This window comes from Solicola agrisoli (genome assembly GCF_049059935.1).
Classification (GTDB): domain Bacteria; phylum Actinomycetota; class Actinomycetes; order Propionibacteriales; family Nocardioidaceae; genus JAURVT01.
Window position 1 is genome coordinate 1 of sequence record NZ_JBMGQR010000030.1, and the last position, 44,948, is coordinate 44,948.

44 protein-coding genes are annotated in these 44,948 nt (G+C 72.4%); 18 read left to right on the forward strand and 26 right to left on the reverse strand.

From position 1 onward, the window contains the following. Positions 1-813: ferritin-like domain-containing protein (locus ACI6PP_RS12135; protein ID WP_421111848.1), on the forward strand; the 813-nt coding region annotated here is incomplete at its 5' end. A gap of 55 nt (positions 814-868) precedes the next feature. Here ACI6PP_RS12135 and ACI6PP_RS12140 read toward each other — a convergent pair. Next, positions 869-2,680, reverse strand: coding sequence for a sensor domain-containing diguanylate cyclase (locus tag ACI6PP_RS12140; protein ID WP_421111849.1), 1,812 nt, complete (start codon positions 2,678-2,680; stop codon positions 869-871). A gap of 155 nt (positions 2,681-2,835) precedes the next feature. Between ACI6PP_RS12140 and ACI6PP_RS12145 the strand changes: the two genes are divergently transcribed. Beyond that, positions 2,836-3,465, forward strand: a complete 630-nt coding sequence (locus ACI6PP_RS12145; protein WP_421111850.1) for a maleylpyruvate isomerase family mycothiol-dependent enzyme — start codon at positions 2,836-2,838, stop codon at positions 3,463-3,465. 82 nt (positions 3,466-3,547) lie between these two features. Here ACI6PP_RS12145 and ACI6PP_RS12150 read toward each other — a convergent pair whose 3' ends face one another. The 7 genes from ACI6PP_RS12150 to ACI6PP_RS12180 all read right to left on the reverse strand — a co-directional run bounded on the left by ACI6PP_RS12150 (position 3,548) and on the right by ACI6PP_RS12180 (position 12,157). Next, on the reverse strand, positions 3,548-3,952 hold the full coding sequence (locus tag ACI6PP_RS12150; RefSeq protein WP_421111851.1) for a DUF1801 domain-containing protein: 405 nt from the start codon (positions 3,950-3,952) through the stop codon (positions 3,548-3,550). Between the two features lie 232 nt (positions 3,953-4,184). Continuing rightward, positions 4,185-6,293 (reverse strand): N,N-dimethylformamidase beta subunit family domain-containing protein, encoded by a 2,109-nt coding sequence (locus tag ACI6PP_RS12155; RefSeq protein WP_421111852.1) that lies wholly within the window; start codon positions 6,291-6,293, stop codon positions 4,185-4,187. A gap of 74 nt (positions 6,294-6,367) precedes the next feature. Continuing rightward, positions 6,368-7,369 carry a substrate-binding domain-containing protein gene (locus tag ACI6PP_RS12160; RefSeq protein ID WP_421111853.1) on the reverse strand — a complete coding sequence of 334 codons (1,002 nt, stop codon included), beginning with the start codon at positions 7,367-7,369 and terminating at the stop codon, positions 6,368-6,370. Positions 7,370-7,411: 42 nt separating this feature from the next. After that, positions 7,412-8,455 carry an ABC transporter permease gene (locus ACI6PP_RS12165; protein ID WP_421111854.1) on the reverse strand — a complete coding sequence of 348 codons (1,044 nt, stop codon included), beginning with the start codon at positions 8,453-8,455 and terminating at the stop codon, positions 7,412-7,414. Further along, positions 8,455-9,255: an ATP-binding cassette domain-containing protein gene (locus tag ACI6PP_RS12170; RefSeq protein ID WP_421111855.1), complete on the reverse strand. Its 801-nt coding sequence runs from the start codon at positions 9,253-9,255 to the stop codon at positions 8,455-8,457. The genes ACI6PP_RS12165 and ACI6PP_RS12170 overlap by 1 nt, the downstream gene beginning before the upstream one ends. A 237-nt stretch (positions 9,256-9,492) precedes the next feature. Beyond that, positions 9,493-11,037 carry an APC family permease gene (locus tag ACI6PP_RS12175; protein WP_421111856.1) on the reverse strand — a complete coding sequence of 515 codons (1,545 nt, stop codon included), beginning with the start codon at positions 11,035-11,037 and terminating at the stop codon, positions 9,493-9,495. Positions 11,038-11,155: 118 nt separating this feature from the next. Next, positions 11,156-12,157 (reverse strand): LysR family transcriptional regulator, encoded by a 1,002-nt coding sequence (locus tag ACI6PP_RS12180; protein WP_421111857.1) that lies wholly within the window; start codon positions 12,155-12,157, stop codon positions 11,156-11,158. Positions 12,158-12,175: 18 nt separating this feature from the next. Here ACI6PP_RS12180 and ACI6PP_RS12185 point away from each other — a divergent pair, with 18 nt between their 5' ends. The 5 genes from ACI6PP_RS12185 to ACI6PP_RS12205 are packed head-to-tail and all read left to right on the forward strand — an operon-like array spanning position 12,176 to position 16,464. Then, on the forward strand, positions 12,176-12,673 hold the full coding sequence (locus ACI6PP_RS12185; RefSeq protein ID WP_421111858.1) for a YjbQ family protein: 498 nt from the start codon (positions 12,176-12,178) through the stop codon (positions 12,671-12,673). Position 12,674: 1 nt separating this feature from the next. Next, the gene (locus tag ACI6PP_RS12190; RefSeq protein ID WP_421111859.1) at positions 12,675-14,129 is read left to right on the forward strand and encodes an FGGY-family carbohydrate kinase; all 1,455 of its coding nucleotides are present in this window, start codon (positions 12,675-12,677) and stop codon (positions 14,127-14,129) included. Positions 14,130-14,145: 16 nt separating this feature from the next. Further along, on the forward strand, positions 14,146-14,952 hold the full coding sequence (locus ACI6PP_RS12195) for a TIM barrel protein (RefSeq protein WP_421111860.1): 807 nt from the start codon (positions 14,146-14,148) through the stop codon (positions 14,950-14,952). Beyond that, the gene (locus ACI6PP_RS12200) at positions 14,949-15,641 is read left to right on the forward strand and encodes a triose-phosphate isomerase (RefSeq protein WP_421111861.1); all 693 of its coding nucleotides are present in this window, start codon (positions 14,949-14,951) and stop codon (positions 15,639-15,641) included. Before ACI6PP_RS12195 ends, ACI6PP_RS12200 begins: the two co-directional genes overlap by 4 nt. Positions 15,642-15,696: 55 nt before the next feature. Then, positions 15,697-16,464 (forward strand): SDR family oxidoreductase, encoded by a 768-nt coding sequence (locus ACI6PP_RS12205; protein WP_421111862.1) that lies wholly within the window; start codon positions 15,697-15,699, stop codon positions 16,462-16,464. Between the two features lie 20 nt (positions 16,465-16,484). Here the strand turns inward: ACI6PP_RS12205 and ACI6PP_RS12210 are convergent, their stop codons facing one another. Next, entirely contained in the window at positions 16,485-16,937 is a 453-nt protein-coding gene (locus ACI6PP_RS12210) for a DUF2231 domain-containing protein (RefSeq protein WP_421111863.1), read from the reverse strand. 140 nt (positions 16,938-17,077) lie between these two features. On the opposite strand from ACI6PP_RS12210, the gene ACI6PP_RS12215 reads away from it, so the two are divergent. Next, the gene (locus ACI6PP_RS12215) at positions 17,078-17,770 is read left to right on the forward strand and encodes a response regulator transcription factor (protein ID WP_421111864.1); all 693 of its coding nucleotides are present in this window, start codon (positions 17,078-17,080) and stop codon (positions 17,768-17,770) included. A gap of 2 nt (positions 17,771-17,772) precedes the next feature. Then, on the forward strand, positions 17,773-19,182 hold the full coding sequence (locus tag ACI6PP_RS12220) for a HAMP domain-containing sensor histidine kinase (protein ID WP_421111865.1): 1,410 nt from the start codon (positions 17,773-17,775) through the stop codon (positions 19,180-19,182). Between the two features lie 53 nt (positions 19,183-19,235). On the opposite strand, the gene ACI6PP_RS12225 is transcribed toward ACI6PP_RS12220, so the two are convergent. From ACI6PP_RS12225 to ACI6PP_RS12235, 3 genes are all read right to left on the reverse strand, one after another. Next, positions 19,236-19,886: a maleylpyruvate isomerase family mycothiol-dependent enzyme gene (locus ACI6PP_RS12225; protein WP_421111866.1), complete on the reverse strand. Its 651-nt coding sequence runs from the start codon at positions 19,884-19,886 to the stop codon at positions 19,236-19,238. Positions 19,887-20,067: 181 nt separating this feature from the next. After that, positions 20,068-20,328 carry a hypothetical protein gene (locus tag ACI6PP_RS12230; RefSeq protein WP_421111867.1) on the reverse strand — a complete coding sequence of 87 codons (261 nt, stop codon included), beginning with the start codon at positions 20,326-20,328 and terminating at the stop codon, positions 20,068-20,070. 254 nt (positions 20,329-20,582) lie between these two features. Then, positions 20,583-21,209: a hypothetical protein gene (locus ACI6PP_RS12235; protein ID WP_421111868.1), complete on the reverse strand. Its 627-nt coding sequence runs from the start codon at positions 21,207-21,209 to the stop codon at positions 20,583-20,585. A gap of 243 nt (positions 21,210-21,452) precedes the next feature. Between ACI6PP_RS12235 and ACI6PP_RS12240 the strand changes: the two genes are divergently transcribed. Both ACI6PP_RS12240 and ACI6PP_RS12245 read left to right on the forward strand, forming a co-directional pair. Continuing rightward, a complete protein-coding gene (locus ACI6PP_RS12240) occupies positions 21,453-22,040 on the forward strand; it encodes an ANTAR domain-containing protein (protein WP_421111869.1) in 588 nt (195 codons plus the stop codon). 103 nt (positions 22,041-22,143) lie between these two features. Next, the gene (locus ACI6PP_RS12245; protein ID WP_421111870.1) at positions 22,144-22,341 is read left to right on the forward strand and encodes a helix-turn-helix domain-containing protein; all 198 of its coding nucleotides are present in this window, start codon (positions 22,144-22,146) and stop codon (positions 22,339-22,341) included. 5 nt (positions 22,342-22,346) lie between these two features. On the opposite strand, the gene ACI6PP_RS12250 is transcribed toward ACI6PP_RS12245, so the two are convergent. The 9 genes from ACI6PP_RS12250 to pstC form a co-directional block, all read right to left on the reverse strand. Further along, positions 22,347-22,772 carry a thioesterase, FlK family gene (locus ACI6PP_RS12250; RefSeq protein WP_421111871.1) on the reverse strand — a complete coding sequence of 142 codons (426 nt, stop codon included), beginning with the start codon at positions 22,770-22,772 and terminating at the stop codon, positions 22,347-22,349. Positions 22,773-22,857: 85 nt separating this feature from the next. Further along, the gene (locus tag ACI6PP_RS12255) at positions 22,858-23,583 is read right to left on the reverse strand and encodes a lytic transglycosylase domain-containing protein (RefSeq protein ID WP_421111872.1); all 726 of its coding nucleotides are present in this window, start codon (positions 23,581-23,583) and stop codon (positions 22,858-22,860) included. Beyond that, positions 23,580-24,446, reverse strand: a complete 867-nt coding sequence (locus ACI6PP_RS12260; protein WP_421111873.1) for a phosphate ABC transporter ATP-binding protein — start codon at positions 24,444-24,446, stop codon at positions 23,580-23,582. The genes ACI6PP_RS12255 and ACI6PP_RS12260 overlap by 4 nt, the downstream gene beginning before the upstream one ends. Positions 24,447-24,523: 77 nt before the next feature. After that, entirely contained in the window at positions 24,524-26,374 is a 1,851-nt protein-coding gene (locus ACI6PP_RS12265) for a PstS family phosphate ABC transporter substrate-binding protein (protein ID WP_421111874.1), read from the reverse strand. 86 nt (positions 26,375-26,460) lie between these two features. After that, a complete protein-coding gene (locus ACI6PP_RS12270; protein ID WP_421111875.1) occupies positions 26,461-27,378 on the reverse strand; it encodes a sortase domain-containing protein in 918 nt (305 codons plus the stop codon). Beyond that, entirely contained in the window at positions 27,375-29,957 is a 2,583-nt protein-coding gene (locus ACI6PP_RS12275; protein ID WP_421111876.1) for a hypothetical protein, read from the reverse strand. Before ACI6PP_RS12275 ends, ACI6PP_RS12270 begins: the two co-directional genes overlap by 4 nt. Continuing rightward, complete coding sequence (locus ACI6PP_RS12280) at positions 29,954-31,609, reverse strand: substrate-binding domain-containing protein (protein WP_421111877.1); 1,656 nt, start codon at positions 31,607-31,609, stop codon at positions 29,954-29,956. The genes ACI6PP_RS12275 and ACI6PP_RS12280 overlap by 4 nt, the downstream gene beginning before the upstream one ends. Next, positions 31,606-32,763: a phosphate ABC transporter permease PstA gene (gene pstA / locus ACI6PP_RS12285; protein WP_421111878.1), complete on the reverse strand. Its 1,158-nt coding sequence runs from the start codon at positions 32,761-32,763 to the stop codon at positions 31,606-31,608. Before pstA ends, ACI6PP_RS12280 begins: the two co-directional genes overlap by 4 nt. Continuing rightward, on the reverse strand, positions 32,763-33,773 hold the full coding sequence (gene pstC, locus ACI6PP_RS12290; RefSeq protein WP_421111879.1) for a phosphate ABC transporter permease subunit PstC: 1,011 nt from the start codon (positions 33,771-33,773) through the stop codon (positions 32,763-32,765). Before pstC ends, pstA begins: the two co-directional genes overlap by 1 nt. A 321-nt stretch (positions 33,774-34,094) precedes the next feature. Here pstC and ACI6PP_RS12295 point away from each other — a divergent pair, with 321 nt between their 5' ends. Further along, positions 34,095-36,230, forward strand: coding sequence for a phosphocholine-specific phospholipase C (locus ACI6PP_RS12295; RefSeq protein ID WP_421111880.1), 2,136 nt, complete (start codon positions 34,095-34,097; stop codon positions 36,228-36,230). Positions 36,231-36,265: 35 nt separating this feature from the next. Here the strand turns inward: ACI6PP_RS12295 and ACI6PP_RS12300 are convergent, their stop codons facing one another. The 5 genes from ACI6PP_RS12300 to ACI6PP_RS12320 all read right to left on the reverse strand — a co-directional run bounded on the left by ACI6PP_RS12300 (position 36,266) and on the right by ACI6PP_RS12320 (position 40,279). Further along, the gene (locus tag ACI6PP_RS12300) at positions 36,266-36,715 is read right to left on the reverse strand and encodes a DUF2231 domain-containing protein (protein WP_421111881.1); all 450 of its coding nucleotides are present in this window, start codon (positions 36,713-36,715) and stop codon (positions 36,266-36,268) included. A gap of 102 nt (positions 36,716-36,817) precedes the next feature. Next, positions 36,818-37,447, reverse strand: a complete 630-nt coding sequence (locus ACI6PP_RS12305) for a response regulator (protein ID WP_421111882.1) — start codon at positions 37,445-37,447, stop codon at positions 36,818-36,820. Next, on the reverse strand, positions 37,444-38,817 hold the full coding sequence (locus tag ACI6PP_RS12310) for a sensor histidine kinase (protein WP_421111883.1): 1,374 nt from the start codon (positions 38,815-38,817) through the stop codon (positions 37,444-37,446). Before ACI6PP_RS12310 ends, ACI6PP_RS12305 begins: the two co-directional genes overlap by 4 nt. A 24-nt stretch (positions 38,818-38,841) precedes the next feature. Beyond that, positions 38,842-39,393, reverse strand: coding sequence for a hypothetical protein (locus ACI6PP_RS12315; protein ID WP_421111884.1), 552 nt, complete (start codon positions 39,391-39,393; stop codon positions 38,842-38,844). Positions 39,394-39,427: 34 nt separating this feature from the next. Beyond that, the gene (locus ACI6PP_RS12320) at positions 39,428-40,279 is read right to left on the reverse strand and encodes a hypothetical protein (protein ID WP_421111885.1); all 852 of its coding nucleotides are present in this window, start codon (positions 40,277-40,279) and stop codon (positions 39,428-39,430) included. A 202-nt stretch (positions 40,280-40,481) separates the two neighbouring features. On the opposite strand from ACI6PP_RS12320, the gene ACI6PP_RS12325 reads away from it, so the two are divergent. The 6 genes from ACI6PP_RS12325 to ACI6PP_RS12350 form a co-directional block, all read left to right on the forward strand. Then, positions 40,482-42,617: a putative bifunctional diguanylate cyclase/phosphodiesterase gene (locus ACI6PP_RS12325; RefSeq protein ID WP_421111891.1), complete on the forward strand. Its 2,136-nt coding sequence runs from the start codon at positions 40,482-40,484 to the stop codon at positions 42,615-42,617. Between the two features lie 366 nt (positions 42,618-42,983). Then, complete coding sequence (locus ACI6PP_RS12330; RefSeq protein ID WP_421111886.1) at positions 42,984-43,442, forward strand: Asp23/Gls24 family envelope stress response protein; 459 nt, start codon at positions 42,984-42,986, stop codon at positions 43,440-43,442. Further along, positions 43,432-43,875, forward strand: coding sequence for an Asp23/Gls24 family envelope stress response protein (locus tag ACI6PP_RS12335; RefSeq protein WP_421111887.1), 444 nt, complete (start codon positions 43,432-43,434; stop codon positions 43,873-43,875). Before ACI6PP_RS12330 ends, ACI6PP_RS12335 begins: the two co-directional genes overlap by 11 nt. A 100-nt stretch (positions 43,876-43,975) precedes the next feature. Then, positions 43,976-44,152, forward strand: a complete 177-nt coding sequence (locus ACI6PP_RS12340; RefSeq protein WP_421111888.1) for a DUF2273 domain-containing protein — start codon at positions 43,976-43,978, stop codon at positions 44,150-44,152. Next, positions 44,145-44,588 (forward strand): Asp23/Gls24 family envelope stress response protein, encoded by a 444-nt coding sequence (locus tag ACI6PP_RS12345; protein WP_421111889.1) that lies wholly within the window; start codon positions 44,145-44,147, stop codon positions 44,586-44,588. Before ACI6PP_RS12340 ends, ACI6PP_RS12345 begins: the two co-directional genes overlap by 8 nt. After that, a partial coding sequence (locus ACI6PP_RS12350; protein ID WP_421111890.1) for a hypothetical protein occupies positions 44,585-44,948 on the forward strand: 364 nt, incomplete at its 3' end. The genes ACI6PP_RS12345 and ACI6PP_RS12350, both read left to right, overlap by 4 nt.

Here is a 44,948-nt window from a genome sequence, read left to right on the forward strand (position 1 = left end):
GCCGAGGCCGCACCGTCCGACGGTGCGGTGCTGAACTTCGCGCTGAACCTGGAGTACCTCGAGGCCGAGTTCTACTCGCACGCCGTCTTCGGCCACGGCCTGGACTCGCGCCTGACGACCGGCAAGGGTGACCGCGGCGGCGTCGTCGGCGGCTCGAAGGTGCCGTGGAAGTCCAAGGCGATCAAGCGGTACGCCGCCGAGATCGCCCGCGACGAGATCGACCACGTCCGCTTCCTTCGCAAGGCCCTGGGTGGGGCCAAGGTCGCCCGCCCCAAGATCGACCTCAAGAGCTCGTTCACCAACGCGGCGATCGCGGCCGGCCTGATCAAGAAGGGCCAGAAGTTCAACCCCTTCGCCGACGAGGACTCCTTCCTGCTCGGCGCGTTCATCTTCGAGGACGTCGGCGTGACGGCCTACAAGGGTGCAGCACCGCTGATTACCAACAAGACCTACCTCGAGGCCGCCGCCGGCATCCTCGCCGTCGAGGCCTACCACGCCGGCATCGTCCGCTCCGCCCTGTACAACAAGGGCCTGTACAAGGCGGCGCGCAAGATCAGCGACGCGCGCGACAGCCTGGACGGCAAGTCCGATCTCGACCAGGGCATCTACTCCCGGGTCCGTCCGGCAGCCGGCCGCGGCGACGAGAGCGGTGGCGGCGCGCGGGCGAACCTCGTGCCGACCGACGCGAACGGCATCGCCTTCAGTCGCACGCCCGGTCAGGTGCTCAACATCGTCTACCTGAACCCCGACAGCGTCCGTCGTGGTGGCTTCTACCCCCGCGGCGTCAACGGCGAGGTCAACACCTCCAGCTGACCCCACCACGCACGCGACTCGGCCCCCGGCACCCAGGTGTCGGGGGCCGAGGCGTTCAAGGGCTCGGCGGGGACGACTCGAAGCGGTCCCTGCCGTTGCGCTTGGCCTGGTAGAGCTGCGCGTCGGCGGCGGCCAGCAGACGATCGGGGGTCGCGTCGTAGGTCACCGGAGCCACTCCGACGCTGACCGTGACGGCGCGGGCAGCATCGGTGTCGAGGTGCGTGGCGCGGTTCCGGATCGCGTCGACGATGCGCGCGGCCACCACCTCCGACTCCTCGGCACCCCCGTGGGGGACGAGCACCGCGAACTCGTCACCGCCCAGGCGCGCGATGGTGTCCGAGTCGCGCAGCAGCTCGTCGAGCGCCTCGGAGACCGCCAGGAGGACACGATCCCCGACGGCGTGCCCGAGGGTGTCGTTCACGGTCTTGAAGTGGTCGAGGTCGAGAAGCAGCAGTGCACCCCGGGGCCCGTACCGTGCGCAGTCGGTCAGGTGCCGGGCGAGGATCTCGTCGAACCGGCGACGGTTCAGCAGGCCCGTCAGCGAATCTCGGGTCGCCAGGTGTCGCAGCTGCTCCTGCAGTCGCCGTTCCTCGGTGACGTCGTGGACGTGCACCAGCACGAGGGTGCGGTCCTCGGCTGGATCCGACGACGCCAGGTCGGACACCCGGTCCGGGCCGTCGATCGGCACGAGGTGGAGCACCAGCTCGATCGGGTCGTCTCCGTCGCCGGGTTCGATGCGGCGCTCGACGGTCAGACGACCGCCGGCGTCGGGCCCTCCGGCGACGACGGAGGTGAGGCTGATGCCGGGCTGCAGCAGCCCGAGCTCGTACACGTCCGCACCGACGAGGTCGTCGACGCGCAGGATCGAGGCCAGCGCCTGGTTGGCTCGCAGGACGGTGCCTCCCAGGTCGACCTCGCAGATCCCGGTGGGGGCCTCGTCGATGAGGCGTCGGACGTGCGCGTGCGCCGCCGTCAGCTCGGCCTCGCGGCGCTGGCCGTCGCTCACGTCACGGGCCACCACCATGAGCCCGGGCTCGCCCCGGTGCGAGAACGGCACCACCGAGACCTCGTGCGGCAACCGGGAGCTGGTCGCATCCACGTGCGTCGTGCCCGGCTCACCGTCCAGCGCCCGACGGAAGATCGGCTCGAGAGCCGCCACGTTGTCCGGCCCCGACGTCTCGAACAGGGTCCGACCGACCCATCCGGACACCCCCTCGCGCAGCACGCCCGCGCCACCGACCAGCTGGTACCTGAGGTCCTGGTCGGCGACGAGGACGATCGTGTCGGGGAGCTGGTCGGCGAACAGGCGCCACTGCTCACCGGCGTCCACCAGGTCGTCGTTCAGACGTGTCAGCGCGACGTCGCGCAGGGCCAGGCGCCGCACCACCGACTGCACCGCGGGTCCCACCAACGCGATCGCGGCGATGAAGATCACCGCCCGCCGCCAGTCCGACACGGGGTAGGCGACCGGGTCGCCGAACACCAGCGGCACGATGAACACGGCCGCCGTCGCCGCGCACGCCATCGCCAGACCGCGCCTGGTGCCGTGCAGGGCCAACCACAGGGCGGGGACGACCACCAGCTGCCCCGCGCCCGAGCTCGACCCGCCCGAGGCGTCCCGGACGAGAGCGACGACCCCGAAGAAGCCCACCGCCACGAGGTCCTGGGTCCATTGCGGCCACCGCCACCACGGGAGTCGCCACGCGGCCACCACCAGCAGGGCACCCAGGACGCCGGCCGCCACCATCGAGGAGATCCGGTGCCCGTACGGCGGGACCGCGAACGTCGCCAGCCCGACGACTCCGGCGAGACAGAACGGGATCACGGCCCGCGACCGCACCATCACCGCGGGGCTGGAGTCGGACATCGACCGATTGTCCCAGTATGTTCGGTGCGTGGGCGGCCGCGGGGCGATCGCGATTCCGGGTGGCAGTCGCTGCGAAGCAACCTCGACGGCCCCGACGGATGGCCGGTGCACCTCGGACGGTGCCTTTCGTCGGCCCACGACGACGGGAGGATCCCATGAGCAAGCCTGATCTGATGGGCCTGGCGCAGCAGGAGCGCGCCGCGCTGCTGGACCTGCTGCGAGACCTGAGCGACGACCAGTGGGACCAGCCGTCGTTGTGCTCGGGCTGGACGGTGAGGGACGTGGCGGTGCACGTCGTCAGCTACGACGAGCTCTCCACGACCGCCCTGGCGCGGACGATGGTCGCTGGTGGTCTCAGCCCGACCCGGGCCAACGACGTCGCGCTGCGCCGGTACGCGGAGCTGGAGCCCGACCAGGTCGTCGACCTGGTCGCCCGGTGCCAGACACCGCGTGGCCTGACCGCGGGACTCGGCGGCGGCATCGCTGTGACCGACGGCACCATCCATCACCAGGACATCCGCCGCGCCCTGAGGCTGCCTCGTCAGATTCCCGAGGAGCAGCTCGTCGCAGTGCTCGACTTCTCGCTCAAGGCGCCGACGCTGCCGGCCCGCGCGAATGCCAAGGGGTTGAGGCTCGTCGCGACCGACCTCGACTGGTCCCACGGCAGCGGTGCCGAGGTCACCGGCCCGGGGGAGGCGCTGCTCATGACGATCGCGGGCCGCGCTCACGCCCTGGGCGACCTGTCCGGTGAGGGCCTGGACACCCTGCGCGCCCGCTTGACCTGACCACGCTCCGGTCCCAGCTCAGGCTGGTCCACCGGTCGTGTGCCGAGGGAACCGGGCCCAGCACGTGGAGCGGCCGCTGCCGTCAGCGCTTCCTGCCACCGACGCCGGGCACGGACGCGACCTGCGTCATCCAGGCTGCGACCTGGTGGACGTCCAGGTCGTCGATCGACTCGAGCTCGACGCCACGCGTCGACCTGCCCATCGCCACGGGGGTCGCCGGCGGCACGGGCTCGAGGGCCGCGCCGTTGATGAACATGAGCGTGACGTGACCGGCGAAGCCGCCACAGCTGAAGCACCAGCCGTCGCCGACCCCGTAGTAGGCCATGCCCCACTTGACCGAGCGTTGCAGGTCGGGCAGCGTCCGGGCCGCCAAGGCGTCGACCGCCTCGGCGATCCCGCGCTGCGGTTGCGGCAGCCCGGCGATGTACGAGTGCACCGGCCCGTCGCCCAGCGCCGCCTTCGCGCCGCTCGCTGCACCCGCGGTCATGTCGACCGGCAGGCCCGCTGAGACGTCGTCGTCCGAAGTCGACGGCGCTGCGCTCCGACCACGGACGCCTGTCCTTGCACGGCGTTCTGTGCCCATGACGAGCTCCTCCCACGTGGTTGACCCGCTCAACCTGTCTGACCGGCCGACCGGGGCGAACTCATCGGCCTCACCCGGCTCGACGTGACCGAGTCGTCCCGCCTGAGCGCGCGGAGCAAGCGCCTGGCCGCCCTCGTCAGTCGCCGAGAGCCCCCGACAGTGCGTTCCCCAGCAAGCGGGCCACGTTGTTGTCGTAGCCGTGGTGCGAGATCGACCCGGAGAAGCAGATGGAGCCGACGCTCAGCACCCACCCGCCGCCCGGGTGCGGGAGCAGGGTCAGGTCCGATCGGACGTCGTCGCACTCGGCACCACCGACACCGGCGCGAGTGGCGAGCAGGTCCTCGCCGGCGAGCTGGTAGTAGTCGCTGTGGCCGGTCGACCGGGCGAGCACCAGCGTCTCCTCCGGGCTGCCCCGGTCCAGGTCGAACCGGTCGAGCTCGTCGCCCGACGACCCGTTCATGATCAGACCGAAGTCGCCGATGACCTCGTCGGCACCGATGCCGTCGAACAGGAAGGCGGCGCGGTCGCAGAAGCTGTCGGGCATCCGCCTGTACCCCGGCGCGTGCTCGTCCCAGCCCTGCGCGGTCATGCCGATGCCAGTCAGACGGTTGGGAGCGCGCCCGCGTTGGCGCCAGAGGCCCCCGACCTCCCCGGTGGTGCTGTGCACGCCTTCGCCGGCCGCACCCTCGGAGGGACGGGTGCCGACGGGGCCTCGGCGCACCTCGATCAGGTGGGGCCGCTGCTGGTCCTGGCTGGTCACCCAGTAGAAGCCGTTGCCACCGAGGTACATGAGGTGACCGCCCGCGTCCAGGTACGACTCCAGCGCGTCGAGGATCTGCGCGCTGACGTACTCGGGATGACTGCCGGTCAGGACGACGGCGTAGTCCTCCAGCACGGTGCTCCCCGCTGCGTGCAGGTCGTGGTCGGTGAGGACGTCGAAGGCGTGGCCGGCCTGGGACAGCCAGTCGACGAGGTACAGGTCGGCACCCAGGTGTCGCGGTGCGTTCTGCAGCCAGGCCCGGTAGTCCGGACGCAGGTTGGGGATCGGGCGGAGATGGGTGGAGTGGACGCAGGTGCTGCCGTCGGCGTGCACGTCGTAGAGGCTCAGGCCCCACTCGGGATGCTCGGCGAGCAGTCGGTCGAGGTCGCCGGGCTCGACCGGGTGGTCCGTCATCTGCTCGCCTTCGAAGTCGAGGCGGTCCAGCATGCGTTCGTTGGCATACGCCACGTAGGTGAAGGTGGGAAGCAGGACGGCGATCCTGGACCGGCGGGCGCTCGGTCCAGGAGTCACCGCGAACGGGATGACGTCGACGGCGTCCTCGGTCCGCAGCCGGACCCCGTAGACACCCGACGGCAGGTCCGGCTGCAGGGCGATGGTCGTCGACACGTCCCACCCGGCGTCGTCGAGGTCGTCACCGTGGAAGTGGATGGCGCCGTACTCCTCGGGCGCCTGCGTGTGGTCCACGACCGTCCGTGACCAGCGGTGTCCGGTCACGCCCCGGGCGGGCGCGTTGACGACGACGCCGTCGCGCCCGGCCCCGCTGACGTCGACCGCCGTGGAGCCCTCGGGGGAGAGCTCGAACCGCCAGTCCAGCAGGATCTGCGTCGGTGCGCCGGGCGCCGACCGGTGCGTCAACCGAGGGTTCTCGACCTTGCCGTCGAAGCACGCGGTCGGCACCCAGCGTCGGCCCTGCCGTTCGCAGCTCTGCGCCGCCGCCACGAATCCGTCGAAGGACCCGAGCCCCGTGGTGGTCCCGGTCGCCGACATCGGGGACGGGGCGCGACCCGTGCCCGCGCGGGCCGACACGACGGTGCACGTCAGCTCGACACGATCCTCGTGCATCGTCAGCTCCGCCCGGTACCAGGTGTCGCGGCGCCAGGGGACGTCGAGCGAGGCCGACGCCCTGACGTCAGGGCGGCCCGCGCAGAGCCGACCGCGCCCGTCGAGCACGACGCCGACGGCCGGGCGGCCGCCCAGCGTCAGCATGGCCACCGCCTGCTCCTGACCCGATCGTGGCCGGGTCGGTTGGAACAGCACGGTCAGCGTGGTGCCGGCCAGGTCCACGCCGTCGAGCTCGTCGACGACCACGCAGGAGCCGAGGTGGGTGTCCTGCACCCGGGCGCTCACGCGGTGCCCGGGGACGCCGGTCTGCTCGATCTTCGCGCCTGGCCCGTCGGGGTTCTCGTCGCCGTGGACGAGGCGGACGAGGTCGACGTCCACCTGGGCCGTGGTGGAGCTGATCATGCACTCCAACGTCGAGCCCGCCGCTGCCGACAGGCGGTCCAGGTATCCGGTGAGCACCGTGACCACGCCCTTCCTCAGGCCGAGCAGGAGCCCTGGTACCGGAGCTCCTTGCCCTCGGGGGTGTCCACGTCCTGGCTGGTGAGGATGGTGGTGGGTGCGCTGACCTTCTTGGAGACCTTCTCGCCGCGGATCTCACGGGCGATCTGCTCGATCGCCATCTCGCCCATCTTGAAGGGCTGCTGCGCCACGGTCGCCTGCAGCGAGCCCTCCTGGAGCAGCTTGATGTTGTCGCTGCCGGTGTCCCAGCTGACCATCTTGACCTTGCCGACGGCGTCCGCGTTGCGCAGCGCCACCGCGGCGCCGGTCGAGTTCAGGTAGTTGGTGGTGTAGATGGCCTTCAGGTCCGGGTACTTCACCAGGGTCGAGGAGGCGTTGGACTGGATCGCCGACGGCGAGATGTCGGGGTAGGAGACGGAGACGACCTTGATGTCGGGGTAGTCCTTCAGCGCAGCCTCGAAGCCCTTGATGCGCGCCTGGGTGATCGGGTTGCTCGGCAGGGAGCCGATGGCGGCGATCTCGCCCTTGCCGCCGATCATCTCGGCGAGCGCCGTGGTGATCTTCTTGGCGCCGTCGTAGTGGTCGGAGGCGACGAAGGTGTCGTACAGGTCGTCGTCGTCGAGCTGGGCGTCGACGTCGGCGACGAAGACCCCGTCCTGCTTGGCGCTGCGCAGCGGGATGCCACCGGCCACCGGATCGGCCGGGGTGTAGATGAGTGCGCGCGGGCTGGTGCTGAGGACGTTCTGGACGATCGTGTTCTGCGCGGCCTGGCTCTGGTTCTGCGAGGCCTGCTGCTCGCCGACGTCCATGCCGAGCTTCTTGCCTGCGGTACGGGCGCCGCAGGCGACCTCCTGGTAGTACGGATCGCCGGCCAGGGGGCCGACGATGGCGACCTTGGCGCCCTCCACGGAGCCGCTGTCACCTCCGGCGGAGCCTCCGCCGCCGCAGGCCGCGACGCAGAGGGTGAGCGAGGCCACGGCCGCGACGGCGGTGGTCGAACGTCGGATGGACAGACGCATGGTGGTGCCTTTCGGGAGGGGAGTGGGGGAGCGGTGCAGGGATCAGCGGGGGGCGGTGCCGCGGGGGCGTCTGCCCATGCGCAGGCGGCGGAGGCGGTCGATGTAGATCGCGCCGACGAGGACCACGCCGGTGACGGCTTGCTGCCAGAACGACTGGAGGCCCGCGATCACCAGACCGCTGGCGAGGACGACGGGGATCGCGTTGCCGAAGACGGTGCCGGCCACGGAGCCCACGCCACCGAACAGGCTGGCGCCACCGAGCAGCGCCGCGGTGGCGGCGACGAGCGCGTCGAGGGAGTGCCCGTTGATGTTGGTGGTGCCGTAGACGGCCAGGGACAGCCATCCCGCGAGACCGGCGAGCAGCCCGGAGATGAGGTAGATGACGGTGAGGTGGCCGCGGACGTTGACGCCCGCCCGCACCGCTGCCTCGGCGTTCGACCCGATGGCGTAGGTGTGCCGGCCGAACGCCGTGGACCGCAGGACCGATCCGACGACGAGGGCGATGAGTGCGGCGATGATCACCACGGTGGGGACGCCGATCACCCGCGCCAGGCCGAAGTCGGCCATCTGCGGCGGGACGTTGTTCAGGTCCGGTCCGCCGGTGACGACCTGCGCGATGCCCAGAGCCGACCCGAAGGAACCCAGGGTGACGATGATCGGGTTGAGCTCGGCGTAGGCGATCAGGGCTCCGTTGATGGCTCCGAGGACGGCGCCGCTGACCAGTGCGACCACCAGCCCGACGAGCGCGGTCGGCCATCCCGAGCCGCCCATCTCCCGCATGGCCACGACCGACAGGACCCCGGAGAGCACCAGGACCGATCCCACCGAGAGGTCGAACCCCGCGGTGATGATGGCCAGCGTCACGCCGATGGCGAGGATGAGGACGATCGACCCCGCGAGGGCCATGTTCCGGACGTTCGTCGCGCCGACGAAGGTCGGTCCGTTGATGAGTGTGAACACCAGCAGCAGCGCGATGAGCGCCGAGATGACGACGAAGAGGGGGTGCTGGACGATCCGTCGGACGCGCTCGGCCGCGTCGTCGGTCTGGGGTGTGGTGGGGTGGGCTGGGGTGGTGGTCGTGCTCATCAGAGGTCCTTCCCGGACTCGGTGAGGTCGGTGGGCTCGGACGTCTCCGACGTGCCGCCGGTCATCTCGGCGACGAGTCGCTCCAACGTGGCGTCGGCGCGGTCGATGCTGGCGACTCGACTGCCCAGCCGCAGCACCTCGATGTGGTCGGACACCGCCAGGACGTCGCTCATGTTGTGGGTGATCAGGACGACGGCCAGGCCCTGGTCGGCCACGCGGCGGACCATGTCGAGCACGCCGCGCGTCTGCACGACGCCGAGCGCCGCCGTGGGCTCGTCGAGGAGGACGACCCGCTTGGCCCAGCTGACGGCCTTGGCGACGGCCACGCCCTGACGCTGTCCGCCGGACATCTCGCGCACGGACCCTCGTCGCGGGTCCACCCGGAGGCCGAGCCGCTGGAAGTCCTTGACGGCCGAGGTCGCCATCGCCTTGTCGTCGAGGTAGCCCAGCCGACCGAGCAGTCCGCGGCGACGGACCTCGCGACCGAGGAACATGTTCTGGACCGGCCCGAGGTCCGGTGCGAGCGCCAGGTCCTGGTAGACGGTCTCGATGCCGACGCGTTGGGCGTCCGACGGGGAGGTGGCCGTCAGGGGTTCGCCGTCGACGGTGATGGAACCCGAGTCCGGGGTGAGTGCTCCCGACAGGACCTTGACCAGGGTGGACTTCCCGGCGCCGTTGTCACCGATCAGGGCGGTGACCTGACCGGCTCGGCACGCGAAGGAGGCGCCGCGGAGGGCCTGGACCTGGCCGTAGGACTTGAAGAGTCCCTCGGCACGCAGGGCGTAGTCGTCGGTTGACATGGTGGGCTCCTGGGGGCTTGACGGCGGTGGCCATTCCGGTTTCGGGCGTGGTGCAGCGACGGAGCCGCTCGGTGCTCGGCCCGTTGCTGTGGCGAGAGGTCAGTGGCGCTCGGCCTCGGCCCCGCCGCTGGGGGTCGGCGGCACCGGGGGCGAGAGGCGCTTGCGGGTCCTGCGGGTCTCGGTGAGTGCCTGGGTGAGCAGGAGACGTGACGTCATGGGTGGGACCTTCCTGGTGGGTCAGATCAGCTCGCCGGCGGAGGGAAGCGTGTCGGGGTGCTCCTGGGCGTACCGGGGTCCGGCCTGACCCGAGCCGAGGCGGCGGCGCAGCACGAGCAGCCACCACAGCAGGGCGAGCAGCATGATCCCGGCGAAGACCAGGCCGTTGCCCTCGAACGCGGGGAGGAAGATCAGCACGGCCTCGACGGCGACGAACACGACCAGGCTGACGAGGACGACGGGGACCCGGGCTCGGCCCAGGTCGTAGGTTCCCGGCTCGGGCGTCGGGATCCGGTCCTTGGCTGCGGCCACGAGGACTCCGACGGCCTGGAGCAGGTAGGTGGTGAAGAACGCGAGCGAGGCGATGCCGAGGAAGTAGTTGAACGCCTGCTCGTTGACGAGGGCCGAGAGCAGCAGCAGCACGGACACGGCGCCGAGCGAGAGCACGGCCGTGGTGGGGGTCTTGCGCGTCTCCGAGACGTTCCTCAGGGCGCGCGAGAAGGGCATCATGTTGTCGCGCGAGAGCGAGTAGAGGAGCCTGGTCCCGACCAGCACGTTGGCCAGCAGGCACACCAGGATGTTGGTCAGGGCCACGGCGACCACCAGGCGGGAGAACGCGGGCCCGAGCTGCTGGCTGATGATCTCCTCGATCGGTGCCGACGAGCTCGCCACCGCGGCGGGGTCCTTGATCGCCAGGACGTAGACCAGGTACATGGCGAACTCGATGACGCACGACGCGGCGAACGCGTAGAACATGGTGCGGGGGATGACGCGGCGGGCGTCCTTGGTCTCCTCGGCGACGTCGGCCACCGCCTCGACGCCGACCAGTCCGAAGAACGGCCCGAGGGCGGCGACCAGCCACGCCACGGCGTAGCTCGAGTGGTCCGCGGGGGTGGCGGCCGTGAAGAGCGAGCTGATGGGTTGTGCGTCGTTGGTGACGACGAACGCGACCAGCGCCACCACGACGGTCACCCCGATGGTGACGACGAACTCCAGGCCCACACCGATGTTGTTGATGAAGGTGGCCAGGCGAACGCGGTAGGCGTTGATCAGGACGCACACCGCGACGACACCGATCGCGAGGAAGATCTGGCGCTGCTGGGTGAGCTCCCACTCCATGACGCTGCCGAGGTAGCCCGCGAAGATGTACCCCAGGCTGGTCATGCCGCTGACCCAGCCGACCAGGGCGGAGAACCCGGTGAACCATCCGAAGCTCGAGCCGTTCAGGCGGCTCGTCCACTGGTAGGCGTACCCGGCCAGGGGGATCTTCGCCGCGAGGTCGGCGGCGACCAGCGTCCACAGCAGGAACACCGGGATGGCCAGGAACAGGGTCCAGATGAACGGGGAGCCGGCGTTGGTGTAGCCGGCGCCGAAGCTCGCGAACACGGCCGTGGTGGCGCTGATGGTGGAGAACCCGATCGCGAACGACGCGAGCTTGCTGACCGACCGGTCGAGCTTCTGCTCGTACCCGAACTCGGCAAGGCGGGCGTCCTCGTCCTCCCCGGCCTGTCGGGGAGGGGGTGTCAGGTCGGCGTTCACGCCGGCGCCGGAGACCTTGTCGCTCATGTGGACCTTCTTCTGCCACCGACCGCCGGCCCGGTGCCGTGATCGTTGGTCAGCAGTGAACGCCACCTGGGGTCGTCGAGGAAGGACCGAAGTGTTATCTACTCATTGACGACGGTTATCACCAGTTGGCGCCGTCCTGGGCGACGCGGCGGCGCATGTGCCGGACCAGACGTTGCGCCGACGATGACAGCCTGTTCGGCCGCCAGGCGAGCGCCGTGTAGCTGGGGGGGCGATCGGTGATCGGGACGAACACGGTGCCGTGGCGGCCGTACCGGTCGACCAGCGAGGAGGTGGTGAAGCTGATGCCCACCCCGCGGGCGACGAGGGTCATCTCGGTGTCGTAGGTCGCCGCCTCGGCCACCACGGGTGCCGGTCGACCCTGCCGGGCATCGAGCGCGAGCCAGTAGTCGCGCCAGCCGCCCGCGGACAGCGGAGCGGCAATGATGTCCTCGTCGAGCAGCTCGTCGATCTCCAGCTCCTCGCGGCCCGCCAGTCGGTGCTCGCGAGGCAGGCAGGCGACCCAGCCCTCCTGTGCCACGTTGATGGTCTGGAGGTCGGACACGTCGACCGGCGGACGGAGCAGGGCGATGTCGGTCGCACCCGACCGCAAGCCGGCGGTGGGGTCGGAGAAGTCGTACTCGGTGGTCTCGATCGCCAGACCCGGCAGTGACCGGTCCACGCCCTCCAGGAGCCGGAAGAGCAGGTCGGCCCCGGTGCCGGTGAGGTAGCCGATCCGGACCTGCGCATTGCCGGCGAGCTCGTCCACGACGTCCATCGTGACCTGCACCTCGCGCAGGGCGGAGCGGACGTACGGGAGCCACTGCCGGCCGACCTCGGTGAGCTGGACCGAGTGGGTGTCCCGATCGAAGAGCCGGTCGCCGACCAGGCCCTCGAGCTGCCTGATGGCCGACGACAGCGCGGGCTGGGAGATGAACAACCGTTCGGCTGCCCTCCGGTAGTTCAGCTCGGCGGCCAGCGCCTCGAAGTAGCGCAACAGCCGCAGGCTCACGTCCCTGGCCACCGACGACCTCCTCCAGTGATAACCGACGGTTATCTCCTCATCGTATCTGTCCGCTTCCGTTCGTGGGCGGGTGTGGGCAGGGTTGCCCGTGCCCAGCACCGGATGAAGGAGACGACGATGCCCTGCCACCACGGGTCCAGCACCCTCCAGACCCCCGCTCGTCAAGAGTTCTTCGACGTCACCAGCCGGCTGGAGGAGTTCGTGGGCACGACCGGCGTCCGTGACGGCATCGCGGTCGTCTACTCCGCGCACACCAGCTGCTGCGTCCTGCTGCAGGAGGAGTCCGAGGACGTCACCTACTACGGGACCCAGCTCGTCCTGCAGGACACCCTGAACGTGCTGGCCGCGATCGCGCCGCCCACCCGGCACGAGGGCCAGTACCTCCACCCGGGCCCGATCCACATCCGCAACGCCGCCGAGCTGCGCGACGAGCTGCCGGAGTGGGGCCTGAACACCGACGGCCACATCATCTCCTCCATCCTCGGACGCTCCGAGACCATCCCGGTCGTCGACGGCGCCCTGGTGCTCGGTGAGTTCGGTCGCGTGTACTTCGGCGACCTCGACTCGGTGCGGGCGCGCGAGCGGACCGTCCACTTCCAGGTCATGGGCGACTGAGGTGCTCGTCTACGCCGTCGACGTCGGCACCACCAACACCAAGGTGGTCCTGTTCGACGGCGACCTCCACCGGCTCGCCGTGTCGTCGGCGCCCGCGGTCTACCACCGCGAGGACGTGAGCGTCGAGTTCGATGCGTCGACGCTGTTCGAGTCGGTCCTCGACCTGATCCACCAGTGCTCCCGGGCGGTCGCGGACACCTCCGCGCACGACGCCGTCATCGTCCTGACCGGTCAGGCCGAGTCCCTGGTCCTCAACGACGAGCACGGTCGGCCGGTGCGCCCGGGGATGTCGTGGCTGGACGACCGGGCGGCGACCTTGGCGGTCGAGATCGCCGAACGGTTCGGCACCGACGCCGCGTTCGCCGTGACGGGCCAGCCCGTCTCGTCCGCGACCTGGCCGGCAGCGAAGCTCCGTTGGCTCGGTCATCACGAGCCGGCGGTTCTCGAGAAGACCGCGGCCGTGCTGATGGTCAAGGACGAGATGATCCGGCGCCTCACCGGCGCGGCGGCAGGTGAGGTCACCACGCGCGGCTTCACCTACATGTACGACGTCCGCGCCCGGCACCCCTGGTCCGAGATGCTGGACTACCTCGCGGTCGACCCCTCCCAGCTGGCCGAGACGGTCCCGGCCGGTACCGACGTGGGCGAGGTCCAGGCGGCGGTCCTCGACAGGCTGCCGCGGTCCGCCTCCTACCGCGTCAACGCCGGCGCGCTGGACCACTTCTGCGCCATGGTCGGCACCGGCTCCTACCGGCCCCGTGTCGTCAGCGAGTCCGCGGGCACCGTCCTGTCGCTCTCGGTCCTCACCGAGGGCTGGACCTTCGACGAGGACCACAAGGTGTCCTTCCACGCCGGGCTCGAGACCGACGACGTCGTGCTGTTCAACGGCGTCGACAGCGGCGGCGTCGCGCTGGACTGGTACCGGCGCGAGGGTCTGTCCGACATGGGGTACGACGAGCTCGAGCGTCGGCTCCGGGCCCGAGGCGCAGCGACCGCTCCGATCTTCCTCCCGTACCTCACGGGCGTGAACCCTCCGGACTTCTTCGCCGACGCCCACGGCGCCTTCCTCGGTCTCACGCTCGGGCACGACCGGATCGATCTGGCCTACGCGGTCGAGGAGGGCATCGCCCACCTGCTGCACCGCAACGTCGAGTACCTGCAGACGCCCGGACCCCCGGAGATCGTCTCGACCGGCGGAGGTGCCGCGTCGAGCTTCTGGAACCAGCTCAAGGCCGACGTCTGCGGCGTCGACGTCGTGGTGCCCGACGAGCAGGAGGCCACCTGCCGAGGTGCGGCGGTCCTGGCCCTGAGAGCAGCCGGCGGCATCGACGACATCGCCGACGCGGCCCACCTCAACCAGCCGGCCGCCGCGCGCTACACGCCCACCGACGTCGTCGGCCGCGCCGAGCGGTACCGCCGGTTCGACGACTACCTGAACCGACTGTTCGACCACTGACCGCAAGGAGATCCCCATGTTGCTCGCCTGTTCCTCCCCGATGGTCCCCGGCGACTCGCTCACCGAGAAGGCCACGCTGCTCAAGCAGTGGGGCTACGACGCGCTCGCCGTGTTCCTGCCCCTGGACGAGTGGACGCCGTCGGTGCGTCGCGAGCTGACGTCGCTGACCAGCCGCACCGGCGTGCGGCCGGTGGAGTTCGTCCTGACCGACGCCATCTACGGCCACGCGATGTCGAGCGACGACGACCTGCGCAAGAGGTGCCGTGCGATGTACGTCGAGGCGGCGGAGGTCTGTGCCGAGATCGGCGCCGTCACCGAGATCGAGTACGAGTACGGCGCCCAGGACCCGCTCCCGTTGTTCGAGCCCTTCCAGCAGCTCGACGACGACCAGAAGCGTGAGTTCGGGGAGTTCTACCGCGAGCTGCTCGACGTCGTCGTCGGGACGCCGGCCAAGGTGCTGCTCGAGCCCCTGAACCGTTACGAGAGCCGCTACCTCAACCGAGTCGTCGACAACCTCGAGATCATCGAGGCGGTCGAGCACCCCAACGCGGGGTTGTTGCCCGACTCCTTCCACATGTCGATCGAGGAGGCCCACCTGGGCGATGCGCTCAGGATGGCCGGTGACCGGATCGGCCACGTGCACCTCGGTGACAGCAACCGCACGCTCCCGGGGCACGGACTTCTCGACTGGGTCGACTTCTTCGCCGCGCTGCGCGAGGTCGGGTTCGACGGTTGCGTCAACCTGGAGTGCTCCACCGAGGGCGACCCGGCGACGACGCTGCCCGAGACCGCCGCGCGGTTGCGTGAGCTCGTCGCCCCGTGAGCCCGCCGATCCGAGCCCCGTTCTTCGAGATCGGGCCCAAGAACCTCCTCCGACGTGGCGAGGTCGAGGCGTTGGCCGCAGCCGCGGGAAGGGCGGGCGCGGACCACGACGTCTGCGTCATCCTCACCGTCCCGACGGCGTTCGTCGCGCCGGTGCACGACCTCGACACGGGCGTCCACGTGATGGCCCAAGGCATGGACCTCGACCTTCCCGGTCCGTCCATGCACCGGGTCACCGCCGAGGCGCTGGTGGACGCCGGTGCGACGGGCGTGATGCTGAACCACGACGCCGACCCGCTGGAGCCGGACGAGCTCGAGCGTGCGATCGAACGCGCCCAGCAGGTCGGGCTCAACACGGTCGTCTGCGCCGCGACCGAGGCTGACGCCGTCCGGAGCGCCAGTCTTGGGCCGACGGTGGTGCTGCTCGAACCACCCGAGCTCATCGGCGGCTCGGACGCCGGCCCACGCACCTGGATCGCGCCCTCCACCGCGGCCGTCCACTCGGCCGCTCCCCACGTGCTCGCCATGCATGCGGGCGGCGTGGCCACGCCACGCGTCGCCCACGACATCGTCGCCGCCGGAGCCGACGGCACCGGTTCGACGAGCGGCGTGCTCGGCGCCCACGACCCTCTCGCCGCCGCACGAGCCTTCATCGCCGCCACCCGGGCGGGCTGGGACACCCGGGCGTGAGACGAGCGCCGGTCCCGCCTGTTTCCACCACCACGACCTCACACCAGGAGAAGACATGAACACCAGCCTCAGCGGTCGCACCGCCGTCGTCACCGGCGGCGCCCGCGGCATCGGCCTGACCCTCGCGCGCTCCCTCGCGGCCGAAGGAGTCAAGGTCGCACTCCTCGACCTCCTCGACACGGTCGAGGAGACCGCCCGCGAGCTCGCGTCCGAGACCGGCGTCCAGACGTACGGACAGCGGCTCGACGTGACCGACCAGTCCGCTGTGGCCGACGCCTTCGAGACCGTCGGGGAGGTGCTCGGTGCTCCTCAGGTCCTGGTGACCGCCGCCGGCATCGAGATCAACGGCGACTCGGTGGACGTCACCGCCGAGCAGTGGCGGAAGGTCGTCGACGTCAACCTGGGCGGGACGTTCTTCTCGGCACAGGCCTTCGCGTCGGGTCTGCTGAGGGCCGAGCTCCCCGGCAGCGCCATCTTCATCGCGTCCATGTCGGGATCCATCGTGAACGTCCCCCAGTGGGCCGCGTCCTACAACTCCTCCAAGGCCGCCGTCAGCCACCTCGGCAAGTCGCTGGCCGTGGAATGGGCGCCGGCAGGCATCAGGGTCAACTCGATCTCACCGGGGTACGTCCTCACCGACCTCACCCAGGCGATCCTCGACGAGGAGCCGCAGCTGCACGACGACTGGGTCGCGCGCATCCCCCAGGGGCGGATGGCCGACCCGTCCGACCTGACCGGGCTCGTGAACTTCCTGGCATCGGACGCGTCGAGCTACCTCACCGCTCAGGACATCGTCATCGACGGCGGCTACACGGCCATCTGAGAACCGGGAGCGGCCCCCGGTCACCTGGCGGCGGCAGGCGTGTCGCCCCAGGCGGCGCGGGCGCCGGAGTCGCCGACCCGGTAGACCTGGACGCCCGCCGCGACCGAGGCGACGACGGCGAGGACGGCGACGCCCGTGGTGATGGCCTTGCGGGCGCTGCCGGCCCGGTCGAGCAGCAGCATGACGACCAGGAGCACGACCATCGGGAGTGCGAACCAGAGCAGCTGGTCGCCGAGCTCGGCGTGCTCGCCGGGGTCGCCGACGCGCTTTTCGAGGGCCTCGCCGCTGGAGGTGGCGACCGGGATCAGGGCCGTGCCGACCACGCCGAGGGCGACGACGAGCCAGCCGTAGGTCTGGCGCCAGGCGGGCCGCAACGCGACGACGACGGCCCCGATGATCGTCAGGGGGAGCAGGACGACGACGGCGTGCACCACCAGGGGGTGCAGGGGCAGGCCGTTGAACGAGTCGAACACGAGGTCTCCTTCGGGCAGGACCGTCCGCGGTGGAGGGTCCTGCCCGAGCCTGGGCGTCCCACCGTTAAGGGAGCGTCATGCCCGCATCAAGTCGGCTCCGTGCACCGGGCGAGCGAGGTCTCGCGGGCTACCGTGCGGCCATGGTGCACGTGCTGCTGGTGGAGGACGACGACGCGATCCGCCACGGCCTCACCCGCGCGCTCGGCGAGGGCGGTGACTCCGTCACCGCGGTCCGGACCGGGGCCGAGGGGATCTCCGCCGCGGTCGACCAGCGTCCGGACGTGGTCGTGCTGGACCTCGGACTGCCCGACCTCGACGGCGCCGACGTCCTGGCGATGCTGCGAGCGGTGAGCCAGGTGCCCGTCATCGTCGCCACCGCGCGCGACGACGAGCGCGACGTGGTGCGGCTGCTCGACGCCGGCGCGGACGACTACGTGGTCAAGCCATACTCGGCCGCCCAGGTGCAGGCGCGCATCCGTGCGGTGCTGCGGCGCTCGGGCGCGTCGGACGCACCGGAGGCGGCGGTCGTGGTCGGTGGTCTGCGGGTCGACCCGGCCTCGCGGACGGTCGTCCTCGACGGCGCCGACGTGCCGCTCACGCGCAAGGAGTTCGACCTGCTCCTGGTGCTCGCGCGCCGAGCCGGCTCGGTGGTCACCCGACGCAGCCTGCTCGCCGAGGTCTGGCAGCTGCCGTGGGGCGGCGCGGACCGCACCGTCGACGTCCACTTGTCGTGGCTGCGTCGCAAGCTGGGGGAGACCGCCGCCGAGCCCCGCTACCTGCACAGCGTGCGCGGGGTCGGCGTCAAGCTCGTCGCCCCCGACCCCGTGCGATGACCATGCGGCGCAGGATCCTCGCGCTCACCACCGGCGTGACGGCGCTCGTCCTCGTCCTGCTGGCGGTGCCGCTGGCGGTGGTCAGCCGGCAGGTGGTGGTCGACCGCTCGTCGCAGGAGACGAGCCTGGTGGCGCAGTCGGTCGCGGACTACCTGAGCACCGGTCGCTTCGACGTCCCGCAGCTGCGGTCGTACCTGAGACGGCAGGTCGGGCGCGACGACGTGCTGATCGCGGTGCTGCTGCCCGACGGGACCGTGGTCGGCGACCGCATGCCCGCCGGGCTCCCGACGCTGCGGCCCGGTGACACCGACCGCGACGGCGACAGCGGGCGCGACGAGGACCGCGACGGCGACGGTCCGCTGGACACCGACGGGGACGGGGACGGCCTCGGGGCGGTGTCGCCCACCGAGCAGACGTCCGTCGCGGACGGGCGCCTCATCCAGGTCGAGGCGACCACCCCGTCGGGGCCGGCCCTGGTCCGGGCGTACGCCGACGACGACGAGCTCACCGAGGGCGTCTGGCGGTGGTGGGCCCTGATCGCGACGGTGTCGGTGCTGCTGCTCGGGCTGTCCGCGCTCGCGGCGGTGCTGGTGTCGCGCCGCCTGGTCCGCCCTCTCGACGCCGCCGCGCGCACCGCGTCCCGGCTGAGCGGCGGCGACCTCGACGCCCGGGCGCCGGTGGACGGGCCGCACGAGGTGGCCGAGGTGGCCACGGCGCTCAACGTCCTGGCCGAGCGGATCGACGGGCTGATGGTCGCCGAGCGCGAGACCGTCGCCGACCTGTCCCACCGTCTCCGCACCCCACTGACCGCGGTGCGTCTCGGCGTGGACGCCCTGCCGCGGGACGTCCGCAGCCTCGAGCTCAGCGACCAGGTCGCCCAGCTCGAGCGCACGCTCACCGCGGTCATCCAGGCCGCCCGCAGGCCACGTCGTTCCGCGGAGTCCGGTGGCACCGACGCGGTGGCGACGGTGCGCGAGCGGGCGGAGTTCTGGGAGCCGCTCGTCCAGGACCAGGGACGCGCGCTCACCCTCGACCTCCCGGCCGTCCCGGTGTCGGTCTCCTGCGACGGGTCCAGCCTCGCCGCCGCCGTCGACGCGCTGCTCGAGAACGTCGTCGCCCACACGCCCGAGGGCACGTCGATGGAGGTGCGGGTGACCACCGCCGAGGAGCACGAGGACGGAGCCGTGCGGCGGTGGACGAGGGTCGACGTCCTCGACGACGGACCCGGCTTCGCACCCAGTGCCCGGGTGCGGGGGCACAGTGACCGCGGCTCGACCGGGCTCGGCCTCGACATCGCCGCCCGCTGCGCCGAGGACGTCGGCGGCCGCCTCGAGATCGACCGCGACCGTTCACGGACCCGGGTGCGCCTCGTCCTGCCCGCGGTCCCGATGGTCGGCCCGACGAGGACCTGACGCACCTGCCGTCCTGCCGAGCACCAGGTTGTTCACGACCACGCGTCCTCGTGTCACGCACCCACACGTCGGCGCAGCGTCGCGAGCCCCGCTCCCTCGACGGCCTCGTCCGCCACGGCACGCCCGGACACCAGCATGAGGAGGTCCAGTGCGTTCCCGGCGACCTCGTCGGCGCCGGCATCGCCGTGGGTGAGCTCGACGTCGCCGGCACGGAGTCGGACGTCTGCGACGTGCTCTCGGGCTCCGCCCAGCCCGACGGACGTCCGAACCTGGTACCGGAGCGCGTCGACGACCGCCGCGACCGGGTACCGGGGCACGATGCCCAACGGGCGCCGGACGTCCTCCCCGTGCACGACCGCCTCGACGAGTCTGCTCGCGAGCGGCGCCGGTGGTGTGCGTCGGAGATCGACGACCCGGCGCATCGACTCCAGCGTCTCGTGCCCCGTCGGCCGTCGGTGTCGAGCCACCCCCCGAGCGTTCGCACGATCGAAGTCGAAGCGGGAGCGGACCATCTGAGCGACGAAACCACGACGCGTCGTCAGGGCGGTGTCGACGAGGTGGGCGAGCACGTCGTGGACGTCCCACCCCGGACACTGCGACGGCCGCCCGAAGCCCTCGGGACCGATCGGTGCGAGGTCCTCGACCAACCGCGCCCGCTCCTCACGCACCACGGCCCACACACCGTCTCGATCCAGCTCGTCCACCACGACCTCCTTCATTGGAACTCCGTCGAGAACCAGACCGACGCCGAGGTCCGGACTCATCGGTACCAGGCCGTTCTGTCGCGACGTCGCCGGCGGGCTCGCTGAGGGTGTGGGTGCGGACGCTCGACTGCGGGAGACGCCGTGAGTCAGGTCGATGCCCGTCGGCGCAGTGGAGGATCGGTCAGTACCACTTGAGGTAGCCGTCGGTGCGAAGACGTCCGCCCTGGTTGACGCAGCGCGACACGGTGACGGTGTAGCCGGCGTCGCGGAGGCGCTGGGCGTCGGCGAACAGGATGTTCCGGCACGCCGACGGGGACGCGAAGACCCGGTGCTGCGAGCCTGCCGCCTGGGCCAGTCCTGCCGGCCCCACCACGGCGGCGCCACCGGCAATCAGGGCGCCTGCAGCGATCGCGGGCACGAGACGAGTACGGGACAGGGGCATCAGAAGAACTCCTCCAGGTTGCGCGGCAGCCACGCCACGGGCGGCGGTGGTCGATCTCGCGTCCGTCAGGGTTGGACGGTGTCGGCGAGCGTAGATCGGCAGGGGGTCAGCCGAGGGCGACCACTGCGCAGGGCGACGGGTGGTCGCTGCGGAGCTCGAGCGGCCCGCCACCGATGATCGAGCCGCTCTCGGAGGTCTGCACGGTCTGCGTCACGCCTCGCCCGGAGCTGCGGCAGGGGCGGTGAAGGTATGCGCTAGGCAGCATCCCGGCCGGGTCGACGGCGGCTCGGGGCGCTGCCGGCCGGGGGCTCGCTGCTGAACCACTCGACGAACGCGGCAGGGTCCCTGCGCTCGATCTCGTCGAGCAGGATCTGTCGCTGGGTGGCGGTCTGCAGGCGCAGCAGGGGGTCCGGGTGCCGGGTCCGATGGATGCTGACCTGCCAGGCCCATCGCAGCTGGTCGTACGTCCACGTGCGGACGACCATTCGAAGTGCGTCCTGGTCCGCGTCGACCGACCGGGTCGCAGAGGTCGAGGGCTCGGCCGCCGGTGGAGCGTGACCTGGGCGCCGGGCCATCGCCGTCAGACCACCGAGCAGCAGGACGACGAGGTAGCAGACGCCCCAGGACCCGCCGGCCGCGACCGACCCCACGAGCGCCACGCAGCTCGAGGCACCGAGGCCGAGGGCAGTCGCCCACGTCGACGTCGGAGGAACGTTCGTCGATGGGGGGACGAGCACCCACCGCGCCCACGCGGCGGCCGCGGTCCCGAGGGCCCCGGCGACGACCCACGAGGCTGCCGGCGTCTCCAGGGCGGCGGCGAGCAGGCCGGCGGCGGTGGCGGACGCCCAGACGGCCCACCACACGATCCAGGTGATCTTCACGCTGCCGTCCCGCCTCGTCGGTCGCCCCAGCGTCGAGCCCCGAGGTGTCGCCTCGGTGAACAGGACGAGCCTCGCTGCCGAACTCGGCGGACGGCAGCGAGCCCCGCCGCGGGCGTTCGGACGGTGTCCCGCCGTCGTTCACCGACGGGCCACTCCAGCGTCGGGCTGGGTGCCGGGTCGATCGCTACCGTCGGCGCGGGCCGAACGACCTCTCGTCCGTCCCTTCTCGGGCGAGGAGCTCACGTGGAGACCGTGCACCTGTTCTCCGGGTACGTGCTCGACCGCAGCCAGGTTCGCGCGTGCTGTTCGTGCGGTTTCACGACGGGCCCGGCGCCGGCGCAGCGCACGGCCCGGCGCGAGCTGCTGCGCGACCATCACCTGACACGGCCGGTCTGCGAGACGTGCGGTCGTGGCGACCCGGGGAGTCTTCCCGTCGGGCTCCCGACGTTCCTGGTGGTCCGGGTCGACGACGCCACCGACCGTCCGCGGGTGGTGTGTGCCCCGGGCGGCGGCGGGTGCGACGACGGTCCTGCTGGGAGCGACGACCCGGCGCCGGGCGCCGCTCCTGACGGCACCGCCGCGGTCGGGGACGTCGACGGGCTCGACGAGCCCGACGGGGCAGCGACCATCGCCCGCGCCGAGGGCGTCCTGATGGCCTTCCACGCCGTGGACCCCGTCCAGGCCGGGGAGCGACTCGCCGCCCGCGCACGACGTGCGGACATCAGCCTGCTCGAGGCCGCCCACCGCGTGCTCGTGGCCGTCGCGGGGGACGGGTCGGACTCCGCCGGCACCGCGCCCCGCGCAGGCGTCACCGCCACGCGCCGACGCTGAGGGCGCCACCGCGGCGGCAGTCGCCCCGTGGACCTCTCCTCCAGGTGGACGAAGTTCCTCCGATGTGGCGACCTCGTGCCCCGTTCGGGACGAGGATCGGACAATGCACGACACCACCCCGCCCCGACTGGTCACGCCGGCCGAGGCCGCAGCGATCCTGCACGTCAGCCCGACGTTGTTGCGGCGATGGGCGATGGCGGGGCGCCTCTCCGCCGCCCGGACGCTGGGAGGCCACTGGCGCTTCCGGCTCGATGACGTCATGGTGCTGCGAGCCACCCGAGCCGCTGCGGCGCAGGCCTGAGGGCGTCAGCTCCCCGACCGGACCTGCTGGACGATCGACTTGGTGATCGCGGCACGGGCGACGGGACGGTCGCCGACCGCCGCGAGGACGCTGAGGAACGCCAGCCGGCGACCGCGTCGGTCGAGCTGGGCGCGGCACTCGATCCGCTCGCCGAGGCCGACCGACGCGATCAGCTGCAGCGAGCTGGCGTGGGTGACGGCGTGCTCGCTGTCGCCGAGCGTGGGCGCGACGGCCAGGTAGGCCGCGAGCTCCAGAGCGGCGGCGAGGGCGGCCGCGTGCACCCCGCCGGCGCCGTTGTCCGCCAGCTCCCCGGGGACCAGGGCGACCCCGACCTGGGGCGACCCGGGATCGATCAGGTGGCACCCGAGTGCCTGGGTCAGGGGGACCGCCAACGCCAGCGCGGCGCGTGACCCCATCCCGTGCGGTGCCATGCGTCAGAGCCTGCGCCGGTCGGGCGAACGCCCGGTGACCGGCCCGTGACGGGCAGCGGGCCGTCCGCGGATGGCTCGAGGTGGCTCACCGGCCGGAGGACGAGGTGGCCGCCGCGTACTGGTCGGCTGCGGCGTGCACGGCGGCGACGTACTCGGCCGAGTGGTTGTACGAGAAGACGGCCTGCCCCCAGAGGGCGCCGTCGAGACGGTGGTCGTCGGCGCACAGGTACCGGCCGGCGGCGTAGGCCGCGTCGTCGAGGTCGTGGACGTCGGTGCGCCCGTCGCCGTCGCCGTCGGACGCCCACCGCCGCCACGTGGTGGAGATGAACTGCATGGGGCCCGCGGCCCGGTCCCACGACCCGTTGCCGTCGCCGATGGCGGCGACGTCCCCGTCGCCGTCGAGCGCGACCCCGTCGATCGGGAGCCCGGTCGTCCCGTCATCGGCGAGGGTGCGTCCGCCGATCGTGCCGTGGTGCGACTCGACCCAGCCGATGCCGGCCAGCGTCGTCCATCCCAGGCCGCAGCCGGGCTGCTCGCGGGCGAGCCTCAGCGCGGCCGAGGCGTACGCGCGCACGGCGGGGACCGGCACCGCCGTGCTCGCCGCGGTGCTCTGGACCCACGCGGGGTCCACGACCGCTGCTGGGTCGGCCGCCGCGACGTCGACGGATGGGACGGGGGCCTCCACGTCAGCCGGGGCCGAGGTGACGACGACGGGGTCGTCGACGACGCCGCCGCGGTCCGCCAACCGGGTGGTCGCGAGCAGTGCGGCGGCGACGGCGGCGACGAGCCCGACGGTGAGGACCGACCTCACCCGAAGCGGCCGTTGACGTAGTCGTGGGTGCGCTGGTCCTGGGGCGTCGCGAACATCGCACCGGTGTCGCCGTGCTCGACGATGACGCCGGGCGTCCCCTGGGCGGCGAGGAAGAACGCGCAGGTGTCGGAGACGCGCGCGGCCTGCTGCATGTTGTGGGTGACGATCACGATCGTGACGTCCTGGGCCAGCTCGAGCATGGTCTCCTCGATCACCCGCGTGGAGGTCGGGTCCAGCGCCGAGCACGGCTCGTCCATCAGCAGGACGCGGGGACGGACGGCGAGCGACCGTGCGATGCACAGGCGCTGCTGCTGGCCGCCCGACAGGCCGCCGCCGGGTGCGTCGAGACGGTCCTTGACCTCGTTCCAGAGCCCGCCCTTGCGCAGGCTCGACTCGACCAGCTCGGCGCGGTCGCCGCGGGAGACCTTGGTGCCGGTCAGGCGCAGCCCGGCCAGGACGTTCTCGGCGATCGACATCGCCGGGAACGGGTTGGGCTTCTGGAAGACCATGCCGATCGCGCGGCGCGCGTCGGTGAGGCGCCGGTCGGGGTGGTAGACGTCGTCGCCGTCGAGGAGCACCTCGCCGGCCATCTGTGCGGACGGCACGAGCTCGTGCATCCGGTTCAGGATCCGCAGGAAGGTGGACTTGCCACATCCCGACGGGCCGATGAGCGCCGTGATGCCGCCGGCGGGCATGGTGAGGCTGACGCGGTCCAGGACGAGCCGCTCGCCGAACCAGGCGGAGATGTCGCGGGCCTCGAGGGAGGCGAGGTGGCCGCCGCGGGCGCGGACGGGTGTGGCTGGTCCGGGCGCGTCGAGGACGACGGGGATCTCGACGGTGCGGTGGAACGCGTCGGTGGTCATGGTCACTCCTGGGGACGAGGCCTGCGGTGGCCCGCTGGGTGCGGGCCACCGCAGGCCGGTGGTGCTGGGTGTCGGGGCTACTTCTGCTTGATCGTGAAGCTCAGGCGACCCGCGCCGGCGTTGGCGCTGCCGCTGTAGGTGGCGACGAGCTTCTGCTTGCCCTTGGGGAGCTTGGCCAGGCGCACGGTGGCCTTTCCGCCGGACAGCCGGCCGGTGCCGACGACCTTGCTCCCGCGCTTGATCGTCACGGTGCCGGTGGGCTTGAGGGAGGTCCCGTTGAGGCTGACGGTGACGGCGCCGGTGGCGCGCTTGCCCTTCTTGACCGAGGCGGCGTACGTCTCACGGACCACGGCCGAGGCCTTGGAGACGGTGACGGTGCCGGCGGCGGAGGAGGGGACCACGGCGGTGGTGCCGAGGTAGCGGGCGGTCACGGCGGTCCGGCCGGCCCCGAGGGTGGCGGGGACGGCCACGCTCGCGGTGCCGGCGGACAGGGTCCGGTTGACCGTGGCGCCCGAGCCGACCTTGATCGCGACCGTGCCCGCGGCGGCCTTGCCGGCCGAGCGGACGGTGACGCGCACGGTGCGCGCCTTGCCCCACGTGGAGCTGGCGGGGGAGATGCTGACCGTCGTGGCCGAGGCGACCCTGGCCAGGGCGCTGGCGGTGGCCTGCGAGGGCTCGAAGGCGGTCCCGGCGGTGGGGACGAACTCGGCCCGGTAGGTGTGGCTGCCGGTGACGCCGCTGAGCTGGTGGGTGGCCACGCCCTGGATCACCGGCACGCCCGTGCGGAGGACGGTGCTGCCCTCGTAGAAGGTGACGGTGCCGTCGGGGGCCGTGCCGGCGCGGACCGCGGCGCGCAGGCGGATGGTGCCCGCGGCGGGGCTGTCGGCCGTCAGGGAGGTGGTGGTGGCGACGGCCTGGTTGAGGGTGAAGTTGCTCGTCGGGTTCTGGGTGGCCTGCCCGCAGACGCCGCCGGCGTCAGGGGTGGCGAGCTGGGAGAAGCCCGATGCCTCGATCAGCGGACGCGCGGCCGTCGAGCAGACGAAGCCGTCCTCGCCGAAGACGGCCTGGACGGTGGCGTTGCCGAGGTCGGAGCCTCGCACGACGTCGTAGAGGGCCCGCTGGGCGGAGAAGCCGGAGGGGATGCGCAGCGCGGTGCCGAGCAGCTCGGCGCGGCCCTTGGAGAACGGGGCGATGGCGTTGGGGTCGCTCTTGATCGGGGTGTCGTCGTGCTCCTGCACCTCGGTGACGGCCGAGCCGAGCGTGACGGCGGTGCCGCCGTTGAGCGCCTGCAGCTGGGCGACGAAGAACGACCGGGTGCCGGACCCGGCCTGGGGGATGAGCGGCTTGATCGTGGCGCTCGAGGTGCCGCCGACCTGGTTCCAGCGGGTGGCGTCACCCTTGTAGATGGCGAGGATCTGGGCCCCGGTGAGGCTGCTGGGGGCGTTGGAGGCCACGGTGCGCGACACGGCGGGCACCAGCGTGTCGAGGGCGAAGGGGAACGCCTGCAGACCGGCGCCGACCTCCTCGGTGTTCAGCTGCGAGGAGGACCGGGCGAAGTCGACGTCGGTGTTGTTCTTCGCGCCGTACAGCAGGGCCTTACCGGCGCCGGAGCCGTTCGGGCGGGGGATGGCGCCGGCGGGCAGCGCGATCGTGCCGCCACCGGTGGCCGAGAAGCTGGCGATGCGGGAGGCGGGAGCCGGCGTCTGCCCGTTCCACCCCTTCACGGCGACGCCGTCGACGGTGCCGCCGGTCGCGAGCAGGTGCAGCGTGTGCTGGATGGTGTCCGAGCCGACACCGATGAGGTCGGCACCGGTGGGCGTGAAGGTCGGGTCGTCGGCCTCGGCCGCCTGGGCCGGGACGGCGACCGCGAGCGCGGAGCCGACGACGGCCAGGGTGGCGGCGGCCGCGAGGGACCTGCGTACGAACATGGGTTCTCCTTGGTCTGGTGGTGCTCAGGTGGGGTGTGGGTGCTGCGGTGGGGCGCTCGTAGGGACGGTGGGATCGGGAGGGTCGGTCAGATCAGGTTGGGCAGCAGCCGCATGACGACGTCGGTGGTGAACCAGGCCAGCGCCATCGCGACGGGCGCGGCGAGCACCCAGACCAGGGCGGTGGACCACCGCGCGGTGGCCGCGGCGACGGCGACGCACACGGCGGTCAGCGCGCCGAGGGCGAGGGCGAGCAGCGGCAGGGCGGCGGGGTCGGCGGCCATCGCGCGCTCGGAGTCGGGCACGGACGGAGCGCGACCGGACGGGGCCGGGAAGCCCTTGGTCGCCTCGGCGTCGACGTAGACCGCCGAGCCGGAGTCGATGGAGGTGAGCCGTCCGGTCCCCTCAGCGCTGACCAGCGTCAGCCGGGCGGTACCGCTGGCCGGTGCGGCGGGGAGCGGGTCGCCGGCGCGGCGTACGCCGAGCACGGTGTAGCTCACCGATCCCTGGCCGGCGACGACGTCGAGGCGGTCGCCCCGGCGCAGGTCGCCGATCCGTCCGAAGGGGGCGCCGTAGGTGGCGCCCCGGCCGTAGACGACCGAGATGCCCTGCTGCCCGGGCAGGACGGTGTCGCGTCGGTGCCCCGGCCCGCCGAGCAGGTCGCCGGACGCGGTGCCCTCGGTGACGACCTCCTGCAGGTCGATCGCCGGTGCCGTCACCAGGGCGACGGGGGTGCCCACGGGCACCACCGGTCCGACGGGCGCGGTCGCCGAGGCGAGGTCGGTGCGCAGGGCGTCGTACGCCAGGGTCTGGGCGCGGTCGTGCGCCAGGGAGCCCAGGACGAGCATCTGCGCGGCGGACCACAGGCAGACCAGGGCGACCATGGTGACCACGGGCGTCCACCACCCGGCTGAGGCCGGTCGACGGCTCGGCCCCGGCTGCTGCCGCGGCGGGGTCCGGTGGGTGCCCCGGGCCGGGGTGCTGGTGCGGTCGGCGAGCGCGGTCACGGGCGGATCCGTCCACGGAGGCGGGACGCGGCGACCGCGAGACCGCCGACGATCCCGATGCCCAGCAGGGCCGGCAGCAGCAGGCGTCCGAGTGCCGAGGTGAGGGCCTGGGTGGGCGACGTCGCCGCCGCGTTCGTCGTCCGCGGCGTGACCGCGACCGCCGGTGCGGTGGGGACGGCGGCGCCCGGAGGCGCCGCGGCATCGGCGCCGGCCGCACCCGCGGCGCCACCTCCGCCACCTGCCGGGGCGGTCCCGGCCTTCGCGCCGTCCTGCGTGTCGTCGTCGGTGGAGCCGGCGGCGCTGCTCGGACCCTTCTGGGCGGCGATCGCGGTGGCGACGCGTTGGGCCGAGGCGAACAGCTGGGAGGTGGCTCCGGTGCGGGTGAGCGGCAGGTAGCCGGCCGGCAGCCGGCCGTTGCCGCTGCCCGGGCGCTGGCCCTCGGTGGTGGCGATCCGGACGAAGGACGCGACCTTGGCTGCATCGGCCTTGGGGAGGCCGTCGAGGCGGGCCGCGGTGTAGAGGACGGTGGTGCCCGGGTAGGCGTTGCCGGCCTTGCGCACGTCGGCCTGGTCCAGGGTGAAGGCGCCCAGGCGGGTGCGCTGCGTCATCAGGGCGACCGATCGGCCGAGGGCGGCGTCGGTGGGGCCGACGAACGAGCCGGGCCTGGTCTGCAGGTCGGCGCTGCGCAGGCCGTAGCGGGCCGCGTCGCCGAGGCTGACGACGCCGAGCATGAACCTCGAGCCGTAGTTCTGGCGGTCGATCCGGCCGAGCTTGTCCAGGCCGGTGGCGACGTCGACGTCGCACCGGGTCTGCACGTTCGGCCAGGAGTCGAGCAGGGCGTCGCTGATCTTGCGCAGGGTGGTCACCGGCGCCGCGATCTGCGTGAAGTAGACGGCGGGGTTGCGCTTGCGGCAGGTGCTCGAGGTGGACGGGACGAAGCTGTCCCGCAGGGGCCACTCGGCGACCGGGAGCGTGATCCGCGCGTAGGCCGGGTTGACCGTCGCGCCCCACGGGTCGGGCTTGCCCGCGACGAAGCCTGCCGCGTCGGGGTCCTGGGCGATCCAGGAGGTCAGTGCCTCGATCACGTCGTTGGACTCCGACAGCGACAGCACCGTCGCTGCCGCCTCCTGGGCGGTCGTGCTCAGACCGGGGTTGAGCCGGGTGAACTCGGGGTCGACGTTGATCGACAGCGGGTTGCGAGCCATGCCGGGGTGGGCGCGGCCGAGGTCCGAGCCCAGGTACGACTGGGTGAGCAGCTTGGCCACGAGGCGGGGCGTGAGCCGGAGCCGGGTCAGCTCGCCGGCGTTGCCGGGGCGGTCGATCACGAAGCTGATCGCGAACCCGGTGACGGCGGTGGGGGCGTAGCCGACGGCGGTGCCCGCGGAGTCGTGCGCCGAGGAGACGACCGCGGCGGCTCCGTCGCCCTTGGTCATCACCGCGAAGCCGGCGGCGTCGGACATCTGGTTGAGCTGGAACTTGAAGCGCTTGCGGCTGAGGCAGTACGCGGGCGCCCACTGCAGGGCGGCCTGGGCCAGCAGCTCGGTCCCGTAGAAGCCCGTGGGGGCGCGGGGGTCCAGGACGTCGCAGGTGTCGGGCGGCAGGCCGAAGCTGATCGGGATGCTGAACCGGTTGCGCCAGTTCGACGCGGACCACCACAGGGCGGGGGAGACGGCGAGGTCGACGCCGTCGCCGGCGAAGTTGCTCGAGCCGGCCGCGAAGTTGCCGCTCTGGCGGCAGGCCCGGTCGACGGTGGTCGCGGGGGTGGAGGGGGTGTCGCAGCTGATCCCGGCGATGGGGACGACGACCACCGAGCACGGCACGGTGTCCGAGCACCCCAGGGACTCGTTCTCCACGTCGCTGCGGACCTCGAAGCGCACCTGGCCCCGGCCGTCGGCGTCGGTGAACGCGGCGACCTCGGCCGGCGGGAACGCCGCGCCGACAGCCGCCTCGGGAGGCATCGCCGAGGAGTCGCAGGCGGCGAAGGTGGTGCCGCGGGCGGACCGGAAGGGGGTCAGGGCCGTGGCGTAGCCGGTGGTGTCGGCGGTGGGGCAGGTCTTGGCCGAGGGGAACGGCGTCATGCCCGACAGGCGCTGACGGTCGGCCGCGCTCGCGTGCGAGTCCTGGGTCCAGACCGCGGCACCTGCGGAGGTCTGCACCTGGGAGCGTTGGGCGACCGACGAGGTCCAGCAGCTGCTGGGCGTGAGCCGCTGGGAGGCGGGCGCCGTGGCGACGTCCCGGCCGCGGCACTGCAGGACGACGACGGGGTACTCCTGCTGCAGCCCGTTCTCGCCGTACGGGTTGGAGGCGCGCGCGCCGCTGGGCTGGGCACCGCTCCAGCTGACCGAGATCCGCTGGCGGCCGCGGAGGTCCCGGGTCTGGTCGGCCTTGACGGTGACGGTGTGGCGCGAGACCTCGTCGACGGTGCCGTCGGCGCGGGCGAAGGTGCGGGTGAGGGTCTTCGTCCCGCTCCAGGCGCCGTCGCCGGAGTCGGCGGCGACGGCCGGGGTGGGGGCCGCGGGCAGCGCGGTGAGGCTGACGGCCACCAGCGCGGCGAACGCTCCCCAGCGCAGCCGGCTCATCGGGTGCCCCCGGCCGAGCGGCGGCGCCGCATCCAGGTCGCGACCACGCCGGGGACGACGATGAGGGCGACGAGCTCGGCGGCCGCCAGCATCCCGAAGGTGCGCGTGTCGCCGGCTCGGCCGGCGACGAGCTCGGTGGGGTTGGCGTAGACCGATCCGTCGGAGGCCGCGCCCGTGGCCGTGGCACCGGTGGGGAGTCCGGTCTCGGGGTCGACGGCGCCCGGTGCGCCGGTCGGTGCGGCGGCCCCGGTGCCCGCGGCCCCGGGTGCTGCCGTCCCGGCGCCGGGGGTGCCTGCCGCCGCGGCACCGGTCCCGGCTGCGCCGCCCGCCGCCGCGTTGCTGGCGTCGGTCGAGGGCTTGCCGGTCCCGGTGTCGGTGCCGCAGGGGCCGGCACCGAGCTTGTCGCACGTCGCCGGGGCCGGTGCGATCTCGGCGAGCTTGTTCTTGGACAGGTCGCCCTTCACGAAGGTGGGGTTGTTGCAGGAGGCGACGTCTCGCTTGGCCAGGTCGACCTTCGGGTCGGCCGTCTTGAGGCGCGCGAGCTGGGTGAACCCGGCCTGGACGAGGTTCAGCGGCAGCGGGGAGTACCCGTAGGTGCCGGCCTTGGACTGTCCGGTGCACAGCGAGTAGTACATGAAGTCGGCGAGCGTCTGCCGCTTGGCGGTGGTCATGCGCCGGTCGTTCCTCGCCGTCGGGATGATCATGTACGAGTACGACGAGAGCGGGTACGCACGCGGGTCGGTGGCGGCGTAGACGCCGTCGAGGATCTGCGTCAGGTAGAGCGGGGAGCTCTTCTGGTTGTTGATCCGCGCCTTGGTGAGGGCGACGGCGACGTTGTACTGCGTCGGCTCGACGTAGTAGCCGCCGCGGTTCAGCACCTTGACGACGGGGAACGGCTTGCCGTCCGAGGCGGTCTTGTTCAGCGGGAAGGAGTACTCGACGTAGCCGATGGTCCCGTTGCCGGCCGATCCGGCGATCGTGTTCATGACCTGGTCCGACCCGGCGGCGCCGATCGAGCGGCCCTTGCGGGGGTAGTACGAGGTCAGCCCGCTGCGCCCGAAGAACGGCTTCCACAGCGACGGGTACTGGTTGTTCATCCAGGTGGTCAGCTGGGCGGTGGTGCCCGAGCCGTCCGACCTCACGACCGGCGTGATCGCCAGCGAGGGCAGCGCGCGCCCGTTGTTGTCCTTGGTGATCGCCGGGTCGGCCCAGTTGGTGATCTTGTTGGTGAAGATCTTGGTGAGGGTGTCGCCGGACAGGCGCAGGTTGCGCACCATCTTCCCGCCGACCTTGAGCTGGTAGGTGAACGCGGTGCCGCCGGCGACGATGGGCAGGTAGGCGTAGTCGCGACCGTTGGAGGTGTCGGCGTTGCCCTGCTCGTCCTTGCCCTGGTACGGGATCTCGCTGATGGCGAAGTCGGTGGTGCCCTGGGCGAAGTCCTTGCGGCCCTTGGACGAGCCGCCCTGGGTGTAGACCACCGACATGCCCGAGGAGGAGACGTCGGCGATCCACTGCTGGACGATGTTGTCGCTCCAGGTCGAGCCGGTGCCCTCGATCTGGGTGTAGGTCGCCGCCTCGGCGGGCACGGCGTGCAGGAACGTCAGCGCGCACATGATCATGAGCAGCAGGGCGGCGGGACGGCGGCGGTTCATCGGGCCTCTTTGTCGGTGGTGGCGCGGCGGCCGAGCAGCGGCCTGCGGCTGGTGCGGCGGGGGCGGGCGAGCAGCCGGGCGGTGACGAACAGCGCCAGGACGAGGAGCAGCAGGACCGTGGCGGCGCCGAAGGCGCGGGTGATCGCGTTGGGCTCGCCGCTGCGGACGGTGGTGTAGATGAACAGGGGAAGCGAGCTCATGGCGCCGTCGGTGGGGTTGGTGACGGTGAACGCCGCCGCCCCCGAGGTGAGGAGCACCGGGCTGGTCTCCCCGACACCGCGGGCGACGCCGAGGATGACCGCGGTGGCCAGGCCCGGCCGCGCGGTGGGGAGCACCACGTGCCACACCGTGCGCCAGCGCGAGGCGCCGAGCGCGAGGCTGGCCTCGCGCAGGCCGGCGGGGACGACACGCAGGACGACGTCGGCGGACCGGGCGATGATCGGGAGCATCATCACCGCGATGGCCAGGGCGGCGGCGAGGCCCGAGCGCGGGTACCCCAGGGCGACGATCAGGACCGTGTAGATGAACAGGCCCGCGACGATCGAGGGCAGGGCGGTCATCGCCTCGACGACGGTGCGGACCAGGCGGGCGAAGCGCCCACCGACCTCGGTCATGAAGACCGCCGTGCCGATGCCGAGAGGCAGCGTGATCGCCAGCGCGATGCCGAGCTGGATGATCGAACCGGTGATGGCGTGGGCGACCCCGCCGACCTCGAAGCCGTCCTTGGGGCCGACGCCGCTCATGTCGGAGAAGAAGAAGTTCGGGTGCAGCAGCGGCCTCCACCCACGGGCCACCACGAACAGGACCGTGGAGACCAGGGCCGCGCCGACCAGCAGCGCACCGGCGGTGACCACCGCGGAGGCGACCCTGTCGGTGACGTCGGTGCGCGCGCCGGTCATCGACGCGGTGACGGCGGTGACGACCACGCCGAGCACGAACCACGTGACCAGGAGCCAGGCCGGGCCCTGCATCGGCAGGAGTCGCTGGGTGACCAGCCACGCCAGCGCCAGGGCGGCCACCCAGGAGCCGACGGTGGTGAGGCGCTCCTCCGCGGTGGGCCTGCCCACGGTGGTGCGGGGCAGCGGGGGAGGGGCGTCGTCGTCGGTGACCGGCAGGACGGTCGTCCGGGTGGCGGGACGGTCGAGGATCGTCATCAGGCGTCCGTCCCGGCGCCGGAGCGGCTGCGGTTCACCACGACCGCGGCGGCGGTGTTGACCGCGAGCGTGATGAGGAACAGCACGAACCCGGCGGCGAGCAGCGCGGACAGCTGCGACGCGCTCGCCTCGCCGAAGCGTCCGGCGATCAGGGAGCTGACGGTGACGGTGCCGATCTCGAGCACGCTCGGCTTGATCTCGAAGGCCGGCGACACGATCAGGACGACCGCGATGGTCTCGCCCAGCGCGCGGCCCAGGCCGAGCATCGACCCGCCGATGATGCCGCCGCGGCCGAAGGGGATGACGACGGTGCGGATCATGCCCCAGCGGGTCGATCCCAGGGCGAGGGCGGCCTCGCGCTCGCCGACCGGTGCCTGCGAGAACACCTGGCGCATGACGGCGCACGACATCGGCATCACCATCATCGCGACCGCGATGCCCGCGCAGAACGCGCTGGAGACGTAGCGGCTCGCGTCCCAGACCGGGGCGTTCGGGTCGGCGTCGACGTCGAAGATCGGGATCCAGCCGAGGTGCCGTTGCAGGAACACGGCCAGCGAGGCGGCGTGCGGCATGACCAGGAAGAACCCCCACAGTCCGTAGACGATCGAGGGGACCGCGGCCATCAGGTCGACCATCGAGACGAGGGTGGCCTTGAGCCGTGCCGGCGCGTACTCGCTGATGTACAGGGCGGTGAGCAGGGCCAGCGGGAACGCCAGGGCCATCGCCACCGCGGCCACCTGGAAGGTGCCGACCAGGACCGCGGCGATGCCCAGGGTGTCGGTCTCGGGCTCCCACGCGCTCGTGGTCAGGAACGCCCACCCGTAGCGCTCGAGCGTGGGGTACGCCTGCCACGCCAGGAACACCCCGACGCCGCCGGTGATCACCAGGACCGAGGCACCGACGGCGCGGGCGGAGTGCTCGAACACCGCGTCGACGCCGGTCGCCCTGCGACTCACCGAGCGTGGTCGGTCGGGTGCCTCGTGCTCGCGCAACGGGCGGGTCGTGCTCACAGGTGGTCCTGCTCTCCGAGATGTTCTGGGCCGAGAGAACCTTCATCAGGGGTGGCGAACGCACGGGCCTCGACAGGTGAACGGTCGGACAACGTCCTGATCCTCAGACCCCAACAAATCCGGGGTTCTGAGCGTCGATGGCTCGAAATGACCATGACGTCCCACCCGCTCTGGTCTGTCCGTCGCAGGTGGTGTGCGGAGTGCCGGGAATGCCCGTGCGGCGCGACGTCGACGGGACCGTCACCGACCCGGCGGGCGGGTCGCGCGCTGTTCACCCGGTGTCCACCGCCGTGGCACCGACGAGGGGAACGCTGGTGCCTCGTGACCGAGAACTCTGATTCGTCCGACCTGCGCGACTCCTCCTCCGCCACCGTGTCGCGACGCCGCGTCCTGGGCCTGGCCGCCGCCGCGGGAGGTGTCGCGGCCTCCGGCTCGCTCCTCCCCGCGTCGGTGCAGCGGGCGATGGCCGCGCCGATGCGTCCGGGTGGACTGCGTGCGATCGAGCACGTCATCGTGCTGATGCAGGAGAACCGCTCGTTCGACCACTACTTCGGCACGATGGCGGGGGTCCGCGGGTTCGGCGACACCCACCCGCTCCGGCTGCGGTCCGGCCGGTCGGTCTTCCACCAGCCCTCGGCGGGCGGCGGCCACGTCCTGCCCTTCTCGTTGAAGGACGCGGCCGCGAGGGCCGGGCGGCCCGCGAGCGACGTGCAGTACCTCGGTGCCCTGCCCCACGGGTTCACCGATGCCACGCAGGCCTGGGCGGACGGGTGGTGCGACGACTGGGTCGCGGCGAAGGGCGCCGCGTCCATGACGTACTACGAGCAGCGTGACCTCGCGCTGCAGCGTGAGCTCGCCGAGACCTTCACGATCTGCGACGCGTACCACTGCTCGGTCAACGGGTCGACCAACCCCAACCGCAACTACCTGTGGTCCGGCACCACGGGCACCGAGCCGGGCAGCACGGCCCGCGCGGTCACCAACGCGGCCTACGACTACGCGCACGCCGGCTACGACTGGACCACCTACCCCGAGCGGCTGCAGCGGGCCGGGGTGTCCTGGCAGATCTACCAGGAGTGGGACAACTTCACCGACAACGCGGTGGAGTACTTCCAGCGGTTCAAGGCCATCGGCAGCACGGTCCTCGAGGCCGTCGACGGCGACTTCCGCACGACCGAGGAGCTCTACGACTCCCTGCACGACCGTCCGGCGGCCGAGCAGGACCGCCTGCTGGCCCAGCTGGCGCGCGGACGCGCACGTCTCACGCCTGCCGACCGCGTCCTGTTCGACCGGGCCGTCTCACGCAGCCGTCCGGGCACCCTGCTCGAGCGGGTGCGGGCCGACATCGACGCCGGCACCCTGCCGGCGGTGTCGTGGATCGTCCCGCCGGCCGCCGACTCCGAGCACCCCAGTGCCGGGACCCCGGTCGGCAGCGCCGGCCTGGTGCACGACCTCCTCGACGCCATCGCGTCCGACCCCGACACCTGGTCGAGGACCGTGCTGCTGATCAACTTCGACGAGAACGACGGTTACTTCGACCACGTGCCGCCGCCGGTGGCGCCCCGACCGGCGTCGGGCGAGGGGGACGACTGGTACGACGGACGGCCCATCGGGCTCGGCCCGCGTGTCCCGATGACCGTCGTCTCCCCGTGGAGCATCGGAGGCCACGTCTCCTCCGAGGTCTTCGACCACACCTCCGTCATCAGGTTCCTCGAGCGATGGACGGGCGTGAGCGAGCCGAACATCTCGAGCTGGCGACGCACCGCCTGCGGTGACCTGACCTCGACCTTCGACTTCGAGAACCCGACGCGACAGCCGGCCTTCGACGAGCCCGGCCCCGTGCCGGCGCCCGTCGAGCGGTGGACGCCCCAGCCACCGGTGGACCAGCGGCTGCCCGGCCAGCGCCCCGGGAGGCGCCTGGCGCGTCCGCTGCCCTACCGGCCGGAGGTGACCACGCGGGTCGACGGCAGCCGTCTGCACCTGGACCTGACGAACGCCGGACGATCGGCGTCGCACCTGGTCATCTACCCCTACGGCGGCGAGCTGTCCCACCCCGAGCACCTCGACGTCGCGCGCCGCGAGAGGCGGACCGTCCCCGTTCCCGACGGCGGGTACAGCCTGGCGGTCCAGGGACCCAACCGGTTCTGGCACGAGCTCGAGGGACGACTCGACGGAGTCGGGTCCGACCTGGAGGTCGGGACGCGCAGCGGTCGCGGCGGACAGCTCGACGTGCTGATGACCAACCACGGTCGCGTCCCGCTGGTCGTGCGGCTTCGCTCGCTGGCGCACGGACGGCAGGCACGTCGTCTCCGGTTGCGCCCGGGGACGACGGTCGAGCACGGCTGGCGCACCGATCGTGGCTGGTACGACCTGGAGGTCCGCGTCGACGGCGACCCCACCTTCCGGCGCCGGGTGACGGGGGCGACGGCGAGCGGTCGGCGTCCGGTGACGCCCTAGGCGCGGGACGCGCGACCGGGCGTGCCGGCGCGGTGTCAGCCGGTGGCGGCGACGTCGCCCCAGGCGGCACGGGCCCCGGAGTCGCCGACGCGGTAGACCTGCACGCCGGCGGCGACGGCTGCGACGACCGCGACGAGCGCGACGCCGGTGGTCAGCAGGCGCAGCCCCGGTCGGGTGCGGTCGAGGACCAGCAGGACGACGAGCAGGACGACCATCGGCAGGGCGAACCACAACAGCTGGTCGCCGAGCGCGGCGTGACGTCCCGGGTCGCCGACCTGACGCTCGAGGGCCTCGCCGCTGGACGTCGCGACGGGGATCAGGGCGGTGCCGACGACACCGAGGGCGACGACGATCCAGCCGTACCGCTGCCGCCAGGCGGGGCGGAGCGCGACCAGCACCACGCCGATGATGGTGAGCGGGAGCAGCACGACGACCCCGTGCACCACGAGGGGGTGCAGGGGGAGCCCGTTGAACGAGTCAGGCACGAGGATCCTCTTCCGGTCCGGTCGGGCGGTGGCCCGACGTCCCCAGCGTGGTGCGGTCGGCTCGACGTCACCAGTGTCCGATGGTGCTAGTACCTCCGGCCCTCAGTCGCCGGCGGCCTCGGGCAGGTGGTCGCGCGCCCAGAGCGCGGCACTCGTCCGGTCCGCGACCCCGATGTGTCGGAACACGTTGCCCGCGTGCGCCTTGACGGTGCGCTCGGTGATGCCCAGCCGCCTGGCGATCTGCTTGTTCGCCAGGCCCTGGGCGATGAGGAGCAGCACCTCGCGCTCGCGTCCGCTCATCGCCTCGCCGGGTGCGGGGCGACGGCGGGGGAGCAGGGCGGAGGCGACGCGCGGGTCGATCGGTGCGTGTCCGGCGGCGGCGTTGCGTACTGCTGCGATGAGCTCGTGGGGCTCGCAGTCCTTGAGCAGGTAGCCCACGGCTCCGGACTCCAGCGCCGCGCTGACCCGTGCCTGGTCGGAGAACGACGTGAGGACGACGACCCGGACGCCGGGCTGCGCAGCCGTCATCCGGCGGGTGGCCTCGACACCGTCCATCACGGGCATCGACAGGTCCATGAGCACGACGTCGGGACCGGTGGTGGCGGCGAGGTCGACCGCCTCCTGGCCGTTGGCCGCCTGGGCGACGACCTCGAGGTCGGGTGCGGCGTCGACCAGCGCGGCGAGGCCGGCGCGGACGAGCTGGTGGTCGTCGGCGAGCAGGACGGTGGTCATCGAGGAACCCTCAGGTGCCAGGTGGTCCCCGCACCGGGTGCGGTGATCACGTCGAGGTCGGCGTGCCCGCGTCGTGCGGCGTCGACGAGGAGCCGGACGCCGAAGTGGCCGGGTGCGGGGTCGGCGAGCACGGCGTCGACGTCGAACCCGGCGCCGTCGTCGACCACCTCGAGCACGACCTCGTCGGCGGTCTCGCGGAGACGGACGTCGACCCGCCGGGCCCCGGCGTGCCGGACCGCGTTGCGGACGGTCTCCTGCGCGACCTGGAAGACCAAGCGCTCGCCGTCACGGTGCAGACGGGGGTGGTCCGACGGTGCGACGTCGAGGGTGACCACCGAGTCACGCGTGCGGTAGCCCTCGACGAGGTCGGTGAGGGCCTGGGCCAGCCCCGTGCCCTCCAGGCTGGGTGGGTAGATGTCGACGAGCAGCGAGCGGAGCCCGTTGATCCCCGTGCGGACGGCGCCGGCGGCGTCGTCCAGCGACCTGCCGATCTCGGGGTGCCCGTCCGCGCGTGCCTGCGCGGCGGCGCCGGAGACCACGAACGAGGTGGCGGCGAGCTCCTGGACGACGCCGTCGTGGAGGGTCGCGGCGATCCGGCGGCGCTCGGCGTCCGAGGCGTCGAGGGCCTGCTGGAGCAGGTGCTCGCGCTGGGCCTGGGCGGCGCGGAGCCGGTCGAGCAGGCGCCACAGGATCGGCATGAGCAGGACGACGAGCGCGATCAGGCTGGTGAGGGTGATGCCGGAGAACCCGCGCCAGAGCTCGCCGCTGCGGGCGAGCACGGTGTCGTAGGGGGAGTAGACCTCGAACAGCAGCCGGTCGCCGTCGGGCGTGCTGACCGGGCGGTAGACCTCGAGCAGCTTGCCCTGGCCGCGCTCGTACACGTTCTCGGGCTCGGAGAGGTCGGTGACCTCGGCCCGGGTGGCGGGACGCTCGAGCACCTCGCGCTCCTCCTCGCCGAGGTCGAAGGTGCGCCCGACCAGGCGGGGCTCGTCGGAGTACACGATGGTGCCGGCGGGCGTCCAGAACTTGACCCGGACGATGCGGTCGCTGAGCACCTGGGACCGGACGGCCTCGTCGAGGGCCGCCACGGCGGCGGGGTCTCCGGTCGAGATGCCGTCCTTCAGGGCGGGCTCGACGACCGTCTCGGCGAGCAGGCCGGCCTGCTGCGCGGCGTCGTTGTCGGCCTCGCGCTCGGCGATGTTGCGGGCAGCGACCGAGCCGAGCACGGCGACGAGCGCGACGACGGCGAGCGTCAGCGCCGCGACCTGGGTGTAGACGCGGCGCGGACGGATCGGACGCTCCACGGCGACGCGCTCGGTGGCCTCGACGAGGGAGCGACGCGAGGCGGGCCCCGCGACCTGGTCGGTCACGGGGCCTGCCGGTGGGTGGTCGGGTCAGTCATCGGAACCAGTATCGCCGTGGTGACCGCCGCCGTGGTCGTCACCGCGAGAGTCGTCGTCGCCACCGCGGCCGCGACCGCCGTGGTCGTCGGCGGCGGAGTCGTCGCCGCCTCGGCCGCGTCGGTCGTCGGACGAGTCGTGGGACCCTCCGCGTCCGCCGCGGTGGTCCGTCGTCGGCGTGCTGCTCGGGCGATCGTCCCGGCCACGGCCGCCGTGGTCGTCGGACTGCCCGGTGGAGTGGTCGGCGCCGTGCGAACGGGTCCGGGTGCGGTGCTGGTGGGTGCCCGTCGTGTCGTCGTCACCGCCACGCGAACGGTGGGTGGCGGTCGGGACGGCCGTCGGCGACGGCGAGGCGACCGGGCGGGGCTTCGCGCTCGGGCCGGCCGAGGCGGTCGGGGCGACGGACGCCGACACCGGCGCGACGGTGGACGCCTCGGCCGGCTGCATCGGCAGGTGGGTGGTCAGCGAGGTGTTGCCGGCGATGCCGAGCACGGCGGGGACGGCGGCGATGCCGAGTCCGGCGGTGACGAGGGCGAGACGCTTCATGGTGGGCTCCAGAGGTGGGAGGAGGGTGGGGTGGTCAGCCGAGGGGGGTGGGGTCGGTGGGCAGGGGAGGGACGGGCAGGGAGCCACGGACGCGGTTCTGCGCCTGGCACTTCGACGTGCAGCTGGTGGCACCGGCGGAGAGCTCGATGGCGTCCTCGCCGAGGACGCCGCCCATGCGACCGCCGGAGGTGACCGACCAGCGTGTGGTGGTCGCGTCCTGGAAGAGCTTGGTGGCGACCTGCGGGCTGTCCTTGCCGAGCAGCATCTGGTGGGACGCGGCCGACCCGGCGGCGACGGGGTCGAGCCCGTCGCCGAAGTTCACCTTGCCGGTGAAGGGGTTGGAGAAGTAGAACAGCGACGGCCCGAGCGTGTGCACGACCTCGACCGCGGCGCCCATCTCGGGCTCCATCTGGAAGATGCCGCCGGCGGGAGCGTCCTTGGCCTGGATCTTCAGCGTCCCGGCCGCGGCGGACAGCGTCGCGACGAGGGTCTCGTCCTTGACCTCGAGCTTCTGCACGCGCGCGGTCCCGATCTGGGCGGCGGTGAGCACCGGCACCTTGGACGCGAAGACGACCGTCGGCCTGGTGACCATGCGCTCGGGATCGGGCGCCCCGGTGAGCGTGTAGTCGTACACGCCGAGCGTCGAGGGGTCGATCGTGAAGGCGACGTGGATGCCCTTGACGACGATGCGGCTGCGGGCGGCCAGGTCCGTGACCTTGACGCTCCTGCCCGGTGCCGGATTGTAGGTGGTGGTGCCGATGGTCACGGCGAAGTCGCCGGTGGGGCTGGACTTGGCCTGGGCCGGCACGGCCAGTGCGGTCGCCAGGCCGGCGGCCGTCGCGATCGCGGCGGCGGTGGCGAGCAGGCGGTGGCGGGTGGTGGTCACAGGTGATCTCCCTCGAGGATCCGGCCGCCGGTGTGGCGGTGGGACCAGCCTGGGAGGACGCGGGTCGAGCGGGCCATTGGACCTTGGTCCTAGGACCCGCCCGGGACGAGCGGCCATCCACACGCCCCGGGGGCTTGTCAACGCAAGATTGGGTAAAGACCTGCGCCAGGTACTCAAGGTGGACGAGACTGGCGGGGTGAAGATGTGGTTGATGCGGTGGTTGCCGCAAGGCCGGGCGCTGCCGCGCGCCGCCTGGGTGCAGCGCCACCGGGTCGTCGTGTCGATCGCCCTGGTGCAGGCCGCGGTGCTGGGAGTGGTCTCGGCCCTCTGGGGCCCCGCGCCGTCCTTCGCGCCGCTCCACGTCGCGATCGTGGCGTTGCCGGCCCTGCTCGCGATCCCCGGACGGCTGCCGCGGACGGTGCGCAGCTCGCTGGCGACGACGAGCCTGATGGCGGCGTCGATGATGCTGGTCTACCTGTGGAGCGGCCAGACCGAGGCGCACTTCCACTTCTTCGTGATGGTCGCGCTCGTCGCGCTCTACCAGGACTGGGCGCCGTTCGGCACCGCCCTGTTCCTCGTCCTGGCCCACCACGGCATCCTCGGCACCGTCCTGCCCCACGACGTCTTCGGGCACCACCACGCCTACATGCACCCGTGGCTGTGGGCGGGGGTGCACGCCGCGTTCGTCCTGGCAGCGAGCGTGACGAGCCTCGCCGCCTGGCGGCTCAACGAGCAGATCGTCCTGCGTGACGCCGTGACGGGACTGGCCAGCCGCACGATGTTCCACGAGCTGGCCACCGCCGCGTCGCGCCGGTCCGCGCCCTTCGGCGTGGTGTTCGTCGACCTGGACGACTTCAAGAACGTGAACGACACCCACGGCCACGACGTCGGCGACCACCTGCTGACGGCGGTCGGAGGCAGGTTGGCCGGTGCGCTGCGCGCGAGCGACACCCTCGCGCGGCTCGGGGGTGACGAGTTCGCCGCGATCGTCCACGGCAGCGCCCTGCAGGTCGAGATGGCGGCGAACCGGATGCTCGCCAGCCTCGACACACCGATCGAGGTCGACGGGCTGCGGCTGCGGGTCGCCGCCAGCATCGGCGTCGCGGCGCGCGGTGAGACGCGCACCCTGCAGCCGGTCGCGCGCGTCCTGGCCGGCGACCGTGTCGCGGCAGGGACGACCAAGGTCGTCGCCGGACTCCTGCGCGACGCCGACGTGGCCATGTACGCGGCCAAGGACGGCGGCAAGCACCGCGTGGTCGCCTACACCGACGGCATGACCGACTCGGTCCGACGACGCTCGAACCTGCAGCAGGACCTCAAGCAGGCGGTCGACGACGGCCAGGTCGGCGTCGCCTACCAGCCCATCGTCGACATGGGCGCCGAGCAGGTGACCGGGTACGAGGCGCTCGCCCGCTGGCACCACCCGACGGCCGGGACCATCAGCCCCGCGGAGTTCATCGACTGGGCCGAGGCGGACGGCACCATCGTCGCGCTCGGCGCGTTCGTGCTCGACCGGGCCGTCGAGAACGCAGCCCGGTGGAGCCGTGACCTCGACCGGCCCGTGCAGATGGCGGTGAACGTCTCGCCGACCCAGCTCACGAGCCCGGGCTGGGTCGCGTCGGTGACCGAGGTGCTCGACCGTCACGGCCTGCCGGCCGGCCAGCTCACGCTGGAGATCACCGAGAACGTGGTGGCCATCGACGCCGAGCGGGCGATCGAGGTGCTCGCCGAGCTGCGCGACCGCGGTGTGCGCATCGCCATCGACGACTTCGGCACCGGCTTCTCGAACCTGGCCTACCTGCGCCGCCTGCCGTGCGACGTCATCAAGATCGACCGGTCGTTCGTCGCCGACATCGACTCGGACCCGACGACCGCGACGCTGGTGTCCTCGATGATCCAGCTGGCCGCGTCCATGGACCTCGACGTGGTCGCCGAGGGCGTCGAGACGACCGGGCAGCGTCGGACCCTCGCCCTGATGGGCTGCAGCCGGGCCCAGGGGTTCCTGTTCGCACGGCCGCAGCCCTCACCCCAGCACCAGCTCGTCACGCAGGTCGCCGACGCCGGTGGCGTCGTGCCCGCCCGCGCCTCGCACCCGCAGGTCGCAGCCGCGTCCGGCGACGTCGCGTCGCCCGCGCACCCCGTGGACGACGGGCCCACCGGCGTCCACCGGCTCAGCCACTACCTGGCCGGCCCCACGGGCGGGGTCCGTGCCCGGTGCTCCTGCGGCTACCTCACGACCCAGACCGCCAAGCGGTCGGACGCGCACGAGCAGCTGGCCGCCCTCCACGGCCTCACCGTCGTGGCCTCGAACGCGGGGTCCGTCGGGCTGTCGAGCTGATCGTCCCGGCCCCACGCCGCCTGCCGCCACCGACAGGCCGGGGAGTGGCGCCGGTCGAGCCTGTCGCCGGCTCGTCCACGTCGACGCCGGCCGAGCTGAGGTCCTCGGGCGCGCACGGGTCGCCCGTCTCGTCGGGATCCGCCGGCGGATCGGGCGGGCTCGCCTCCGGGCTGGTCGACACCCGGACATCGGTGCCTCTTGGATGACACATCGCCCGTTGAAAGTGCAACTACCGCGGGCTGGGGTCACTGTGAGTCGAACACGTGTCGTGCAACCTCTTGTGACCCATGTCACAGCAGATCGGTGTGAGGGTCTCGGCTCGGCTTCCGACTAAGAGGCACCAACACGTCAGGAAGGTTTGCTTTCATGAGCTCCAGCAGCACCGAGAAGTCCACCGAGGTCGGCACCAAGGCCAAGGGCCCCCTGGTCACCGAGCAGGGGCGCACCACGATTGCCGACACCGTCGTGTCGAAGATCGCCGGCATCGCCACGCGCGAGGTCTCGGGCGTGCACGCCGTCGGTGGCGGCGCCGCGCGCGCCGTCGGCGCGATCCGCGAGCGCATCCCCGGGTCGAGCACCAACCACTCCCAGGGTGTCTCGGTCGAGGTCGGCGAGCGTCAGGCCGCCGTCGATCTCCAGCTGGTCGCCGACTACGGCGTCTCGATCGCCGACCTGTCCGCCGGCGTGCGCCGCAACGTGATCTCCGCCGTCGAGCGCATGACCGGGCTCGAGGTCACCGAGGTCAACATCACGGTCAACGACGTGAACCTGGACGACGGCTCCGACGACGACACCGACGCGGACGACAAGAGCCGTGTCGAGTGACACCCCCGGTCGCCCTGGTGGCGACCAGGCCGACGTCGTGCCCGACCCCACGGCTGACGACCCCGTCGTGCCCGACCTCATCGTCACCGCGCCGGCCGACGAGCCGGTCGAGCTCACCACCGATGCCGAGGTCGAGGCGTCCGAGGAGGCCGTCGCCGAGCCGGACGACCCGGCCGACGTGGTCGCTCGTGCAGTGCTGTCCACGCCGGGCGTGGCCGACCTGCACGGCGGTGTCCTCGGTGAGGTCGCGACCTACCTGCCGGGGCGCCGCGTCAACGGCGTGCGCCTGCACGACGGCGGCGCCGACATCCACGTCGTCGTCGCGTGGGGCTCCTCGGTCCGCGAGACCGCCGACGCAGTCCGCAGCACGGTCCGCTCCCACGTGGACGGCCCGGTGGACGTCACCGTCGAGGACGTCGCCCGCCCGGCCTGACACACGCGCCCGGACGGCCGTCCGGTCACCACCGAACGGCCGTCCGGGAACCCCCACCTCACGCACACAGTCCAGTACCTCTTCCAAGGAGACACCCCTCATGACCACCTCGACCGTCGGCCTCGTCGCCGGACTGCTGTTCGCCATCGCCATCGCCGTCGGGGGGTTCGGCGGCTTCCTGCTCGCGCTGGTCCTCGGCGCCGCCGGCTACCTGCTGGGCGGCCAGATCGACGGTGAGCTCGACGTCACCGAGATCGTGCGGGGCCGTCGTGGCTGAGGCACCCGCAGCCGAGAGGCGGGCCGCACCGGACGAACCGTTCGCGCTGTCCGACGCCACGGGCGGCGCGGACCGTCCGGCCGCTGAGCGCGGGACCCTGGACGTCAAGTCCAAGGCGATCACGCACATCGCCGAGCGTGCCGCGGGCGAGACCGACGGCACCGTCCGGTCGGCCACCACCGCGCAGAAGGCGCTGGGCCGCGGCTACCCGCGCGCCAGCGTCCGCGTCGACCGCAACCGGGCGTGGGTCGACCTCGACGTCGCCGTCACCTGGCCCGCCCCGGTCTCCACGATCGCAGCCCAGGTCCGTGACTCGGTGATCCGGCGCACCAGTGAGCTGTCCGGGCTGGACGTGCGCCGGGTCGACGTGACCATCCACGTCGTCACCGGTTCCGCCACTGCCGATGACGACAACACCCGAAGGAGGGTCCAGTGAGTGCCGCACCCTCGACGCCCCCGACCAAGAGGCCGGTCGCGTTCGTCGCCGCGAGCCTCATCGCCCTGGTCCTGGTCGGTGTCGGGTTCGTCGCGGTCCGCGACCTCGCCGTCACGCAGGGCTGGACCACCGGCACCCCGTGGGTGCCCGACCTCGTCACCGCCCTGGACGGCCTCACCGCCTCGGCACTGGTCATCACCGTCGGCATCGTGGCCGCCGTCGTGGGCGTGCTGCTTGTCTGGACCGTGCTGCGTCCGGCGACCCGCACCCACCAGCGCGCCAAGGTCGACGGCGCCGACGTGTGGATCTCCGCCGCCGCGGTCGCGACCGTGGCCCGTGAGGCCGCCGACCGCACCCCCG

What these genes read in the sequence shown, in the direction of transcription:
- ACI6PP_RS12215 (WP_421111864.1), top strand. Translation starts at nt 17,078, where the DNA reads ATGGTGCACGTGCTGCTGGTGGAGGACGACGACGCGATCCGCCACGGC.
- ACI6PP_RS12230 (WP_421111867.1), bottom strand. Translation starts at nt 20,328, where the DNA reads ATGCCCCTGTCCCGTACTCGTCTCGTGCCCGCGATCGCTGCAGGCGCC.
- ACI6PP_RS12280 (WP_421111877.1), bottom strand. Translation starts at nt 31,609, where the DNA reads ATGAACCGCCGCCGTCCCGCCGCCCTGCTGCTCATGATCATGTGCGCG.
- pstA (WP_421111878.1), bottom strand. Translation starts at nt 32,763, where the DNA reads ATGACGATCCTCGACCGTCCCGCCACCCGGACGACCGTCCTGCCGGTC.
- ACI6PP_RS12250 (WP_421111871.1), bottom strand. Translation starts at nt 22,772, where the DNA reads ATGGCACCGCACGGGATGGGGTCACGCGCCGCGCTGGCGTTGGCGGTC.
- ACI6PP_RS12185 (WP_421111858.1), top strand. Translation starts at nt 12,176, where the DNA reads ATGCCCTGCCACCACGGGTCCAGCACCCTCCAGACCCCCGCTCGTCAA.
- ACI6PP_RS12140 (WP_421111849.1), bottom strand. Translation starts at nt 2,680, where the DNA reads ATGTCCGACTCCAGCCCCGCGGTGATGGTGCGGTCGCGGGCCGTGATC.
- ACI6PP_RS12165 (WP_421111854.1), bottom strand. Translation starts at nt 8,455, where the DNA reads ATGAGCACGACCACCACCCCAGCCCACCCCACCACACCCCAGACCGAC.
- ACI6PP_RS12330 (WP_421111886.1), top strand. Translation starts at nt 42,984, where the DNA reads ATGAGCTCCAGCAGCACCGAGAAGTCCACCGAGGTCGGCACCAAGGCC.
- ACI6PP_RS12145 (WP_421111850.1), top strand. Translation starts at nt 2,836, where the DNA reads ATGAGCAAGCCTGATCTGATGGGCCTGGCGCAGCAGGAGCGCGCCGCG.
- ACI6PP_RS12325 (WP_421111891.1), top strand. Translation starts at nt 40,482, where the DNA reads ATGTGGTTGATGCGGTGGTTGCCGCAAGGCCGGGCGCTGCCGCGCGCC.
- ACI6PP_RS12195 (WP_421111860.1), top strand. Translation starts at nt 14,146, where the DNA reads ATGTTGCTCGCCTGTTCCTCCCCGATGGTCCCCGGCGACTCGCTCACC.
- ACI6PP_RS12150 (WP_421111851.1), bottom strand. Translation starts at nt 3,952, where the DNA reads ATGACCGCGGGTGCAGCGAGCGGCGCGAAGGCGGCGCTGGGCGACGGG.
- ACI6PP_RS12245 (WP_421111870.1), top strand. Translation starts at nt 22,144, where the DNA reads ATGCACGACACCACCCCGCCCCGACTGGTCACGCCGGCCGAGGCCGCA.
- ACI6PP_RS12220 (WP_421111865.1), top strand. Translation starts at nt 17,773, where the DNA reads ATGCGGCGCAGGATCCTCGCGCTCACCACCGGCGTGACGGCGCTCGTC.
- ACI6PP_RS12155 (WP_421111852.1), bottom strand. Translation starts at nt 6,293, where the DNA reads ATGATCAGCTCCACCACGGCCCAGGTGGACGTCGACCTCGTCCGCCTC.
- ACI6PP_RS12160 (WP_421111853.1), bottom strand. Translation starts at nt 7,369, where the DNA reads ATGCGTCTGTCCATCCGACGTTCGACCACCGCCGTCGCGGCCGTGGCC.
- ACI6PP_RS12265 (WP_421111874.1), bottom strand. Translation starts at nt 26,374, where the DNA reads ATGTTCGTACGCAGGTCCCTCGCGGCCGCCGCCACCCTGGCCGTCGTC.
- ACI6PP_RS12305 (WP_421111882.1), bottom strand. Translation starts at nt 37,447, where the DNA reads ATGACCACCGTCCTGCTCGCCGACGACCACCAGCTCGTCCGCGCCGGC.
- ACI6PP_RS12175 (WP_421111856.1), bottom strand. Translation starts at nt 11,037, where the DNA reads ATGAGCGACAAGGTCTCCGGCGCCGGCGTGAACGCCGACCTGACACCC.
- ACI6PP_RS12340 (WP_421111888.1), top strand. Translation starts at nt 43,976, where the DNA reads ATGACCACCTCGACCGTCGGCCTCGTCGCCGGACTGCTGTTCGCCATC.
- ACI6PP_RS12315 (WP_421111884.1), bottom strand. Translation starts at nt 39,393, where the DNA reads ATGAAGCGTCTCGCCCTCGTCACCGCCGGACTCGGCATCGCCGCCGTC.
- ACI6PP_RS12170 (WP_421111855.1), bottom strand. Translation starts at nt 9,255, where the DNA reads ATGTCAACCGACGACTACGCCCTGCGTGCCGAGGGACTCTTCAAGTCC.
- ACI6PP_RS12205 (WP_421111862.1), top strand. Translation starts at nt 15,697, where the DNA reads ATGAACACCAGCCTCAGCGGTCGCACCGCCGTCGTCACCGGCGGCGCC.
- ACI6PP_RS12275 (WP_421111876.1), bottom strand. Translation starts at nt 29,957, where the DNA reads ATGAGCCGGCTGCGCTGGGGAGCGTTCGCCGCGCTGGTGGCCGTCAGC.
- ACI6PP_RS12260 (WP_421111873.1), bottom strand. Translation starts at nt 24,446, where the DNA reads ATGACCACCGACGCGTTCCACCGCACCGTCGAGATCCCCGTCGTCCTC.